General features: G+C 54.8%; 48 protein-coding genes (2 of these 48 cut by a window edge). 29 read left to right on the top strand and 19 right to left on the bottom strand.

Annotation, left to right across the window (positions count from 1 at the left end; translation table 11 throughout):
- The 3 genes from putA to AUQ41_RS10155 all read left to right on the top strand — a co-directional run.
- Nucleotides 1–1,680: the final stretch of a bifunctional proline dehydrogenase/L-glutamate gamma-semialdehyde dehydrogenase PutA gene (putA, locus tag AUQ41_RS10165; protein WP_063088338.1), read on the top strand. It extends 2,124 nt beyond the left edge of the window; the window shows 1,680 of its 3,804 coding nt (coding positions 2,125–3,804); its start codon lies beyond the left edge, outside the window; its stop codon occupies nucleotides 1,678–1,680.
- Between the two features lie 228 nt (nucleotides 1,681–1,908).
- Nucleotides 1,909–2,538, top strand: coding sequence for a BON domain-containing protein (locus AUQ41_RS10160; RefSeq protein ID WP_063088337.1), 630 nt, complete (start codon nucleotides 1,909–1,911; stop codon nucleotides 2,536–2,538).
- Between the two features lie 165 nt (nucleotides 2,539–2,703).
- Nucleotides 2,704–2,937, top strand: a complete 234-nt coding sequence (locus AUQ41_RS10155) for a bacterioferritin-associated ferredoxin (protein WP_063088336.1) — start codon at nucleotides 2,704–2,706, stop codon at nucleotides 2,935–2,937.
- Between the two features lie 92 nt (nucleotides 2,938–3,029).
- Here the strand turns inward: AUQ41_RS10155 and AUQ41_RS10150 are convergent, their stop codons facing one another.
- Nucleotides 3,030–4,079, bottom strand: coding sequence for a Glu/Leu/Phe/Val dehydrogenase dimerization domain-containing protein (locus AUQ41_RS10150; RefSeq protein ID WP_063088335.1), 1,050 nt, complete (start codon nucleotides 4,077–4,079; stop codon nucleotides 3,030–3,032).
- Between the two features lie 538 nt (nucleotides 4,080–4,617).
- Between AUQ41_RS10150 and AUQ41_RS10145 the strand changes: the two genes are divergently transcribed.
- A complete protein-coding gene (locus tag AUQ41_RS10145; protein WP_063088334.1) occupies nucleotides 4,618–4,851 on the top strand; it encodes a hypothetical protein in 234 nt (77 codons plus the stop codon).
- 106 nt (nucleotides 4,852–4,957) lie between these two features.
- Here the strand turns inward: AUQ41_RS10145 and AUQ41_RS10140 are convergent, their stop codons facing one another.
- The 6 genes from AUQ41_RS10140 to AUQ41_RS10115 all read right to left on the bottom strand — a co-directional run bounded on the left by AUQ41_RS10140 (nucleotide 4,958) and on the right by AUQ41_RS10115 (nucleotide 12,297).
- Nucleotides 4,958–6,634 (bottom strand): thiamine pyrophosphate-dependent enzyme, encoded by a 1,677-nt coding sequence (locus AUQ41_RS10140; RefSeq protein WP_063088333.1) that lies wholly within the window; start codon nucleotides 6,632–6,634, stop codon nucleotides 4,958–4,960.
- Between the two features lie 67 nt (nucleotides 6,635–6,701).
- Complete coding sequence (gene gdhA, locus AUQ41_RS10135; RefSeq protein WP_063088332.1) at nucleotides 6,702–8,051, bottom strand: NADP-specific glutamate dehydrogenase; 1,350 nt, start codon at nucleotides 8,049–8,051, stop codon at nucleotides 6,702–6,704.
- A gap of 113 nt (nucleotides 8,052–8,164) precedes the next feature.
- Nucleotides 8,165–8,764, bottom strand: coding sequence for a 2-hydroxychromene-2-carboxylate isomerase (locus AUQ41_RS10130; protein ID WP_063088331.1), 600 nt, complete (start codon nucleotides 8,762–8,764; stop codon nucleotides 8,165–8,167).
- A gap of 164 nt (nucleotides 8,765–8,928) precedes the next feature.
- Complete coding sequence (locus AUQ41_RS10125) at nucleotides 8,929–10,107, bottom strand: endo alpha-1,4 polygalactosaminidase (protein ID WP_063088483.1); 1,179 nt, start codon at nucleotides 10,105–10,107, stop codon at nucleotides 8,929–8,931.
- A gap of 32 nt (nucleotides 10,108–10,139) precedes the next feature.
- Entirely contained in the window at nucleotides 10,140–11,276 is a 1,137-nt protein-coding gene (locus AUQ41_RS10120) for an NAD(P)/FAD-dependent oxidoreductase (protein ID WP_063088330.1), read from the bottom strand.
- Between the two features lie 31 nt (nucleotides 11,277–11,307).
- Nucleotides 11,308–12,297: a hypothetical protein gene (locus tag AUQ41_RS10115; protein ID WP_232308361.1), complete on the bottom strand. Its 990-nt coding sequence runs from the start codon at nucleotides 12,295–12,297 to the stop codon at nucleotides 11,308–11,310.
- 239 nt (nucleotides 12,298–12,536) lie between these two features.
- Here AUQ41_RS10115 and AUQ41_RS10110 point away from each other — a divergent pair, with 239 nt between their 5' ends.
- The 6 genes from AUQ41_RS10110 to pgmG all read left to right on the top strand — a co-directional run bounded on the left by AUQ41_RS10110 (nucleotide 12,537) and on the right by pgmG (nucleotide 18,875).
- The gene (locus AUQ41_RS10110) at nucleotides 12,537–13,436 is read left to right on the top strand and encodes a division plane positioning ATPase MipZ (protein ID WP_063088328.1); all 900 of its coding nucleotides are present in this window, start codon (nucleotides 12,537–12,539) and stop codon (nucleotides 13,434–13,436) included.
- Nucleotides 13,437–13,503: 67 nt separating this feature from the next.
- On the top strand, nucleotides 13,504–14,226 hold the full coding sequence (locus AUQ41_RS10105) for a hypothetical protein (RefSeq protein WP_063088327.1): 723 nt from the start codon (nucleotides 13,504–13,506) through the stop codon (nucleotides 14,224–14,226).
- On the top strand, nucleotides 14,226–15,053 hold the full coding sequence (locus tag AUQ41_RS10100) for a DnaJ domain-containing protein (protein ID WP_063088326.1): 828 nt from the start codon (nucleotides 14,226–14,228) through the stop codon (nucleotides 15,051–15,053). Before AUQ41_RS10105 ends, AUQ41_RS10100 begins: the two co-directional genes overlap by 1 nt.
- Nucleotides 15,054–15,166: 113 nt before the next feature.
- Nucleotides 15,167–16,054, top strand: a complete 888-nt coding sequence (galU, locus tag AUQ41_RS10095; protein WP_008890594.1) for a UTP--glucose-1-phosphate uridylyltransferase GalU — start codon at nucleotides 15,167–15,169, stop codon at nucleotides 16,052–16,054.
- An 80-nt stretch (nucleotides 16,055–16,134) separates the two neighbouring features.
- A complete protein-coding gene (locus AUQ41_RS10090; protein ID WP_063088325.1) occupies nucleotides 16,135–17,457 on the top strand; it encodes a UDP-glucose/GDP-mannose dehydrogenase family protein in 1,323 nt (440 codons plus the stop codon).
- Between the two features lie 2 nt (nucleotides 17,458–17,459).
- The gene (gene pgmG, locus AUQ41_RS10085; protein WP_063088324.1) at nucleotides 17,460–18,875 is read left to right on the top strand and encodes a phosphoglucomutase/phosphomannomutase PgmG; all 1,416 of its coding nucleotides are present in this window, start codon (nucleotides 17,460–17,462) and stop codon (nucleotides 18,873–18,875) included.
- A gap of 83 nt (nucleotides 18,876–18,958) precedes the next feature.
- On the opposite strand, the gene AUQ41_RS10080 is transcribed toward pgmG, so the two are convergent.
- Nucleotides 18,959–20,227, bottom strand: a complete 1,269-nt coding sequence (locus AUQ41_RS10080; protein WP_063088323.1) for a D-alanyl-D-alanine carboxypeptidase — start codon at nucleotides 20,225–20,227, stop codon at nucleotides 18,959–18,961.
- A gap of 214 nt (nucleotides 20,228–20,441) precedes the next feature.
- Between AUQ41_RS10080 and AUQ41_RS10075 the strand changes: the two genes are divergently transcribed.
- The 8 genes from AUQ41_RS10075 to AUQ41_RS10040 all read left to right on the top strand — a co-directional run bounded on the left by AUQ41_RS10075 (nucleotide 20,442) and on the right by AUQ41_RS10040 (nucleotide 29,338).
- On the top strand, nucleotides 20,442–21,191 hold the full coding sequence (locus AUQ41_RS10075) for a hypothetical protein (RefSeq protein ID WP_063088322.1): 750 nt from the start codon (nucleotides 20,442–20,444) through the stop codon (nucleotides 21,189–21,191).
- A gap of 408 nt (nucleotides 21,192–21,599) precedes the next feature.
- The gene (locus AUQ41_RS20540; RefSeq protein ID WP_168173436.1) at nucleotides 21,600–22,871 is read left to right on the top strand and encodes a phasin family protein; all 1,272 of its coding nucleotides are present in this window, start codon (nucleotides 21,600–21,602) and stop codon (nucleotides 22,869–22,871) included.
- A gap of 305 nt (nucleotides 22,872–23,176) precedes the next feature.
- Nucleotides 23,177–23,503 carry an ATP-dependent Clp protease adapter ClpS gene (clpS, locus tag AUQ41_RS10060; RefSeq protein WP_008890601.1) on the top strand — a complete coding sequence of 109 codons (327 nt, stop codon included), beginning with the start codon at nucleotides 23,177–23,179 and terminating at the stop codon, nucleotides 23,501–23,503.
- Nucleotides 23,504–23,506: 3 nt separating this feature from the next.
- Nucleotides 23,507–25,825, top strand: coding sequence for an ATP-dependent Clp protease ATP-binding subunit ClpA (clpA, locus tag AUQ41_RS10055; protein ID WP_063088319.1), 2,319 nt, complete (start codon nucleotides 23,507–23,509; stop codon nucleotides 25,823–25,825).
- A 107-nt stretch (nucleotides 25,826–25,932) separates the two neighbouring features.
- Complete coding sequence (locus tag AUQ41_RS10050; protein ID WP_008890603.1) at nucleotides 25,933–26,475, top strand: hypothetical protein; 543 nt, start codon at nucleotides 25,933–25,935, stop codon at nucleotides 26,473–26,475.
- 193 nt (nucleotides 26,476–26,668) lie between these two features.
- Complete coding sequence (locus AUQ41_RS20710; RefSeq protein WP_143588772.1) at nucleotides 26,669–26,968, top strand: hypothetical protein; 300 nt, start codon at nucleotides 26,669–26,671, stop codon at nucleotides 26,966–26,968.
- 58 nt (nucleotides 26,969–27,026) lie between these two features.
- Nucleotides 27,027–27,644 (top strand): hypothetical protein, encoded by a 618-nt coding sequence (locus AUQ41_RS10045; RefSeq protein WP_063088318.1) that lies wholly within the window; start codon nucleotides 27,027–27,029, stop codon nucleotides 27,642–27,644.
- 11 nt (nucleotides 27,645–27,655) lie between these two features.
- Nucleotides 27,656–29,338 carry a methyl-accepting chemotaxis protein gene (locus AUQ41_RS10040; RefSeq protein ID WP_063088317.1) on the top strand — a complete coding sequence of 561 codons (1,683 nt, stop codon included), beginning with the start codon at nucleotides 27,656–27,658 and terminating at the stop codon, nucleotides 29,336–29,338.
- A gap of 72 nt (nucleotides 29,339–29,410) precedes the next feature.
- Here the strand turns inward: AUQ41_RS10040 and AUQ41_RS10035 are convergent, their stop codons facing one another.
- Entirely contained in the window at nucleotides 29,411–30,571 is a 1,161-nt protein-coding gene (locus AUQ41_RS10035) for a GNAT family N-acetyltransferase (RefSeq protein WP_198155628.1), read from the bottom strand.
- Between the two features lie 240 nt (nucleotides 30,572–30,811).
- Between AUQ41_RS10035 and serA the strand changes: the two genes are divergently transcribed.
- Nucleotides 30,812–32,053, top strand: a complete 1,242-nt coding sequence (serA, locus tag AUQ41_RS10030) for a phosphoglycerate dehydrogenase (protein WP_063088315.1) — start codon at nucleotides 30,812–30,814, stop codon at nucleotides 32,051–32,053.
- 79 nt (nucleotides 32,054–32,132) lie between these two features.
- Here the strand turns inward: serA and AUQ41_RS10025 are convergent, their stop codons facing one another.
- The 5 genes from AUQ41_RS10025 to AUQ41_RS10005 form a co-directional block, all read right to left on the bottom strand.
- Entirely contained in the window at nucleotides 32,133–32,615 is a 483-nt protein-coding gene (locus AUQ41_RS10025) for a GNAT family N-acetyltransferase (protein ID WP_063088314.1), read from the bottom strand.
- A gap of 43 nt (nucleotides 32,616–32,658) precedes the next feature.
- On the bottom strand, nucleotides 32,659–33,324 hold the full coding sequence (gene aat, locus AUQ41_RS10020) for a leucyl/phenylalanyl-tRNA--protein transferase (RefSeq protein WP_008890610.1): 666 nt from the start codon (nucleotides 33,322–33,324) through the stop codon (nucleotides 32,659–32,661).
- 202 nt (nucleotides 33,325–33,526) lie between these two features.
- On the bottom strand, nucleotides 33,527–34,876 hold the full coding sequence (gene accC / locus AUQ41_RS10015; RefSeq protein WP_008890611.1) for an acetyl-CoA carboxylase biotin carboxylase subunit: 1,350 nt from the start codon (nucleotides 34,874–34,876) through the stop codon (nucleotides 33,527–33,529).
- Between the two features lie 17 nt (nucleotides 34,877–34,893).
- A complete protein-coding gene (locus AUQ41_RS10010; protein WP_063088313.1) occupies nucleotides 34,894–35,328 on the bottom strand; it encodes an acetyl-CoA carboxylase biotin carboxyl carrier protein subunit in 435 nt (144 codons plus the stop codon).
- 10 nt (nucleotides 35,329–35,338) lie between these two features.
- Nucleotides 35,339–35,626, bottom strand: coding sequence for a type II 3-dehydroquinate dehydratase (locus AUQ41_RS10005; protein WP_063088312.1), 288 nt, complete (start codon nucleotides 35,624–35,626; stop codon nucleotides 35,339–35,341).
- Nucleotides 35,627–35,946: 320 nt separating this feature from the next.
- Here AUQ41_RS10005 and thiS point away from each other — a divergent pair, with 320 nt between their 5' ends.
- Nucleotides 35,947–36,942, top strand: coding sequence for a sulfur carrier protein ThiS (gene thiS, locus AUQ41_RS10000; RefSeq protein WP_063088311.1), 996 nt, complete (start codon nucleotides 35,947–35,949; stop codon nucleotides 36,940–36,942).
- 132 nt (nucleotides 36,943–37,074) lie between these two features.
- Here thiS and AUQ41_RS09995 read toward each other — a convergent pair whose 3' ends face one another.
- From AUQ41_RS09995 to AUQ41_RS09985, 3 genes are all read right to left on the bottom strand, one after another.
- Nucleotides 37,075–37,836: a DsbA family protein gene (locus AUQ41_RS09995; protein ID WP_063088310.1), complete on the bottom strand. Its 762-nt coding sequence runs from the start codon at nucleotides 37,834–37,836 to the stop codon at nucleotides 37,075–37,077.
- Between the two features lie 87 nt (nucleotides 37,837–37,923).
- On the bottom strand, nucleotides 37,924–38,610 hold the full coding sequence (locus tag AUQ41_RS09990) for a hypothetical protein (protein ID WP_232308360.1): 687 nt from the start codon (nucleotides 38,608–38,610) through the stop codon (nucleotides 37,924–37,926).
- Nucleotides 38,607–39,962, bottom strand: coding sequence for a M48 family metalloprotease (locus AUQ41_RS09985; RefSeq protein ID WP_336232954.1), 1,356 nt, complete (start codon nucleotides 39,960–39,962; stop codon nucleotides 38,607–38,609). Before AUQ41_RS09985 ends, AUQ41_RS09990 begins: the two co-directional genes overlap by 4 nt.
- Here AUQ41_RS09985 and AUQ41_RS09980 point away from each other — a divergent pair.
- The gene (locus AUQ41_RS09980; protein WP_063088307.1) at nucleotides 39,949–41,337 is read left to right on the top strand and encodes a gamma-glutamyltransferase; all 1,389 of its coding nucleotides are present in this window, start codon (nucleotides 39,949–39,951) and stop codon (nucleotides 41,335–41,337) included. The genes AUQ41_RS09985 and AUQ41_RS09980 overlap by 14 nt on opposite strands.
- Before the next feature lie 70 nt (nucleotides 41,338–41,407).
- Nucleotides 41,408–42,559, top strand: coding sequence for a pyridoxal phosphate-dependent aminotransferase (locus AUQ41_RS09975; protein WP_063088306.1), 1,152 nt, complete (start codon nucleotides 41,408–41,410; stop codon nucleotides 42,557–42,559).
- Nucleotides 42,560–42,631: 72 nt separating this feature from the next.
- Here the strand turns inward: AUQ41_RS09975 and AUQ41_RS09970 are convergent, their stop codons facing one another.
- Nucleotides 42,632–45,634, bottom strand: a complete 3,003-nt coding sequence (locus AUQ41_RS09970; protein WP_063088305.1) for a ribonuclease E/G — start codon at nucleotides 45,632–45,634, stop codon at nucleotides 42,632–42,634.
- Nucleotides 45,635–46,283: 649 nt separating this feature from the next.
- Here AUQ41_RS09970 and AUQ41_RS09965 point away from each other — a divergent pair.
- The 6 genes from AUQ41_RS09965 (at nucleotide 46,284) to AUQ41_RS09940 (ending at nucleotide 54,605) form a co-directional block, all read left to right on the top strand.
- Complete coding sequence (locus tag AUQ41_RS09965) at nucleotides 46,284–47,567, top strand: N-acetylmuramoyl-L-alanine amidase (protein ID WP_143588773.1); 1,284 nt, start codon at nucleotides 46,284–46,286, stop codon at nucleotides 47,565–47,567.
- 259 nt (nucleotides 47,568–47,826) lie between these two features.
- Nucleotides 47,827–50,250, top strand: coding sequence for a penicillin-binding protein 1A (locus tag AUQ41_RS09960; protein ID WP_063088304.1), 2,424 nt, complete (start codon nucleotides 47,827–47,829; stop codon nucleotides 50,248–50,250).
- A gap of 250 nt (nucleotides 50,251–50,500) precedes the next feature.
- A complete protein-coding gene (locus tag AUQ41_RS09955; protein ID WP_063088303.1) occupies nucleotides 50,501–52,072 on the top strand; it encodes an alkaline phosphatase in 1,572 nt (523 codons plus the stop codon).
- 171 nt (nucleotides 52,073–52,243) lie between these two features.
- Nucleotides 52,244–53,372 (top strand): peptide chain release factor 2 gene (gene prfB / locus AUQ41_RS09950; protein ID WP_120226253.1). Its coding sequence is split into 2 segments (ribosomal slippage): nucleotides 52,244–52,312 and nucleotides 52,314–53,372, totalling 1,128 coding nucleotides; the frame shifts between segments, so codons are not numbered across the junction.
- A gap of 254 nt (nucleotides 53,373–53,626) precedes the next feature.
- A complete protein-coding gene (locus AUQ41_RS09945) occupies nucleotides 53,627–53,881 on the top strand; it encodes a hypothetical protein (protein WP_008890625.1) in 255 nt (84 codons plus the stop codon).
- Nucleotides 53,882–53,999: 118 nt separating this feature from the next.
- A complete protein-coding gene (locus AUQ41_RS09940) occupies nucleotides 54,000–54,605 on the top strand; it encodes a nucleoside deaminase (RefSeq protein ID WP_063088302.1) in 606 nt (201 codons plus the stop codon).
- 81 nt (nucleotides 54,606–54,686) lie between these two features.
- Here the strand turns inward: AUQ41_RS09940 and AUQ41_RS09935 are convergent, their stop codons facing one another.
- The gene (locus AUQ41_RS09935) at nucleotides 54,687–56,825 is read right to left on the bottom strand and encodes a methyl-accepting chemotaxis protein (RefSeq protein WP_063088301.1); all 2,139 of its coding nucleotides are present in this window, start codon (nucleotides 56,823–56,825) and stop codon (nucleotides 54,687–54,689) included.
- 268 nt (nucleotides 56,826–57,093) lie between these two features.
- Here AUQ41_RS09935 and AUQ41_RS09930 point away from each other — a divergent pair, with 268 nt between their 5' ends.
- Nucleotides 57,094–57,671, top strand: the 5' end (the start) of a protein-coding gene (locus AUQ41_RS09930; protein ID WP_063088300.1) for a DNA-3-methyladenine glycosylase 2 family protein. The gene runs 910 nt beyond the window's last position; 578 of the gene's 1,488 nt are visible here — the first part of the coding sequence; it begins with the start codon at nucleotides 57,094–57,096; its stop codon lies beyond the right edge, outside the window.

Genomic DNA, 57,671 nt, shown 5'->3' with positions numbered 1-57,671 from the left:
ATTGCCAAACCGGCAGAGCAGACTTCACTGATCGCTGCCCGTGCGGCAGAACTGATCCTTGAGGCGGGCGTTCCAGGTTCGGCATTCCAACTGGTGCCGGGGCCGGGGCGTGTGATTGGTAATCAGCTGATCAATGATCCGCGCATTGCCGGTGTCGCCTTTACCGGGTCCACCGAAACCGCACAGGTGATCAACCAGGCGCTGGCAAAACGCCCAGGCGTTCCGTTGCCACTGATTGCCGAGACCGGTGGTCAGAACGCGATGATCGTTGATTCGACCGCACTGCCCGAACAGGTCGTGCAGGACGCAATCATTTCCGGTTTCCAGTCAGCCGGTCAGCGTTGCTCGGCCCTGCGTGTGCTGTTTGTTCAGGAAGACATTGCCGACAAGCTTTGTGAAATGCTGGTCGGTGCGATGAAGGAACTGCGCGTTGGTGATCCGAAGTTCCTTGATATCGATGTCGGTCCGGTGATTGACGAAAAATCGCGCAAGGTTCTTGAAGCCCATGCCGAACGCATGAAGAAAGAAGCCAAGCTTCTGCATGCCTGCGACATGCTTCCGGAATGCAAAGGGGGTAACTTCTTTGCACCGCATTGCTTTGAAATCCCGTCGATCAATGTGCTTGAACGCGAAGTGTTTGGCCCGGTTGTTCATGTGGTGCGCTATAAGGCGCGCGATCTGCCCAAGATCCTTGATCAGATCAATGCATCGGGTTATGGCCTGACCCTTGGTATTCATTCCCGTATTGATACCACCGTGCGCGAAATTTCGCAGAAATTGCGTGTTGGCAACTGCTATGTAAACCGTAACCAGATCGGTGCGGTGGTCGGTGTCCAGCCGTTTGGCGGGCAGGGTAAATCGGGGACCGGTCCAAAGGCCGGTGGTCCGCACTACGTCGAACGTTTTGCCAAGCCGATTGCGAAGGCAAATAGCATTTCGAATGATGACGTGTCAGACGATCGCGCACCGATCATCGTCAAGGATGTGATTGCGACCAGCGAATATGCAGCGATGCTGGCGGCCCAGGAAGAATGGCAGGCAACCGATGGCAATGCGCGCGTGACCATCCTTGAAAAGCTGTCGGCCAAGATGGATGCATCGGGTAATGATGCTCTGATGGCGGGGGCCGATCATGTGGCGAACTTTGCCGCCCTTTCGGAAAACGGCTTTGTCGCACCAACCCGGATGCCCGGGCCGACCGGTGAAACCAACGACCTGTATTGTCAGGGCCGTGGTGTTTACCTGATCCAGGCCGACAAGGACGCCGAACCGGCAAAAATCATCCGCCATCTGGGGGCCGCCCTTGCCGCGGGCAATGCGGTGATCCTTGCGGGTGATCAGAAATGGCTTGCCGATATTCCGACATTGGCTCAGCAGGCAGGCCTTCCGACCAAGCTGGTCAAGGCGGTTGGCACCAATACTGGTCTGGGTGCGATGTATGATGGTGATATTGCCGGGGTATCGTGCGTGGCATCGCTTGATCGCGTGACGTCGTTCAAGCAGCTTTTGGCTAAGCGCGATGGCGCGATCCTGTCGCTGATTTCCGATAGCGGGGCCGAGGATGACGGTGCACTGCCTGATGAGGCATTCCTGCATCGCTTTGCCACTGAAAAGACAATCACGATCAACACCACGGCGGCGGGCGGTAACGCATCGCTGATGTCGATGGAAGAAGATTGATCTGCCAGATGGGCCTATCAGATGGACCGGGACGAAATTCCCGGTCCATTTTCTTTTCATTCATTCGTGATCTCTGATGTAGGATGTGCTCGCCTGAATTCAGTCGGGCTTTTTTTCGTCAAAATTGGCTGCAATAGCTATTGGTCGGAACAGTTGACGTCCTGCGGCGTTTGAACTGACGCAAGAAGATTGACCCATGTCAGGCAGGCATGAACAAGGAGAACAGGAATGATCAAGGTAAACCGCAGCATTGGCCGTGTTCTGAAAACGGTATCGGTATGTGCGCTGCTGGCGGTGCCGCTGGCGGCCTGCGGACCGCTGCAAATGCCGTTGGAAGACCGCACCGGCAATGATCAGTGGCAAGATACCCAGATCAAATCCGGCATCCTTGGCGAGTTCTCCAAGGTCGATCACACCTATCTGATGGATGTGAATATCGACATCTGGGAACAGAATGTCATGGTCACCGGCATGGTGGACTCCAAGGGCAAGTATTACGACGTCATGTCGCTGGTCAAACAGGATAACCGGATCAAAACGGTGTATGACCATCTGGTGATTGCCGATCAGGAAACGATTGATGCCTATCACCGGGCCGAAGATGAATACGGCAAGAACGCCGTTCCGACCGATTCGGCAACCCAGTCCGTGTCCGACGTCTGGATCGAAAGCCAGATCAAGGCATTGTTATTGGCCGAAAAAGGTGTGAGCTCCGTCAACTATCGTTGGCAGTCGGTGCAGAATGTCGTCTACATCATGGGCGAAGCACAAAGCGATGCAGAGCTTGAAAAGGTGCTTTCTATCGTGCGCCGGATCAAAGGTGTGACCAAGGTCGTTAGCCACATCGCAAAGGCCTGATCACTTTTATCGCCTTGTGATAAAATAGTTTTTCGACAATTCCCCGCAGGCGTTCGGCCTTGCGGGGAATTTTTTTGTCCGGGTTTGTTGCAAAAGTGTTTGAAAACCATTCGCATTTATCTTAGAGGTGGCGATACGTAATTAATAACTGATTGCAATCGCACCATGTATGTCTGCATTTGTAATGCGCTCAAGGAAAAAGACGTCCGCCGTGCCGCCGAGCAGGGCGGGGCGACACGTCCGGCGGAAGTTTTCCGTTTCCATGGTTGCGCGCCGCAATGTGGCAAATGCGCCTGCCACATGCGCGCAGAACTGCTTCAGGCCAAGACCTGCGGTAATTGCGATTGCGATGATGCAGCGGCTGTGACGGCAAATATTGAACCGATTGCCGCCGAGTAAGCTACTTCCAGGCATTCATACAAAACGAAAAAGGCGAAGCCGCATGGGCCTCGCCTTTGTTGTTTGTGGCTGATGCTGCTTGATCAGCACCGTTACTTTTTCAGGCCAAAGCGTTCCTCGGCGAGGCGATCGGCGACAAAGCCGGTCGACAGGCTCTGTTGCTTGGCGCGTTCAAAAATCTCGCGCACGGTTTCGCCAATGCCTTGAATATGCATGTTGGTTTCGGCAACCGTTTTGCCTTCGCGGCAATAATAGACTTCGATGACACCGCCGGCATTGATCACGTAATCCGGGGCATACAAAATTCCGGCTTCGCGTAACATCTCGCCGTGGCGATCATCTTCAAGCTGGTTATTGGCTGCACCGGCAATCACGCCAACCTTGAGTTCCTCGATAGTACGATCGTTGATCACCCCGCCAAGGGCACAAGGGGCAAGGATATCGGCATCAACCGACAGGATTTTATCAACCGGAACTGCGGTTGCGCCAAATTCCATGGCGGCGGCCTTCATGCTGGCGGCATTCAGGTCCGCAACAATCAGCTTGGCCCCGGCGGCATGCAGCATCCGGCAGAGGTGATAGCCGACATGCCCCAGACCCTGCACCGCGACCCGCATGCCCGCAAGGTCGTCGCTGCCATGTTTGAAGCGCACCGCTTCCTTAAGCCCGATGAAAACGCCATAGGCGGTAAAGGGGGATGGATCACCGGTGCGCTCCGGATCTTTGCCGTCATTGATGCCACCGACATGCTTGGTCTGGCTTGCGATATGACCCATGTCTTCGGGGCTGGTGCCGACATCCTCGGCAACGATATAGCGCCCGCCAAGTTGCTCGACAGCGCGACCCATCGCGCGGAAGAATTCTGGCGTCTTTTGACTGCGTGGATCACCAATGATGACCGACTTGCCGCCGCCAAGCGGAAGGTTGGCGAGGGCGGATTTGTAAGTCATGCCGCGCGACAGGCGCAAAACATCATGAATGGCGTCCTGTTCGCTGGCATAGGGCCACATGCGACAGCCGCCAAGTGACGGGCCAAGGTTGGTGTTGTGAACCGCGATGATTGTTTTCAGGCCGGTGGTTTTGTCGCTGGCAAAGACGACCTGTTCGTGGTCATCAAAGGCGATATCGGAAAAGACGTTCATCCTCTTGCAGCCTCCTGGCAGCATCATTTTTCTGGTGCAGGCTGTTTCCTGCTTATCCCTTTATGTTTGATGCATCGGGCGTTGGATCAATTTCTAATTCCGCGAATGTGCAAAAAAGATCGTTTCGGTTGAGGGGCTGCTTTGGTGTGGAATTATGCGGAGTTTGCCAAAGCTGCATTGTAATTTTATTGCGCGCGCTGTGCGCTGCAGCATCTTCGCTGTTTGAAGGCAGGCGGCATTTTCGATCCGACCGAGATTCTTTTGTGGTCGAAATTGGTCGGTTTCAACCTGGCTTTTATGGTGCAGTGCACTTGCGGCGATTTGTCCTGAATCAGGGCATTCGTCATGCGCCTATGCCAAATTCGCACTTGAAACCGGAGCAATTAATCTGGAAATATCAATTAACCGGATAATTTACGGCTCGTTAAGGTGCGAAACGTAGACTCACGGTTGGGTGTCTTGTGATTGAGATTCCCGGTTCAGGACAGGTTGGCGTCTGGGCGGCGCCAGCGAACAAAATATAAGGAGAGCGGCGGATATGTCTGCATTCACAGGCCATCGCCAAACCGTATTTGAAGTTGAACTGCACAATCAGGCTGTGCGCGAATGTGTCAAAGAGAACCGATCCCACGACCTCTTTGATGACCGCTGGGCTGATGTTCAAACTCATGAAGTTGCGGCCAGCGACGAAACCAAGGCCCTTGCCATGATCGAAAATAGCTATCCGTCAGAAGATGGTTTCGTTGTCGATCACGTCAAACGCCTAGGATAACAGTCACCAAACATATTCGAAAAAAAAGCGTGGTCAGCTTTGCTGCCACGCTTTTTTTCTGAGCTGAACCTGCACAACAATGCAGGCTTCATCGGGGCGATTTGGCCTATGACCTCAGCTTGCCCAGCATTTCCCGCCCCTTGGCAACGGCAAATTTCTGTGCCTGCGAGAAGGTCGGGTTTGGCGGCATGATCAGGGCGTCAGGGTCAACCGGGACCTGAATGACGGTTGGCTTCTTGCTTGCAAACGCTTGTGACAGCGCGCTTGAGAGCTCCTTGGTGTTTTCCGCACGCAGGCCAAGACAGCCACAGGCCTGGGCAATGGCCGCCATATCCGGGTTCTTAAAGGCGATTGCATGTTCCGGCAGACCTTTGGCTTCCTGTTCCAGTGCGATGAAGCCAAGCTTGCTGTTGTCAAAGACGACCACCGTGATCGGCAGGTCGTATTCGGCAGCAGTCAAAAGTTCACCCATCAGCATGTTGAATGCGCCGTCACCCGCAATGGCGACCACCTGACGATCAGGATAGGCAAGCTGCGCGCCATTTGCCCCGGAAAGGGCAAAGGCCATCGTGCCGAGCCCGGATGACAGGGTGAAACGCTGGTTACGTTTTACCCGCAAATGCCGCGCGGCCCAGGCCGTGGTCGTTCCGGTATCAATCAGGAAAATGGCATCATCGGCGGCATGGTCTCCGATTGCGGACATGACACTTGCGGGGTGAAGCGGGCTTTTGTCGGACTTCTCGATCTTTGACCAATCGTCTTGCTGATCCTTGACCTTGTCGATCCAGTGTTTGCGCTGCGTTTCGGTGTCTTTGGGCGTGACGCGATCAAGAAGGCCCTGCACCGATAGCTTGGCACTGCCGATCAACGGGGCATCAATATCAAGCCGTTTGCCGATTTGGCTGCGATTGCTATCGATCTGGATGGTTTTGGCTTCTTTGGGGAAAAATTCCTGATAGGGGAAATCCGCTCCGATGATGCACAGCAAATCGCAATCTTCGACAGAATCCTGCCCCGGTTTGCCACCCAAAAGGCCCAGCCCACCAATGCAAATGGGATCGTCGTCATCAAGCCAGTCTTTGGCACGCAGGGTTCTTACGATCGGTGCATCAATCCGGTGCGCCAGATCAAAGATCTCCTTTGCTGCCCCAGCACCACCGATACCGGCAAGAATGACGGGCTTTGATGCCTGATCAATCAGTTTGGCAGCGTGATCAAGGTTCTCGCTGGACGGGGAAACTTCACGGGTTGCCAGCAAGGTTGCAATATTGATCGGATCATCCCCGCAATCGGCACTGGCAATATTGTTCGGGATACAGACATGGGCGGGCGCACGATTTTCAATCGCGGCCTTGCAGGCTTCTTTGAGGATACGCGGGGCCTGTGCCGGATCCATGATTGTCTCGGAATAGACGGTGACGTCTTCGAACAGCTTTTTCAGGTCCACTTCCTGATGATACTCGGTGCCGATAAATTCCGAATCAACCTGGCCTGTGATGGCAAGAACCGGGGCATGGTCGTGACGAGCATCATAAAGGCCGTTCAGAAGATGGATAGCACCGCCACCAGCGGTTCCGACACAGCATGAAAGATTGCCGGTCAGTTTTGCCTGTGCGGATGCGGCAAATGCACCACCTTCTTCGTGCCGGACAAGGACGAAATCAATTTCATCCCTGTTTTCGAGGGCAAATGTAATGTCATTGATCGCGTCACCGGGGATGCCAAATACATGTTTGACGCCAAGATCACTCAGTAAATTGATTGCGATATCGGCAACTTTCATGGGGAAACTCCTTGGTTTCAGTCGTGAGAGAGCCGCAAACTACAATCGCATCAACGGCCGGGTTTGATTACGAAAGCCAGAATGCATTCATGGTTTCTGCTACGCGTTTGAACGAAGCAAGATTGGCACCATCGCGATAATTGATGATTTTTCCGTCCGGACTGTTTTCGATGCAGTCTTTGTGAATTTTGGACATGATTTCACGAAGGCGTTTGTCGACGTTTTCCGTATCCCAACTCAGACGTTGCGCATTCTGGCTCTGTTCAAGGCCGCTTACTGCAACGCCGCCAGCATTGGATGCTTTGCCGGGGGCATGGGGGATATTGGCGTTGATGAATACTTCCTGCGCCTTTGCCGTCAGTGGCATGTTCGCGCCGTCACAGAGCATCATCACCTTGTTTTCAACAAGCTGCTTGGCGTCTTGTTCATCAAGCTCGTTCTGGGTTGCGCAGGGCAGGGCGATATCGCACTCAAGCCCCCAGGGGTTCTTGTCTTCAAGGAACTCGGAATTCTTGCCGCCGTCAAATTCTGCCAGCGATTTGCGTTGGTTGTTTTTCCAGTCATCAACCTTATCAAGAAGGTCATTTGTCATGCCATCGGCAAAGTGCATGGTGCCGGAGCTGTCACTCAGACTTATGACCTTGGCTTCAAGTTCTATGGCCTTGCGCGCGGCGTGAAGCGCAACATTTCCTGCGCCACTGATCGCAATGCGTTTGCCTTTGATTTCCTTGTTTTCCTGATCAAGCATGTGACCAAGGAAATAGATGCAGCCATAGCCGGTTGCTTCTGTGCGCCCGGCACTGCCGCCAAAGTGGCATCCTTTCCCGGTCAGCGCACCGGTCCACTTTTGCGTCAGCTTGATATAGTGACCAAAAAGGATGCTGATTTCGCGCCTGCCAACGCCGATGTCCCCGGCGGGCACATCGGTATCTGGCCCGATATGCCGATATAGTTCCTGCATGAATGCCTGACAGAAACGGCCGATTTCCTGCGGGGATTTGTCCTTTGGCGAAAAGTCGGCACCACCTTTTGCCCCGCCCATCGGCAAGCCGGTCAGGCTGTTTTTCAGGGTTTGTTCAAACCCGAGAAACTTGAAGATACTTGTGCTTACCGTTGGGGCAAACCGAAGGCCGCCCTTATAGGGGCCCATCGATTGATTGAACTGAATGCGCCAACCGCGATTGACCTGTATCTGTTGGTCGTCATCTTCCCATGCCACACGAAATTGCAGCACGCGATCCGGTTCCGTGCAGCGTTCAAGAACCGCATTTTTGCGCATCTCGGTTTGATCAAGATACCAACCGGCAATGGAGCCGACGACTTCCTCCACTGCCTGGTGAAATTCCGGCTCGTTCGGTGTCTTGTCCTCAAGCCGGCTCAGGAAGTCTTTTTGAAAATCAGATGCGCTTTGTGTCATTTAAATGCGGGCTTTTTTACTGTTTCTGCTGCTCTGGTTAACGTGCCAGAGGCGAAAAAGTGCCCGCATAATATTTTGTTTTGGTGGTTTTTAAGGTGCGATGGTGCGCTTGATCAGGTGTTTTGTTGCAGCGTTCGTTCAACAAAATCAAGGCGGTCCTGCCCCCAGAACATCTCGTTGCCGACAAAATAGGTTGGCACACCAAAGATGTTACGATCCCGCGCGGACTGGCAGTTCTCGTCATAGATTTTGGCGATCTCTGGCAAGTCGGCATGTTCGAGATATTCCGTCGACAGGCCAGTTGATATCAGGGCCTCGCGCACGGTCGCGGGCAGCGAAACATCACGTTCACGCAGCCAGATATGCCCCATCAGGGTTTCAGTCAAAGCACTGACGTCCTTGCCATCGTCCTGAACGGCGATGATGGTGCGCGCGGCAAGTGTTTCATCGACCGGGAAATGGGTCGGATGCAGATTGATCGGAATGCCGAGATAATCCGACCAGCGTTTCAGTTCAACAAGTCGGTATTCTTGACGCGGTTTCGGGCGTTTCGCCAAAGGCACGCCACCACCATGCTCCCAGACATCGGCTGCCCGGCAGGGTTTATGGATGATTTGCACGCCATGTTTTTTAGCGATGTCGACAACGCGGCGAAACCCGAAAAAAGACCACGGTGATTGCACGAAAAAATAGTGGATGATGGGTTCGGACATATGGGCCTCCTGGCGCCGCGATGCAGATTATGTTTTTGAATTGCCGACATTCGACACCCACCACACTGCCCAAACAGGGGTGCTGCGTCAAATGTCCTTGGCTTAATCACGCACGGGTTCAGGTCATATGTTTGTGATGATGGAATGCGAAATGTCTGCGCGGCCTAGTAATCAAGCCACCAGGAATATTCATCAATACCCGCCATCAGAACACCGTCGAAGCCAAGCTTCATGATGTTGCCGAGATAGCTGTTTTCGCTGCCAAAGATGATGCTTTGCCATTCGCGTGACCAGTAATGCACGTGGTTTTCCTGTCCCCAACGTGCCATCAGGTTGCCTTCACTGATGAAATCGGGACTTCCGGCACGCCATCCGCTTTGCCAGTAATAACGATATGTCTCGGCCGTCGCGATATTGAGATAAGAAATCAAGTTTCGTGGTGTTCCGGTCTTCTTGTAACGAAGCCGCTTCATATCATCATAGGTCAGCGGAATGGTCCCGCGATGGAACGGATCAATGATCAGCGTGTCATAGTTGGTTGCAACCAGCGCATCGACATAGGCGTCCTTCGTGCCATAGGGCGAACTATCAAGCACCAGGGCAAAGTTCTTTGCCTCGCGGATATTGTCGATCACATGCGGGTTTGCCCCGAAAGGTGTGCTTGGTACCTTTGCCAGCGATGAAAGCTGCATGCCCGGCGGTGGGGCTGCGTAATAAAGTGCATCCAGCCCCCGAAGCTGAGCGCGCGCCTTGTCCATGTCGGATCGATTTTCGGTGTAGTCGACCGCAAGATATTGCAGGCCTTCAAGTTTCAGCCGTTCCAGATAACCGAGGATGTATTTGGTTTCTTCGGCGTTGGTAGCTTCGCCATATTTCTCAAAGCCGTAAAACGGGGCTTCGACTAAAATGCCGTCAAGGGCACGCAAATAGTTTCTGGCCGGTTCCGCAACGCCGCGTGTCGCAAACAGCGTTTTTTCAAGAAATTCGGTCAGTTCCAGGCCATTCATCGCAATGATCGAAAAGTCACTGCGATAGCTTTTTGCCCAACGGCTGATCGCGATGACGTAATCGCGCATTTCCTCGACGAAGTCTTTTTCGGGCTTACCGGTGTCGGTCAGTCCGGGGAGACCCTCGGTCAGGCTGTTGGGGGCTGGGATAAAAGGTTCAAGCTGCTGTGCAACCGCACCAAGCGGTGTTGATGCCAGTAATGCCCCGCCAAGCCCTGCCGCGCCGGTGCCAAGGAAATGTCGGCGCGAGATGGATTTGGGCGCAGCGTTTCCGCCAGACGCATTTTGCGCCTTTTGTCGGGTCCGCCCTGACGTGCTGTAAGGTTGCTTGGCCATGCCTTTATCCATCGCTGATGATATGGGCGATCTTATGATGCTGCCTTCATTGCGCCTTGCTGTGTGATCAACTCGGTCACCCGGTTGCCAATTGCAAGGGATGCAGTAAGACCGGGTGATTCAATACCATAGAGCATTACAAGACCATTAAGCCCGTGCTGTTTTTCATCAGCAATCAGGAAGTCACGCGCCACTTCGCCCGGGGCCTGAATTTTTGGGCGCACTCCGGCATAACCGGTCTGAAGCGCACTTTCATCAAGGTCGGGATAGTATTTGCGGATGGCTTCGGCAAAGGCCGCCCGGCGTTCTTCGGGGACGTCATAGTTTGGTGCATCAACCCATGTCACGTCCGGGCCAAAGCGCGCCTGTCCGCCCATATCAAGGGTCAGGTGAATGCCAAGCCCTGCCTGTTCGGGGGCCGGATAGATCAGGGTGGAAAACGGTGCCTTGCCCGACAGCGTGAAATAACAACCACGCGCATAATGTTGTGGCGGGACAGATGTCTTTGGCAGGCCGGTAAAGTTCCGGCCCAGTGTCTGGCTGTGCAGGCCACCGGCAACGATCAGCTCCGCGCAGGTCAGGCTCATTTCTTCGCCATCGGCATCGGTGGTGCAGACGATATAAAGCCCGTTTTCAAAGCTGACGGCTGTGACCTTGGTGTTGATCGCAAGTGTTGCGCCGTTGTTCTCCGCCTCGCCCAGCAGGGTGACCATCAGCTGGTGGCTGTCGACAATGCCGGTGGACGGGCTTTCTAGGGCGCCGACACAATGAAGGGCTGGTTCGCGTTCAAGGGCCTCTTGGCGGGACAGCCAGACAAGGTCGGTGACACCGTTTTCAGATGCCTTGTCCTTGATCCCGGCCAGTGCGGCCATTTGGTCTTCGGCTGTGGCGACAATCAGTTTGCCGGTGCGTTTGTGTTCGATGCCGTTTTCTTCGCAATAACGATACAGCATCTCGCGCCCGGTGACGCAAAGCTCGGCCTTCAGGCTGCCTTTCGGGTAATAGATCCCGGCATGAATGACTTCGCTGTTGCGTGCGCTGGTTTCGGTGCCAATCGCATCATGCTGTTCAATGATCAGGACTTCGCGGCCGGTTCGCGCAAGTGAACGGGCACAGGCCAGGCCGACAACGCCGGCCCCGATGACGATGGTTTGGATATCTGCAGTCATGATCACGTGTATCTTGGTTAGGGTGGTGGGTTTAGTTTGCCTGGCGGAAATAGACAGCCTGTCCTTGGTTGTCCTTGCCATTACCGGTGACAACAGCCGGGGATTCGCTGGTGTAAATGCCGCGCGCAAAGCTGCTGTCGTTACAATAGACATACCAGCTTCCGAACGGAAGCGTATCACTTTGATAGGCGCCGCCTTCGTGGCGCCAGATGCCCTCGCAATGACGTTGGTCATCATCAAGGATCATTGTGCCTTCACCCGATGGCTGGTCAAAGCGCAGCGTGCCGGTTCCGCGCACCGATTGCCAGTTGGTGATGATATCAATGCCATCAATCGGCAGCGGGGTGGTTTCGCCTTCTGGCTGCTGAAGCGGGGTTTCATCTGCCGGTGCGACAACAGTGGCGGCAATTGCCGAATTTTCCGCGAGCTCAATGTTCAATCGGCCAAAGAAACCGGCGGCGAATTCCTGGGCATCAATCATTGGCAGACCACTGAGCGGCGCACTGCTGCTACGTGTGGCCTGAACCTGTGTCGGGGTGCAATAATAGCCCAGCAGGCGACTGCCACGTTGGGCCGGTGTTTGCGGATCCCATTGCCCGACAAAGGAAACGCATTGCGATCCGTTGCGGGTAAAGGGCGACAGGGCAATCGGGCCGTATCGGGTTTCCTGCACGAAGCTTGCACCATTCAGGCTGGTGCGGCCGCGAAGCGCGTCAAACATATCAAGCAACTGCTCGGACGCCATGGCGGTGCTAAACCGAAAACCGGGCGCGGAGGTCGTATAAACGGTTTCAAGATAAAGGTCGCTTGCAGCGGCAGGGGATTCGCTTACCGAACGCGGCGCATACCAGCGGCCAACAAAGACCGTACTGTTATCGCGATACTGACGCAGGAAGCTGTTCTGACCCTCGACGTCTGAGGCAAAGACAATAGGGCTCTGGTCTTGCGGGATTTGTTCGAACCCGCCGGTTTGCTGTGCGACGGCCATCTGTGGTGTTGCCACCAGAAGGCTTGCAAACATGCTGCCGATCAAAGCCGCCCGATACCTCACATTGCGTCCTTTCTATATGTTTTCAGGCGCATTTTTGTATTGCGCTACCCTTATCTTTACCTTTGTGCATCTAGATTGGCTAGGGGGCAGTCAACCGATGCCTGTTAACGTGATCTCTTTTACCTTGATTTTTGGGGGCAAACGGGCTCATTGGGGAGGTTGGCCTTGGGGACAAAGTCAAAAAGCCTGAAGATACGGAGCATTTTATCATGACGGTGCAACAGACCGGCGCGAACGGGGACAGCGCGGGCCAGCAGACGGCAACGGACAAACAACCGCCGTCCAATCGCGCCCATGTAATCGTGATCGGCAATGAAAAGGGCGGGTCAGGCAAATCGACAACGGCGATGCATCTGATCGTTTCCCTGATGAAGATGGGGTTCAAGGTCGGATCGCTTGATATCGACGCCCGTCAGGGGACGCTGACACGCTATGTCGAAAACCGGAACGCCTTTAACGAGCGCAAAGGCCTTAAGCTTCCGGTGCCCGATCATCGGCCGATTTATCGCAGCGAGCTGCCCGATGCCAACCAAGCCAAGCTGGAAGAGCGCGAACGCTTTACGACCGCACTTGGTGAAATGGTGATCGGCTGCAACTTCATCGTTATGGATTGCCCGGGCAGTGACAATTACCTTTCGCGTTTGGCCCATGCCTGTGCCGATACGCTGATCACCCCGATCAATGATAGCTTCATCGACCTTGATATGCTGGCCCGGATTGACCCGGACAGCCTTGATATCAAGGGGCCCAGCATCTATGCCGAGATGGTCTGGGATGCGCGCAAGCGTCGGGCGGCGATTGATGGCGGCACGATTGACTGGATCGTCATGCGTAACCGTCTTTCACATCTTGATGCGCGCAACAAACGCGACATTGCCGAAATCGTTGACAAGTTGGCCGATCGCATCCGCTTCCGTCAGGCGCCAGGCTTTGGTGAACGCGTGATTTACCGCGAACTTTTCCTCAAAGGTCTGACGCTGCTTGATCTGCGTGAAAAGGGTGTCGGTATCCCGATGAGCATGTCGCACATGGCCGCCCGTCAGGAAGTCAGATCGCTTCTGGAAGTGATCGGCTTCAAACCGGCTGACGGCGAGGAGTTGCCGATCTGACTGCATCCGGCCTATATCTTGTGGGACGACAAATTGTCCAACCGGAATATGAAGCAGGCAGGTCTCCTTGACGCGCAAAGACATCATTCCAGAGACATCCGACGCCAACGAAGTGGCAGACTTCCTGGGCAAGGCGCGGCAGATGGCGGTACACGCGCCATCATCCGGGCCGGCACAGGGTCGGTTGGTTTTTGCCATGGATGCAACTGCCAGCCGTCAGCCAAGTTGGGACACGGCGGCTGAAATTCAGGCCGAAATGTTTGAGGCGGTCGATGGTGTCGGCGCCCTTGATGTGCAGCTTGTGTTCTTTCGCGGGCTTTCGGAATGCAAATCAAGTGGCTGGTGCCGCAACGCCAAATCATTTCGCGACTATATCACCAAGGTCACCTGCCGTGCCGGGCATACACAGATCGAACGGGTTCTGGCCCATGTCGAACGCGAAGCGGGTGATAAAAAAATCGATGCCTTGATTTATGTCGGCGACTGTATCGAGGAAAATCCAGATCATCTGGCCCCGATTGCCGGGAAACTGGCGCTTAAGGGGGTAAAGGCATTCATGTTTCAGGAAGGCCATGACCGGGATGCGGCATTTGCCTTTGGCGAAATTGCGCGGATAACCGGTGGTGCCTTCATGCAGTTTGATGCCAGTGCGGCCGACAAGCTTCGTGATTTGCTGGGCGCAGTGGCAAGCTATGCGGTGGGCGGGCAGTCTGGACTTTCGATCTATCAAAAGAAAACCGGGTCCGAGGAAGTGCTCAGGCTTGGACATCAATTGCGAAAGCCGCGTTGATGCAGTGGCTTTTGATCGGCATTGCAGCATTTATCGGGGTTGGCTTCTTTATTCGCTGGATGACAGAGGCCGAGCCCAAAGAAATCCGTAAAATTGTCTTATTTCTGATCATCTTGGTGTTGATCATGCTTGCGGGCTGGTTGTTGCTCACAGGCAAGATTGCCGCGATGGGCGCGGCTTTGGCGGCGACAGTGCCGTTTTTGTTTCGGATGATGAAGCTTGGATTGCTGTGGCCAATTTTTCGCAGGATCTTTGCAGCGTCCCGAAAACGCGCCCAGCCGGGAAGTTTTGGCAACCGCACATCCGGTGCGGGATCAAGCTCGGAAATTCGCACCGAATTTCTGTATATGGTGCTTGATCTTGAAACCGGGCAAATGCGCGGTGGCGTTGTCAGCGGTCCCTTTGCCGGGGCCGATCTTGACAGCTTGGGACTTGACGACCTGCAGTCGCTTTATGTTGACTGTTGCAGTGCAACCGACCAAAGCCGGGCGGTTCTGGAAGCCTATCTTGAACGCCGCCCCGATTGTGCGGGATGGCAAAGCTGGCGCCAGAAAGACCACGGCGAAGACGGAGCACAAAACGGAGGAAGCGACCGCAACCATAACGAGCAAGGCCAAGGTGACAAAAGGAGTTCAAGTGCGTCAGGCATGACGGCGAAAGATGCCCGAGAAATCCTGGGTGTGGCGGATAATGCCACCCGCGAGGAAATCAACCGGGCCTATAAAAAGCAGATCAAGGCGGTCCACCCGGATCATGGTGGATCGGACTATCTGGCCTCAAAGATCAATGCCGCGCGAAGCCTTTTGTTACGGCTATGTAAAGATTAGCGTCAATAATACGCGCGCTTGCTTGATCCGTGTTCTCGAATTGTGGCAGAAGCATATATGCGGGCAATTCCAATACGGACTGGCGCGCAGCGGTTGAAAAAGGAAAGTATTGAATGTCAAAAAGAATCAAGAAGGCAGTTTTTCCGGTCGCAGGCATGGGAACCCGTTTTTTGCCCGCAACCAAGGCAATGCCAAAAGAAATGCTGCCGGTCGTTGACAAGCCGCTTATTCAATACGCTGTCGAAGAAGCCATTGCGGCCGGCATCGAAGAATTCATTTTTGTGACTGGTCGCGGCAAAACCGCGATTGAGGACCATTTTGATCGCTCTGCCGAGCTGGAGGCGATCCTGACCGAGCGCGGCAAGGAAGAAGCACTGTCCAAAGCGCTTGAAATGATCCCGGAAAACGGTCGTGTGACCTATACCCGTCAGGGCAACCCGCTTGGCCTTGGGCACGCTGTTCTGTGCGCCAAGTCGCTGGTCGGTGACGAGCCGTTTGTCGTGTTGCTGGCAGATGACCTTATCCAGTCAAAAGTCCCGTGCATGAAGCAGATGGTCGACAGTTATGGCCGTACGGGTGGCAACATGGTTGCCGTCATGGATGTCCCGCGCGAGGAAGTTCACCGTTATGGTGTGCTGGAAATCGAAGGCACCAACGGCCGCCTTGTCAGTGCATGCGGCATGGTTGAAAAACCAAAACCCGAAGAAGCCCCGTCGACCCTTTCGGCCATCGGGCGTTACATCCTTGATCCCGGCATTTTCGAGGTGCTTGAAAACATTCCGCGCGGCGCTGGTAATGAAATACAGCTGACTGATGCGCTGGCCGCGATGATCGGCAAGGTGCCGTTCTATGGCTATAATTTCGAAGGCCGTCGTTTTGATTGCGGCAACAAGATCGGCTTCCTGAAAGCCACAATGTCATTTGCCCTTGCCCGTGAAGATATGCGCGACGATGTCCGCAAGCTTATTCACGAATTCGCTGAAGGCGAAGCGGCAGAATAACCATTCATGTCAACAATGTCCGACCGGAATAGCGATGTGATCTGTTCCGGTCGGGATTTACTTACCAGGATAAAACCTCCATGCGCGTAGCTATGATCGGGACCGGATATGTTGGACTTGTCTCAGGTGCCTGTTTTTCCGAGTTCGGTACGGACGTTGTTTGTGTCGACAAGGATGTCGAAAAAATCGCCCGTCTCGAAGACGGTATCATGCCAATCTACGAGCCCGGTCTGGATGTTCTGGTCGAAAATAACGTCAAGGCAGGCCGCCTGACCTTTACCACCGACCTCAAGGAAGGGGTCAAGGATGCGGACGCTGTCTTTATTGCCGTTGGCACGCCGACCCGTCGCGGCGATGGGCATGCTGACCTGAGTTACGTTTATGCCGCGGCCGAAGAAATTGCCGAAGCCATGGACGGCTTCACCGTCATCGTGACCAAATCAACCGTCCCGGTTGGAACCGGTCGTGAGGTCGAACGCATCATTCGTGAAAAGCGCCCGGATGCGGAGTTTGCAGTGGTCTCGAACCCGGAATTCCTGCGCGAAGGATCGGCGATTGGCGATTTCATGCGCCCGGACCGCGTCGTCATCGGCACCAGTGATGAGCGCGCCCGCGAAGTGATGTCGGATCTGTATCGTCCGCTGTATCTGATCGAAACACCGATTGTCTTCACCACCCGTGAAACGTCGGAAATGATCAAATATGCGGCCAACACTTTCCTTGCAGCCAAGATCACCTTCATCAACGAAATTGCCGATCTTTGTGAAAAGGTCGGTGCTGATGTCCATGATGTCGCACGCGGCATCGGCCTTGATGGCCGTATTGGCAAGAAGTTCCTGCATCCCGGTCCGGGCTATGGCGGGTCCTGCTTCCCGAAAGATACCATCGCACTTGTGCGCACCGCACAGGAATATAATAGCCCGCTTCGCATCATCGAGACGGTTGTTGATGTCAACGCCAAGCGTAAAAAGGCGATGGCAGATCGCGTGATCGCGGCATGCGGTGGTTCTGTTGCGGGCAAGACCATCGGTATTCTGGGTCTGGCTTTCAAACCCAATACCGATGACATGCGCGATGCACCGAGCCTTGATATCGTGCCTGCCCTGATCGCGGCAGGGGCCAGCGTCAAGGCCTATGACCCCGAAGCCATGGAAGAAGCCAAGAAGCTTCTCGATGGCATTTCATATTGCGACAACGCTTACGATACGGTCGAAGGCGCCGATGCAATGGTCGTCCTGACCGAGTGGAACGAATTCCGCGGTATGGACCTTGACCGCATCAAGGACGCGCTGAAACACCCGATCGTCGTTGATCTGCGTAACGTTTACGATCCGAACGAGATGGCTGAAAACGGTTTCAGCTATTCCTGTGTCGGTCGTGCATCTATCGGAGGCAAATCCTAATCATGACGAATTCCGCCGGACACAAGTTTGATAGCTCTGTTTTGCGCGAATATGACGTGCGTGGAGTTGTTGGCGAAACCCTGCATGCGGCAGACGCCAATGCGCTGGGGAAAGCCTTCGGCACCATGGTGCGCAGATCTGGCGGAAAGCGCGTCGCCCTGGGGCGTGATGGTCGTCTGAGCTCGCCAGAGTTGGCGGCTGCATTGGCCGAAGGCATTCTGTCGACCGGTTGTGACGTGGTCCGCATTGGTCGCGGGCCGACCCCGATGCTGTATTTCACGGTTTATGATCAAAAAACCGATGCTGGCATCATGGTCACCGGTTCGCATAACCCGTCGAACTATAACGGCTTCAAGATGCTTAATGCTGGCAAGTCGGTGTTTGGCGACGCTATTCAGCAACTTGGTAAAATTGCCGCCAGCGGTGATTTCGAAACCGGGCAGGGCACGGCAAGCGACATCGATATTGAGGATCGTTTTGTCGAACGCCTTGTGGCCGAGCTTGACTGCGATGTCCCCAATCCGATGACGATTGTCTGGGATTGCGGCAATGGTTCTGCCGGTGATGTCGTGCGCAAACTGACGGCCAAACTGCCCGGTACGCATCATCTGTTGTTTGATGACATCGATGGCAATTTCCCCAACCATCACCCTGATCCGACGGTTGAGGCCAACCTTGTGGACCTCAAGGCGGCCGTTGCCAAACACAATGCCGACTGGGGTGTTGCCTTTGACGGCGACGGTGACCGGATTGGCGTGATTGATGGCAAGGGCAATGTCCTTTGGGGTGATCAGCTGTTGCAGATCTATGCCGCCGACGTTCTTCAGCGTCAGCCAGGCGCTGCGATCATTGCCGATGTTAAGGCCAGCCAGACCCTGTTTGACGAGGTCAACCGGATTGGTGGCAAGGCCATCATGTGGAAGACGGGCCATTCCCTGATCAAAACCAAGATGATCGAGGAAAAGGCACCGATCGCCGGTGAAATGAGCGGCCATATCTTCTTTGCCGAACGCTATTACGGCTATGACGATGCAACCTATGCTGCCGTGCGCCTGTATCGCATTCTGGTTCAAAGTGGCAAAAGCCTTGCTGAATGGCGGGCCGCCATGCCGGTTGCGGTTAATACGCCGGAAACCCGTATCGACTGCCCGGATGATCGCAAGTTCGCGCTGATCGAAGAAGTCCGTGCCCGTCTGGCCGAAGCCGGTGCCGAGGTCAGCGGCATTGATGGCGTGCGTGTCAGCACCGATGATGGCTGGTGGTTGCTGCGTGCATCCAACACCCAGCCTGCCATCGTGGCCCGTTGTGAGGCCACTGATGATGCCGGGTTGGACCGTTTGAAGGGGCAGGTGACCAATCAGTTGGTCAAAAGCGGTCTGTCTTCGGATGACTTCTTCGCCCCGGGTGGCGGTCATTAATTAAGACGTTCAGCCAAGACAAAATGGAAAAGGCCCGTCAGAAAATCTGACGGGCCTTTTTGTATCTCTTTTCGATTTGGCTTTTAGCCAGCGTCACCCGCATTGACCGGGATGCACGCCACGTTTTCACGCTTGAGCGCGTCACACGCAGCGCGTGCTTCGTTCTCGCCATCAAAGCCCAGCAGACGGGCGCGATAGACAACACCGGTACCGCTGGCTTGCTGCTCGACCGCAGCGCGGGTCAGGCGCAGAACATCCGGGGCTGTACGTGCCGCAGCAAGGACCGCTTCCTGTGCCCGGCGCTGATCGCTAAATGCGCCAACCTGAATGCCCCAGCCTGCACCGGTTTCCGGCTTCAGGCGGGTGACAACGGTTTGGGTATCAATGCGGCCCGGCTGTTCTGCTTCGCGAAGCGTGCTGCGCTTGGCAATCAGCAACTGGGCATCCGCCGGCAGGATTTTGTCTTCCGGGCTGATGCGCGGGCGCGGAACAACAATTTCACCGTCCTTGGTCAGCTTCATATAGGCCTGATCAAGAAGTTTCTTCATCTGGTCATCGCGGGTGCGTGCCGTGCGACCCCCAAACACAACGCCAATCAGGCGTTTACCATTGCGATTGACCGAGGCGACAAGGTTGAAGCCCGATGCGTTGATGTAGCCGGTCTTGATCCCGTCGGTACCATAGTAGGACGCCAGAAGGTTGTTGTGGTTGCCATAGGTGCGGTTGCCAAAGCGGAACTTCTGGGTCGCAAAGTAATGATAGTAGCTGCCGTAATTCTTGCGCAGCGCCACAGCCAGTTTGATCATGTCGCGTGCAGTGGTCATCTGCCCGCGGTTGGGCAGGCCGGATGCATTGCGGAAGGTGGTGCGTGACATGCCAAGGCGTCGTGCCTCAGACGTCATCATTTGGGCAAACTTGATTTCGGTGCCACCAAGATGTTCGGCGACAACAACCGCAATGTCGTTGGCCGATTTGGTGACCAGCGCCAAAATGGCGTCCTTGACGGAAATGGTTTCGCCCGGCTGAAGACCAAGTTTGGAGGGGGCCTGCCCCCAGGCGCGTTTGGAAACCTTCATCCGAGTCGAGAGCGATACCTTGCCATGTTCCAAGGCATCAAAGACCATGTAAAGAGTCATGATCTTGGTCAGCGAGGCCGGATAGACCTTGTGATCCGCCCGATATTCATGAAGCGTTTCGCCAGTGTCGCCGTCAATAATCATCGCCGTATAGGTCCGCGCCTGCGCAGCGGAGGGCGAGAGAACAGTGAATGAAATAGTCGCAACCAGACACAAAAGCACAGCAACAACGCCACGCATGCTCAGCGAGCGCGTCACGGACAGAGCTTTGGCCATTGCAGTTGGCCCGGAAAGGGTCATTAAACGCATTATATCGGGCTCGGCTTTGAGGTTTCCCCAAGAACTAAATAAGTTCACTGTCGCATCACAGCCTTAAACAAATGTTTAAGAGCATCGAATTTCGGTGGTCGTCACTCGGGCCTTGAGATGGCCATTTTTATTCGCAAGACTGTATTTTATATCTCCAGATTAGCAAAAAATCGAGGATCGAATGTCAGAAAAGACGGCTCCAGTTCACACCAATACGGGGACCCGCAGCGCCAGCTGGGCCAAAGCAGGTCTTGCCGCGCTGGTGATTGCAGGCCTTGCCGGTTGTACCTTTACCCAAACCAGTGACGTCAGCAATCCACTTGTCCGCAAGGCATCATGGTTTTCTTATCTTAATGCCGATGATCTTCGTCAGGCCTGTGCAGCAGGCGATGCAGAAGGGCAAATTCGCATTATTTATAATGCCGAGTATTACAAGGAAGTCCGCGTCTTTGAATTAACGCCGTATCCCGGATTTGAAGAATTCAATCTGACCACCCGCGTGTTCGGGCCGATACAGGTCAAGGAAATCAATGTCGAGGTCAATGCACCGCTTGGTGCCTTTGGGGGCGAAGAGGCCGTTGATCGTATTGACCGTGATTCTTATCTCGCCATCACCGATGCGCTGCAGGCCGAAGGTTTCGGAACGCAAAACCGTGATGGTCTGCGTCTGTATTCCGATGATTTTTACTGGGTCGCCATAGGGTGTTCGTCGGGTGGCATCACGCTGGGTACCTGGGCATCCGGTGTGGATGATTTGCGTGCTCTTAAGTTCCCGGAAGTTCTGGCAAACCTTTCTTCGGTTGAAAAAGACCTTCCTGAGCCACCTGCCGCTGAAAACGCACGATCACAATCGGCGGCACAGATGCATCATGTCCAGAACAGCGACTCCGGTGAGTTTTACAGAACCGTGCGCGGAAATATGCTTCGCTAGGGTACGAAAATGTTGCAACCGGGCGATGGCGTGACGTGTTCATGTTATTGCCCGGCCTGTTAAATTTATTGCAACGCAGCAAAACTTCGGGCTAATGCCTTGATCAAGTTGCTGTTTTAAAAATTTCTTGGAATTCCGGCGTTTTCCGATGGAGATGTACCGGGAAATATGGCGTTTTTGTCACTAAACTGTACTTGACGCGACGGGGTAATTCCATCTAGGGTTATGTTGCAATGCAACATTGATCCGGATAGATATTCCGGTGATCAGGAGGTTGAGGCAATGGCTGATTCCAAAAAGAAACTAGCCGGGAAAACTGCAACGAAGCAGGCTTCCGCGTCGTCACCCAAAACTGTAGCAGCTTCAGTATCGTCGGGAGCGCAGTCTGCGCCTGCCAAGCGGAAGGTAATGACATCTTCCGAGATAGAAGCCGCAGCTCAGCAGCCGGCAGCAGGGGCGCAAAAGGCATCGCCTTCACCATCGCCCGATACGGCAAAGACGCCGAGTGACGAAGGGGCGTCGATCAAAGCTGCAGGTCAGGCTGCCTCGTCTGCGACGGTCGCGAAGGTTGATACGTCTGCGTCTGCTGCCAAAACGCCGGTCAAAGATGCCGCGTCGGCCGGTGCTTCCGAAAAAAATGCAGAGTCCCCGAAACCTGCCAAGGCTGATGCATCTTCGCCATCTGCGCCGGCATTAAAGCAGGATGAATCTGCCACGAAACCTTCCGTTGCGACTTCCGGGGCCGCGCGACCTGCTGGCGAAGTGACGCCGCCAGCAATCAAGTCGACAGCGCCCAAATCCCCCACCAAAAGCGAAAAGGCCAATACTGTGAGCACGAAACCCAAAACTACGGCAACCAGCAAGTCTGCCGCTTCTGCTACCCCGAAAAAGAAAACCGTTGCCAAGTCGGCGCCGAAAAAGGCTGCTGCTGCACCGGCAAGTACGGCATCGAAATCTGCACCTGCGCCGAAGGCCGCGGCACCCGCGACGTCTGAGAAATCGGCTGCACCGGCAACCGTTGTGGCTGAGACTACTGTTTCCAAGCCTGCGGCAACACCGACCACGACCCAAGCCCCAGCCAAGTCCACTGCAACCGCAAAATCGGTTGATGTCAAACCGAAGGCAGAGCCAAAGCAGGGCGACGTTTTTGGCTTTGGTGCATTGTTCATCGACGGAACGGGGATGGAGCCCTATTTCGAACTTTGGAAGACGCCAGAGGTGGAAGCAATGGTCACTGCTGGCAATGAAGCATTCGAAGAAAGTGTTTCTGCTGCCAATGAGGCATTCGGCAAAATCTTTGAAACCATGACCGGTCAGGCCGATGTTTTTTCCGGTGCCGGGTCGCGGGTTGCTGCTCAGTATGAAGAGCTGCTTGATACCCAGAAGAAAAGTTTCGAGGAAGTTTGGCAGGCAACCATGGCGATGTTTGAAAAGACCGGTGGCATTGGCACCGAGCTTTCGACGTGGATGCAAAAAGAATTTGAAGCCTCGCAGGAAGATCTTGATGAGTTGACCAAGGTTGAAAGCCTTGCAGACCTTCAGGAGCTGCATTCACGCATCGTCAATCGCTGCTATGAAAGCAGTTTGGCCGAAGGTGAAAAGATGCAGGAGCTGATGTTTTCTGCCTTTTCGGACGGCCTGAATGCCATCAGCAAGGCAACGAATGTTACGCTGAAATGAGGCAATGGATGCATGTTGGATATCCCAGCACCTTCCAATCCAAAGCGGGTATGGCTTTTAGCCATGCCCGTTTTTTTATGTGTCTTTTCGCGTCCCGGACAATTTTGGAGTGACAATAATCACGAAGTTTGTCGCCTGATCTTGCAGTGCGTTATTCGCAGCCTAAATGAATCGAAGATGGACAACGAACGAAACTCGGATGCACAATAAATTCCTAGTGAGAACCGCGTAGCGGACTTTGAAAGAGTTTGGCAATGACCTATCATGGAGATCATGCAGGAAATAAGGGTTCCGGTAAGTAGACGATGACTGAACAGGATAATGACGGCACTGATCTGCCGAACACGGGGATCGTAACAAAGACACGGCCCAAGACCAAAAAGCCGTCCATGTACAAGGTGCTGTTGCTGAATGACGACTATACTCCGATGGAGTTCGTCGTTCACGTACTGGAACGGTTTTTTGAAAAGGGACGTGAAGAAGCCACCGAGATCATGCTTCAGGTGCACCGCAAGGGTGTCGGAGTGTGCGGTGTATTCACCTACGAAATCGCAGAGACCAAAGTAAACCAGGTCATGGACCTGGCCCGCCAGAACCAGCATCCGCTGCAGTGTACCTTAGAGAAGGAGTGACATATGCTATCGCGCAATCTTGAGGAAAGCCTGCACCGTGCGCTCGCATATGCGTCGGAGCGCAGGCATGAATATGCCACTCTTGAACATCTTCTGTTATCGCTGACCGAAGATCAGGATGCGCTGGCAGTGCTGAAGGCCTGCCGGGTTGATATTGATCGGCTGCGCTCCGATCTGCTGGAATTCGCCGATAGCGAGCTTTCCGGCCTGATCAGTGCGCGTCTGGTAGATCCCAAACCGACCGCCGGTTTCCAGCGCGTGATCCAGCGGGCTGCAATCCACGTCCAGTCTTCCGGCCGCGAGGAAGTGACCGGTGCCAACGTGCTTGTTGCCCTGTTCTCTGAACGGGAATCGCACGCGGTTTACTATCTGCAACTCCAGGATATGACGCGTCTTGATGCGGTAAACTATATTTCACACGGTATCGCCAAGGCGACCGAACTCAACGAGCGCCGCATCCCGCGCGGTGCCGATGAAGAGCCGGTTGCAGGCATGTCGCCAGAAAGCGACGAAAGCGGCCCGGCCGAGGGCGAGGCGCTCAAAGCCTATTGTGTGAACCTCAATGTTAAGGCGCAGAGCGGCAAGATCGATCCGCTGATCGGTCGCCAGAACGAGATTGACCGCACCATTCAGGTTCTGTGCCGTCGTACCAAGAACAACCCGCTTTATGTCGGTGACCCCGGCGTTGGTAAAACCGCCATCGCCGAGGGGCTGGCGCGCCGTATCAATGATGGCGATGTGCCAGAGGTTCTTGAAAACGCAACGATCTTTGCGCTTGATATGGGCGCACTTCTGGCCGGAACCCGTTATCGCGGGGATTTCGAAGAACGCCTGAAGGCGGTGGTCAAGGAACTTGAAGAGTACGAAGGTGCTGTTCTGTTCATTGATGAAATTCACACCGTGATTGGTGCTGGCGCGACGTCGGGCGGGGCAATGGATGCTTCCAACCTGCTGAAACCGGCACTGGCAAGCGGGTCACTGCGTTGCATCGGCTCAACCACCTACAAGGAATTCCGGGGTCACTTTGAAAAGGACCGCGCCCTTGTGCGTCGTTTCCAGAAAATCGATGTCGAGGAACCGTCAGAAGCCGATACCGTCAAGATCCTCAAGGGGCTCAAGCCCTATTACGAGGAGCACCATCAGGTCAAATACACCAACGAAGCCCTGCGTTCAGCGGTTGAATTGGCATCGCGTTACATCAGTGACCGCAAGCGGCCTGATAGTGCGATTGACGTGATTGACGAGGTTGGCGCATCGCGCATGCTGGTCGCACCCAGCAAACGCAAACGCACGGTGAGTAAACGTGATGTCGAGGAAATCGTCGCCAAGATCGCCCGCATCCCACCAAAATCGGTTTCGACCGATGACCGCAAGGCGCTGGCAAATCTCGAGCGTGATCTGAAAACGGTTGTGTTTGGTCAGGACAAGGCAATCGAAGCAGTTGCCAGTGCGATCAAGTTGGCCCGTGCAGGTCTGCGTGAGCCGGAAAAACCGATTGGCAGTTATCTGTTCTCGGGCCCTACCGGCGTTGGTAAGACCGAGGTCACCAAGCAGTTGGCAACGGTCATGGGGATCGAGTTCATCCGCTTTGACATGTCCGAGTACATGGAGCGCCACAGCGTATCACGCCTGATCGGTGCGCCTCCCGGCTATGTCGGGTTTGACCAGGGTGGTCTTTTGACCGATGCCGTTGATCAGCATCCGCATGCGGTTGTGCTGCTTGACGAGATCGAGAAGGCTCACCCGGACCTGTTCAATATTCTTCTGCAGGTCATGGATCATGGCAAACTAACCGATAACAATGGCAAGACGGTCGATTTCCGTAATGTCGTTCTGGTCATGACGACCAATGCCGGTGCATCCGACATGGCCAAGCCGCCGATCGGTTTCAAACGTGAAATGCGTATTGGCGAAGACGAAGAGGCGATCAAGCGTACCTTCTCGCCGGAATTCCGTAACCGTCTGGATGCGGTTATTCCGTTCGCCAACCTGCAGCCAGAAGTCGTCAAGATGGTTGTCGATAAGTTCATCCTGCAGCTTGAAGCACAGCTGGCGGATCGCAATGTTTCGATCGAACTGACCGAAGCAGCGCGGGCTTGGATGGCCGAGCGCGGCTACGATGCGGCCTTCGGGGCGCGTCCGTTGGGCCGTGTCATTCAGGAACACGTTAAAAAACCGCTCGCCGAAGAGTTGCTGTTTGGCAAGCTTTCGAAGGGTGGGGCTGTACTGGTCGATATCGAAGACGATGCGGTCACCTTCCGTTATCCGGAAGATGAGAATGGCGAGAAACAACAGAAAAAAGATCCGGAAATGGCCGGTTAAAATGGACCTTTTTCGGTTTTCAGGTTGTTGTTAATGATTGGCAGTATAGATTGGTGCCCGGGGATATCGTTCCCCGGGCATAATCATATAAAGAACGCCAGAATATCATGAGCCAGGCTGCACAACGAAAATTTCGGAACGAAGTCGAGGAGTTCCTATCCAGACTTGAGCTGCGTGCGCGAAAGTTGATCGCGCTGGCCAATACGCTTGAAAAGAACGCTGACAAGTCCGACGTCACCGGTTATCGACCGTTTCGTGAGGAAGTCGACAACTTCAAGGCGTTGTCTCTGGTGATTATGGAGCGGATGAACAAGCTCGAATCCCATCCCAAAAAAGAAGAACTGGAAAAACAGTTTCACAAGCTTCAGGTCGTTATGCTCAGGATTGTCATCAAGACGAGCCTGAAATTCTTCTTTGTCATGAGTGCAAAGGAAAACCTGCCGCTTGGTGCGCGCGAAATGTTCCAAAGCGAACTCAGAACCCTTTATGAGGCAGAGCGGATGATCTCCGATCCGCGCTATATCAGTCAGCTCGACGACTCTGCAAAGGACGACCTTGAGATCGCGAAATCCATTCTCGAGGAAATCATCGAGAAGGCACCAGCGCTTCTGAACTTCAATAGTCGGACGAAGAAAAAACGCGCTAAGTAGGTGTATAAGCTTACTGAAAATTATGCAGCTCTAATTCTCTCCAGTATATTTTTGCAAAATGCAAACTTATTAATTCGCATTTTGCAATGTTTGCATTTTGAAATGCAAAGATTATCAGGTAATGTATTTCAGTCATGTGGGATGGCGACCGGAATTTCCCGAAAAACCACGGTTTTTTGAGGGAGTTATAAAGTTGGCACGCATCCTGCTTATGGCAGCATGGACAGTTGTTCTTTGCAGGGGCGCGTTTCGCGCCTGGAACAACGTAATCTTCTGCAGTTTGCTCGTGTCCCAACCAAACTCAGCGGCGGTTTTTACCGCCGCTTTTTTCTTGCCTGATTTCTGGCTTCCTCCCAACCGCCATGTCTGCCCGGTCGCATGTTGTTTCTATGCGCGCAATCCACATATAGAAAATGTGGAAGCTCCTCTCGTGCGGTTCCACATCGCTATAGATTCTAAAAAAGGTTGTATTTGTTTTTTGCCTTTTGTATAAGAATCTATACTAATAGATAGTCTCGATCTGCCATTGGCATAGACTGGGGAGTAAACGAATGAAATTCAAAAGTGGTGTGGCTTTGGCCGGTATGCTCGCAGCGACAGTTTTTGTTCTGCCACATGCTGCTTTTGCCAAGGCAGAGTTGCCAGGGGACCCAAATGCTCTGATTACGGATGAAGTGATCAGGGATATCCGGGAATGGTTGGCCAATCCGGTTGTTGAGCTGTCCATCAGTTCGCAGAACAAGTTGCGCACGGACATGACACAAGAACAGATTGATGCGGCCGATCTGCAGTGGCGCGCTGAGCGCGAGGCCGAAGATCAGCCGTTGGTTGCAGCAATCCTGACCAATCCGCTGTCGAGCTACCTCACACAAGTTCAGGCACGCTCCGGTGGTATGTTTGCCGAAATCTTTGTGATGGACGCCGTTGGCCTGAATGTCGGGCAGAGCTCCATCACTTCAGATTTTTGGCAAGGTGACGAAGCGAAGTTCCAAAATACCTATCCAAATGGTCCCGACGCCGTGTTCATCGACGAGGCCGAATATAACGAGGGGGCCGATGCTTGGCTTGCCCAGCTCAACATGACCATGAGCAATGCAGATCGTCAGCCGATCGGTGCCGTGACGGTTGAGGTCAATCTCAATGAACTCGCGCGTCGCCGCGGTCTGTAGGGAGAAATACGATGAAATTCTTTGAGAACCTTTCTATCCCGGCAAAGCTGATGAGCTGCTTTGCCATTATGATCGCGGTAATCCTGATGGTGGCTGGCGCAGGCGTTTTTTCGACCATGCAGGTCAGCAACGCCAATGATCAGCGCGATTATCTCTCGAAATTCGAACGCGACTATCGCGACCTTGATCGCGCCTATCTTGTCGCACGTCAGGAACTTATCTACTTCCTGACGACCGGCGACCGCGCTGGCTTGGCTGGGTATGAAAAAGCGCGAGAAGAGATCGACATTCGCACGGATGTGCTCAAGACATATGCGTCAATCAGCCCAGAGATCGCTGCCCTGATTGAAGAAATGGACGGTGCTATCGACCGTTGGGAAGAAATTGCAGCGCAACAAGCACAACTGATGCGCCACTATCTGACGGTTAACCATGCGCGTGCGATTGAAGCATCGGGGGAGCCACGTGAACTATCCGACCAGGTCACTACGGTTGCAAGCGAGCTTGCCAAGAATATCGATCAAATGATTCTCGATGTTGAGGCAGAAGTCGCCCAAGCCATGCAGGTCTTCCAAGTCACGCTTGGTGTTGGCGTCGTTCTACTTATCATCATGGCTGTGCTGTTTGGTGGTACCTTGTCGCGGATGATTGCAACCCCGATTCGTAAGATGACCGACGCCATGGGTAAACTGGCTGCAGGTAATCTTGACATCGAAACGCTTGACATGAAACGTGCCGATGAAGTCGGGGCCATGGCCAAATCGCTTGAGGTCTTCCGGGAAAACGCACGCGAACGTGCCCGCATGGCCGAACAGGAAAAAGTCGAAGCCCAGCGTCAGGTTGAACGCACCCAGCGCATGGGAACGCTTACCAAGGGCTTTGACGAAAAAATCCAGGATGTTCTGCATGCAGTGAACGCAGCCCTTGATGATGTCCGTTCGGCATCCGAGACGCTGACATCACACGCACAACGCGCCAACCAGGATGCGCAGGACGTGGCTGAACAGGCACAAGAATCCTCGACCAATATCGAAACTGTTGCATCTGCTACCGCGCAGTTGTCGGCCTCTATCTCCGAGATTTCCTCGCAGATTGCCCGCGTGACCGAAATCACGCAGGAAGCGGTCGGTCAGACAGAGCGCACCAACGAGCGTGTTGAAAAACTCAATGAAGCGGCACAAAGCGTTGGCGAGGTTGTCAATCTGATCAGTGATATCGCCGATCAGACCAACCTGTTGGCCTTGAACGCAACCATCGAGTCCGCCCGTGCGGGCGAAGCCGGCAAAGGCTTTGCCGTGGTTGCCGGTGAAGTCAAAAACCTTGCATCCCAGACTGTCAAGGCAACCGAACAGATCACGGCCAAGATCGCCGAGATGCAAAGCGAAACCGGCGCTGCTGCCGAGGCTGTGCGCGGCTTTGCCGACACCATCAACAAGATTGATGAACTGATGTCGGTTGTCGCCAGTGCGGTTGAAGAGCAGGGCGCTGCAACCGAGGAAATCTCGCGCAGTGTCGAAGGTGCTGCGAACGGTAACGTTGCCATCACCAACGCCGTCAAAAACGTGGCAGATGCGACGACTGAAAGTGGCGATCTTTCAACCGGTCAGCTTGACAGTGTCGGGCGATTGGCCGCTGCTAATGACGAACTTCGTAGCCACGTTAACGGCTTCCTCAATGACGTCCGTACTGTCTGACGCCTAAGACATATCAATCCAAAAGGCGCGGGAATTTCCCGCGCCTTTTTTGTTTGGGGCACCGGAGCCGGGTTAAGACCCTGATGGTTCCTTACGATAGGGGCTGTGTTCGGAAAGGATGTAATCGCGATCCTGACTGATGTGATTGCGCTCCTGGGTCAAAAATTGCGCGACCGCGCGTTTCAGTCCCGGATCGGCGATCAGATGGGCGGAATGGGTTATTACCGGTTCATAGCCGCGCTGGATTTTATGTTCGCCTTGTGCGCCCGCCTCGACGGTTTTAAGGCCATGCTCAATCGCAATATCAATGGCCTGATAGTAACAGGTTTCGAAATGCAGAAGTGGCGTACGGTCGATCGTACCCCAGTTGCGGCCATAAAGGGTTTCAGACCCGATCAAGTTAAGGGCCCCCGCCACCATTTCACCGTCATTGAACGCACATACAAGAACCGTGCGATCACGCATACGATCATGCAGCAGATCAAAGAATTCCCGCGTCAGATAGGCCTGTCCCCATTTGCGGTCGGATGTGTCGCGGTAGAAATGATAAAACCGGTCCCAATGGTCGGCTTTCAGATCATTCCCGCGCAGTGCTTTGAAACTGTAACCGGCCTCCAGAACCTGCTTGCGTTCCTTGCGCAGGTTTTTGCGTTTGCGCGAATTCAGTGCGCCCAGAAAATCATCGAAATTCTGATAGTCGCGATTGCGCCAGTGATACTGCATGCCCGTGCGCGCCAGAAAGCCTGCCTGTTCCATCAACTGGCTTTCATCGCCACTGCAAAACGTGACATGCAGGGTCGCCATGCCGAGCTTTTCCGGCAGTATCGTCATGCCGCTGATTAAGGCGTTGCGCACGCTGTCAGGATCGGGATGATCCTTGGCGACAAGAAGCCTCGGGCCCGGCACCGGGGAAAATGGCACAGCCGATTGCAGTTTGGGGTAATAGCGCCCCCCGGCACGTTCATAGGCCTCTGCCCATGACCAGTCGAAAACATATTCGCCGTAAGAATGGCCTTTGACATAAAGCGGCACGATGCCGATGACATCACCAGTCTCATCCTCTGCCACAAGGTGAAATGGCTGCCAGCCGGTTTCGGCGGTGGTTGATCCGCTGTCTTCCATGGCGGACAGGAAGGCAAAGCTGACAAACGGGTTGTCAAACCCGGCGCACTTGTCCCACTGGGCCTGTCCGATTTGATGAATATCGGTGACGGTTTTGATTTCGACAGCCAAATCTGAATTCCTGCAGATGGTCCCCATGGCGCCCGGTTTAACTCCCGAGGCCTTATTTTTATACGCATTAGCCGGTATATGCGTTCAGAAGATAGGCGCAATGCGCATTTACGCAAGGGAAAGCCTTTGACGGAAGCGCATCTAAGTCCTATTTCATTGTGCCACAGGCCATTTGGAATGGGTCTGAAACGGCTCGGGGATTTTCCCGTGTCGCCCTCGCGAAGAAAAGGATGGTGCGCCGTGAACAGCAAACTTTCGTTGGAGAAGGACAAGATCAAGGTTGTCCTGCTCGAAGGTATCCATGAAAACGCTGTAAAGATGTTCAAAGAGGCCGGTTACTCAAATGTCGACCATTACCCTGCTGCGCTCGACGCGGACGAATTGAAGTCCGTTGTCTCCGAAGCGCACTTTTTGGGCATTCGTTCCCGTACCAAACTGACCGAAGACGTTATCGAAGCTGCGTCCAAGCTGACCTCGATCGGCTGTTTCTGCATCGGCACCAACCAGGTTGACCTGCAGGCTGCCGCGATGCGCGGTATCCCGGTGTTTAACGCGCCGTATTCCAACACCCGTTCGGTTGCCGAACTGGTGCTGGGCCAGATCATCATGCTGCTGCGTGGTATTCCCAAACGTAACGCAGCCGCCCATGAAGGCGACTGGCTGAAAAATGCCCATGGCTCGTACGAGGCACGTGGCAAGACGCTTGGTATCATCGGCTATGGCCATATCGGTTCGCAGCTTTCGGTGCTGGCGGAGTCGCTTGGCATGAATGTCATTTATTTTGACGTCATCAATAAGCTTGCCATGGGCAATGCCAATTCCTGTTCGTCGATGGATGAACTGCTTGCCAGGTCCGATGTCGTGTCGCTGCATGTTCCGGCCAACGAGCAGACCAAGAACATGATCACGGCGACTGAGCTCGCCAAGATGAAAAAGGGCGCACACCTGATCAATGCGGCACGTGGCAATGTCATCGTGATCGAAGATCTGGCCGCCGCCCTTGAAAGCGGTCATCTGGCCGGTGCGGCGATTGACGTGTTCCCGGTCGAACCGGCCGGCAAGGACGAGCAGTTCGAAAGCCCGCTGCGCGGTATGAGCAACGTTATCCTGACCCCGCATATCGGCGGTTCTACCCAGGAAGCCCAGGAAAATATCGGGATCGAGGTCGCTGACAAGCTGATCACCTATTCCGATAACGGCTCGACCCTGGGCGCTGTGAACTTCCCGGAAGTGTCACTTCCGGTCAAGGACCGCACCCACACCCGCTTCATGCACATTCACCGCAACGTTCCGGGTGTGCTGCTTAAAATCAACGATGTGTTTGCCCGTCGCGGCATCAACATCAGCGGCCAGTATCTGCGCTCAGAAGGCGGCGTTGGTTATGTGGTGGTCGAGGTCGACGAGGAAATCAAACCGGGCGAGGGCGTTCGCAAGGAACTCTCGGCGATCGAAGGCACCCTTCGCGTGCGCTTCCTGTTCTGATCTGAACCGGCTTAAGAAAACAAAGAAGGGCGGGTGCCAGATGGCTCCCGCCCTTTTTCTGTCCTGGTATCTGCTCGGCTTACAGCTTGCGATACATCACCAATGCATCGGTTTCGCCCAATGTCGGGTGCATGAAGGCACCGGGCAGGCGACCGACAATCTCAAACCCAAGCGTCGGCCACAGATGTACCGCGGCGGCGTTACTGGCGATGACGAAATTGAACTGCATCGCGCGGTATCCAAGCTCCTTGGCACGGACCAGCGAATCTTCGCACATGCGCCGCGCAATGCCCCGGCCACTTGCCGCAGGGGATGTCATGTAGCCGCAATTACAAACATGCGATCCTCCGCCGCCCTGATTTTGGCGGATGTAATAGGTGCCAACAATCTTGCCTTCTTCCTCGGCAACAAGTGTGACCTTGTCCATTCCCATCCAATAGGCAATGACGTCGTCATCACTCATATTGCTATCAATGGCATAGGTATCCCCGGCCCGAAGGATGGGGGCGACAATATCAAGAATGGCTGGAACATCTTGTTCGGTGGCGGGGCGAATTTGCATGGGGTGCTCGTCTTGGCGTGATGGTCAATCGGCTCGGCCGAACTCAGGAGGGCGCGTGTGGCTTACTATCGCCGCCTGTCAGGGTTTCTTCAAGGATTTCGGGATCGACTTCAAACGGAAGGTTGGCGCGCCCCGTCAATGCCTTTGCCAGTTCGTTGCGATACCGTTCGCGCGGGATTTCTTCGACCCCGAACTGTTTAAGGTGATCATTGACGAACTGCGTATCAAGCAGGCTGTAGCCCCCCTGACGCATCAGCGCGACCAGATGGACGAGGGCGACTTTCGACGCATTGGTCGCGCGTGAAAACATGCTTTCACCAAAGAACGCCTTGCCCAGGCTGACACCGTACAAGCCACCAACCAGCTCGCCGTCTTTCCATGCCTCGATCGAATGCGCGCAGCCCATCTTGTGAAGCGCACAATATGCATCAAGGATGTTGCTGTTAATCCAGGTGTCGTCGCGGGTATCGGTGGGCTCCGCACAGGCGCGGATGACCTCGGGAAAGGCCCGGTCGACATGGATCTTATAGGTGCCCTTGCGCACAGCCTTGCGCAGGCTGCGCGGGACATGAAACCCGTCAAGCGGCAAGACGCCGCGCCACTCCGGATCAATCCAGTACAGGGTTGGATCATCATGGCTTTCGGCCATTGGAAACAGGCCGACGGAATAGGCGCGGATCAAAAGATCAGGGGTCAGCTGGTTTGACATGATCGCAGTGATAATTGCTTTGGTCCTGTTTTTCTGGTGGTTGTTTACATATGAGTGACCCGGTCGCATGCGACAAGGTTGTTACCATTTCCAGTTTGAACCGGTCCCTTATAATAGGGAAGCGCGATTAAATTTTTGATTTAAATCTCAAACGAAAAACGGGAACCCGAAGGTTCCCGTTTGAAATTGGCTTAGGCGCTGATCACAGCGTTTTATTCATGCCCATGAACTTTTCCAGCCAGTGGATGTCATAATCCCCTTTCTGGATGTCCGGGTTGGCAAGAAGCGTCTGATGTAGCGGAATGGTGGTTTTGATGCCGCCAATCGCATATTCAGCCAGTGCACGACGCAGACGCATCATGCATTCTTCACGGTCGCGACCATGAACAATCAGCTTTGCGATCATGCTGTCGTAATAAGGCGGGATCGAATAACCGGTGTAAATACCGCTATCGACACGAACGCCCAGACCGCCAGGTGCATGATATTCCTTGATCTTGCCCGGTGACGGGACAAAGGTCTGCGGGTCTTCGGCGTTGATGCGGCATTCAATGGCGTGACCATGAATTTCAAGGTCTTCCTGCTTGAATGACAGCTCAAGACCAGCTGCAACGCGGATCTGTTCGCGCACAAGGTCAACACCGGAAATCATTTCGGTGACCGGGTGTTCCACCTGAAGGCGGGTGTTCATTTCGATGAAATAGAACTCACCATTTTCATAGAGGAACTCGATGGTGCCGGCATTGCGATAGCCCATGCCGATCATGGCATTGGCAACCGTGGAACCGATCCGTTCGCGTTCTTCCGGCGTCAGGGTCGGAGACGGGGCTTCTTCAAGCACCTTCTGGTGACGGCGCTGCAAAGAGCAATCGCGTTCAAACAGGTGAACGGCGTTGCCGTGCGTATCCCCGATGACCTGCAATTCGATGTGGCGCGGTTTGCCAAGGTACTTTTCCATGTAAACGGCAGCATTGCCAAAGTTCTGCAATGCTTCCTTACGGGTCATGGAAAATGCTTCGGCAAGATCTTCTTCGCGCTCGACCACTTTCATGCCACGACCGCCGCCGCCGCCTGATGCTTTGATCAGGACCGGGAAGCCGATCTCTTTGGCGCATTTGCGGGCTTCATCAACGCTGGTGATTTCACCATCGGATCCCGGAACACACGGAATGCCAAGCTTTTCGGCCGTCTGCTTTGCCGTGATCTTGTCACCCATCATGCGGATATGTTCCGGCGTCGGGCCGATGAAGGCAAAGCCGTGCTCTTCGACCATGGAGGCGAAATCGGCGTTTTCCGACAGGAAGCCATAGCCCGGATGGATGGCCTCAGCGCCGGTGATTTCAGCAGCCGAAAGAATGGCCGGAATATTCAGATAGCTGTCTTTGGATGCTGCCGGGCCGATGCAGACCGATTCGTCGGCCAGACGCACATGCATGGCGTCCGCATCAGCAGTGGAATGCACCGCGACAGTTTTGATGCCCATTTCGCGGCAGGCGCGCTGAATTCGAAGCGCGATTTCGCCACGGTTGGCAATCAGGATTTTGTCGAACATGCGGTTGATACCCCGGCTTATTCAATAATGACTAGCGGTTCGTCATATTCGACCGGATGGCCGTCGTTCGCGATAATCTGGGTGATCTTGCCAGATTTTGGTGCGCGGATCGGATTGAAGGTCTTCATCGCTTCGATCAGCATCAGGGTCTGGCCTTCGGTAATGCTTGCGCCGATCGAGATGAACGGAGCCGCACCTGGTTCCGGTGCAAAATAGACAACGCCGACCATCGGCGATTTAACCGCACCCGGATGGGAGGCGGCATCAGACGGCGCCGCAACAGCCGGCGCGGACGCAGCCGGAGCAGCCGGAGCAGCAGCAACCATGGTGCCCTGACGGGCGACGCGAATACGGTTGTCACCTGCGGCAACTTCAATTTCGGTCAGATTGGTGTCGTCCAGCAGCTCGGCGAGCTGGCGAATGGCGTCATTGTCGATGTTGAACTTGCTCATTTCGATATCTTTATGATGGTGTGTGGATCAATCCGCGCATGGCATCCAGGGCGTTCTTGGTGCTCCGGGAGCCAAAGCCGTAGATCATGCCGTTTGCAGCTTTCGAGACGTTTAAATCGTGTCTGAATGCATTCCGCTTTTGAATATTGGACAGATGAATCCCGAATTTCGCCATGAACAATGCGGCGAAAGCTTCAAGGATCGCAACCGATGTGTGCGTATATGCCTTAGCATTGCCAAGAATGCCAGAGTCTTCTTGTCGGTTTTGCCTAAAACCAGTCAACTCGTTCACTTCCATTCTTGCTTCGAAGCATCCATCGCGCATCAGTCCGCAGGGTGTCTCGACCGTTCAGGAATGCCCGAACCGCGAAGCAATCCGCTTCTGAATGCCCAACATTTGGAGTTGCGTTTATAACACGACCAAAGTCTGACGCAACTTTGCATTGGCCTTTGCAACGCGGCCCTGATGCTTCCGGGGTGCATGATTGGCCAGCAAGGCGAGCTTGCCGGGTCATCAACACCAAAAAGCGATGCAAGACGGCTTGCTTCGGGCGAGCGTGCTGCGCATACTGCGCGGCAATTGTGAATAATTTGATACCACATGGATGAAACGGAAAGATGCGTCTTACGATCAACGGTGAAGACCGCACCATCGAAAATGCTGGAAACGTTGCCGAACTTCTTGGCGAGCTTGGAATCGCCCAGACCAAGGTCGCGGTCGAACGCAATCTGGAAATCGTTCCCAAAACAGCCTATGGCGAAACCCGGCTGGCCGATGGCGACAAACTTGAAATCGTGCATTTTATCGGCGGTGGGTCACATGAAGCAGGCCTTGCCGCGGCGGACGATGACGGTTTCATTGTTGCAGGCAAGAAATTCTCGTCCCGTTTGCTGGTTGGGACCGGCAAGTACAAGGATTTTGAGGAAACCAAAATTGCGATCGAGGCATCCGGTGCCGAAATTGTCACGGTTGCCGTGCGCCGTGTGAACCTGACCGACCCGAACCAGCCGATGCTGGTCGATTATGTCGATCCGAAAAAATACACCTATCTGCCCAATACGGCCGGTTGTTTTACCGCCGATGATGCTGTGCGCACCTTGCGTTTGGCACGCGAAGCAGGCGGCTGGAACCTGGTGAAACTCGAAGTGCTGGGCGATCAGGCAACGCTGTATCCCAATATGCCCGAAACGCTTAAGGCGGCCGAAGCCCTGATCAAGGATGGCTTTGATGTCATGGTGTATTGCAGTGACGATCCCATTCAGGCCAAGATGCTTGAAGATATGGGCTGCTGCGCGATCATGCCGTTGGGCTCACTGATCGGTTCTGGCATGGGGATTTTGAACCCGGTCAATATCGCGCTGATCAAGGAAAACGCCAATGTGCCGGTTCTGGTTGATGCAGGCGTTGGCACCGCATCGGACGCCGCAGTTGCCATGGAACTGGGCTGCGACGGTGTCTTGATGAATACCGCAATCGCCGGGGCAAAAGACCCGATCCGTATGGCGCGCGCCATGAAACATGCCATCATTGCCGGGCGAGAATCCTTCCTGGCCGGTCGCATGCCCAAAAAGAAATATGCCGATCCGTCCTCGCCACTGGCGGGGATTATCTAGGCGATATCCTTGCGATAAGCTGTAATGCAAAAGGCCGTTTCGATGATGAAACGGCCTTTTGCTTTTTCATTAAGACGGCGAAACAACAAAACTGCACATGTTGGCGTTTTGTGTTTGGTCAGGTGGTCTTGATCAGGATGCGTCTTTCAGTCCGGCATCGACCAGCGCGTTCACACGCTCCATATCTGCGCCCGAAACCAGCGTGCCATTGATCAGGAAGGCCGGGGTGCCGGAAATGCCGACGGCGCGCGCCATGCTCGAATACTGTGCCAGCATGCCGGTGATTTCAGGCGCCTTCATGTCTTCAAGCATCTGTTCAACGTCGATGCCAACACCAGCGGCCAGTTCATTGATCCGTTCCTGATCAAGCAGGCCACGGTTGGTCATGAAGGCTTCGTGCGCTTCCATGTATTTGTCCTGTTTGTCGGCGGCGAGTGCGGCACGAGCGGCGAGGGTGCTTTCCTCGCTCAGGATCGGGAATTCGACAAAGATGGTGCGAACCTTGCCATCACTGTTTTCGGCAATTTCCTTCACGCCATCAAAGGCGCGCTTGCAATAACCGCAGTGGTAATCAAAAAACTCTATCACGGTCACTGGCGCATCAACCGGCCCGACCGAGGGAACGGAACTGTCGGCAACCAGCGCATCCCAGACAGGGGTGATGGCCGCAGCCTGCTGGCGGGACTGCTCTGCGGCCTGCCAGGATTGGACATTCTGGATCGCGCGCAAAAGAACATCCGGGTTATCAAGAAGGTATTGTTCAATAACGCCTTCGATTTCGGTTTTCTGTTCAGCGCTCAGGCTATCCTGTGCGAAAGCAGCCTGTGCGCCAAACAGCATGCCGATACCAAGTGCCGTGCCAGCAAGAAAGCGTTTTGCGATATGGGAGTTCATTGGACGTCCTTTTGTCTCTGGCCAGTGTGTAATGCTGTGGTCCTGACCCTGATGAAATGTAATGGTTTTTGATACGTGATCTCGTTGCTAACGTGAAAGTAAAATATGCGTTAGATGTATCACACTATTCTGTGCGGCGATTTGATCATCGCCCGAAACAATGCCAATCCATACAAGGCGCACCTCGTCGGCCTGGGCATCCGGCCAATATCGACGATAAAGCGTCGCCAGATCAAAATACTCGCGGTGCCATTCACCGTACCGCACTTCATATTGGCCAACAGCGATACGGACTTCCTGATCCATCGTTGGTTTTCCGGATCCAAGATCACTTTCCGTCCAGCTTCCCTGTGCCTGTCGTCGGAAGCCAAGCACCAGTTCAACATCCCCGACTTGGGCCGCACTGTTGAATTGCCAGTCAAACGACAAAAACGGCGAGGCCAGCACGATCACATTTGTCCGCCGACCGATTTCAAAGGTCCCCATGCCGGGGCGCACGGCAAGGGCGATACGTCCGTCCTTGTCCTCCCAACCAAGCGGGGCAGATGATACGTCAGGCTTTTGACTGACCTGCCAATAGCGCGGCGGGTTGGACAGTGAAAAAGGCGCATACAGAAGTTTCAGGTCACCACTGACATCCACACCAGCACCGGGCAGGCTGCAACTTGCCATGCCGAGAGAGCCCAGCACGACCATTACAGACGCCAAAACCCTTCTGGATGTGACGGCGCGCGCGGCCCGTGGCTTGGTACGCAGTGCGGTCGAAGACGTCAATTGGCGGCGTCCTTGCCCGGTACGCCATCAGGATTGGTCGCCTGAAGAATGTCCTGCGCACGAACCCATGTGGCCGTGCCCTTTTCAAGCTTACGGTCGGCTTGCACAGCATGATAGCTCGCGGCTTGCCGGTCACCGGTCAAAAGGCTGTATTCGGCCTGTGACAGGGATGCTTCGCCTTCATTGCCAAGGCGGTTTTCGACAATGGCGCGGAACCGCCATGCCGATGCATTACCGCGTTCGCGCGATAATACCCCGATCAGGTTTTCCTTGGCCGGGGCCAGATACGCCTCATCGCCGGTTTCGATCATTGCATGCGCCAGAAGAAGTCGGATCAGCGGCGCACCGTTTGAAAGTTCGGCCGACTTTTGCAGCGGTGGGATGGCATCGCGCGCACGCCCGAATTCCAGAAGAATCTGGCCTTTCAGTTCTTCGAAATAGGGATTGGATGGTTCCTCGGCGATCAGGCCTTCGATAATCTCAAGTGCGGGCTCAAGCTGTGAATCCCGGTAATAGGCGATCGAGCGGGCATAGCGCGCGGCAATGCTCGTATCGCTTTCGGGATAGGTGCGCATCGTATTTTGAATATGGTTGGTAAAGGCAAACAGTTTGGCACGCATGCGGGCATGGCGCTCATACAGATCGGTGCTAACCTTTGCATCCTTGAGCGACGAGTTGGACACATAATTTTCAAGGAAATCGACACGTTCGACGGTCAACGGGTGGCTGCGCAGATACGGGTCCTGGCTTGCCGTGCTCAGCAGTTCCTGACCTTCAAGCGTCTGCATGAATTCCAGCATCCCGCGCGAAGAAATGCCTGCCTCTGTTAAATACTTCACACCGGCCTGATCGGCACTGCTTTCCTGGGTCCGCGAATAGGCAAGGAAGTTACGGGTGGCCACGTTCTGGCCGCCCAGAATGGCGGCAGTACCGACATCAGATCGGCCGGCAGCCACACCGGCGGCAACACCGGCAATTGTGGAAAGAATCGAAATCGCAGACGCATTGCGCAACTGGTCATGAACGCGTGAAAGATGGCCACCGGAGATGTGGCCGGTCTCGTGGGCAACAACGCCGATAACCTGTTCGGGAGTCTCTGCTTTTAACAACAGCCCAGTATTGATAAAAAGCTTTTGGCCCCCGGCAACAAATGCGTTCAAGCTGTTGTCGGAAACGATATAAATGGACACGCCATTCGGATCGAGGCCCGCTGCCCTGAAAATGGGCGTGGCATACATCCGGAGGGTTTCCTCGATCTCTGTATCGCGGATAAAAGAACGACCCTGCGCGAAAACCGTGCTAGGCAGGGCAACAAGGAAAATGGCAGTGAGAGTAATAATGCGTCTGAGCAAAATGTGCGTTCCATATTTTCGTTCGACTGATGTCGGTTCCGTGCCGACGCGCAAGCCATCATGGCGGATCGCGGTCGCAATCGCAATGACTGCCGGTCTTGCCGCATGTAGTGCTAATGAAACAGAAAATCTTGGTCAAATAGGGGCAGTGTCCGGTTATTTCGGTGGTGTGGTCGCTGATGAGCCACGTGCCGTCCGGAATGCGCGGGATGTTTTGTCTGCCGGTGGGACGGCTGCGGACGCTGCTGTGGCGCTTTACGCCACAATGACCGTGACCAAGCCATCCGTTGCCGGAATTGGCGGTGGCGGGGTTTGTGTTGTGCATGATCGCGCGACGAAAAAGGTCGAAGTCCTTGATTTCTGGCCACGTCCGGGCACACGGACCGGTTCCGATCAGACGCCAACCACCATCCCGACTGTTCCGCGCGGCCTTTATGCGTTGAGCGCACGTTATGGCCGTTTGCAGTGGGGCTCGCTGATCAGTGCGGCCGAACAATATGCCCGCCTTGGCGTGCCGGTATCGCGTTCGCTGGTCAAGGATATCGAGGCAAACCGTGCCCGGATTGAGGCCAGCCCGGCATTGCGCGCGACCTTTATGCCAGATGGCAAGATGCTTGAAGTCGGTGACCGTATCCGTGCGGTTAATCTGGCAGCCCTTCTGACGTCACTGCGCGTCAAGGGACCGGGCGAGTTTTATAGCGGTGCGTTGGGGGCTGATATCGCCAATGCCGTCACCGCAGCGGGCGGTACATTGACAGCTGATGACATGCGCACCTATCGCCCGCAGTGGAAAACCGCGACCGAGGTCAAGGTTGGCAATGAAACGCTTTATCTGGCCTATCCGCCGCGATCCAATTCTGGTGCTTCGGTCATCACCGAGGGCGGTGAACTTGCCGATATCCTGAACCGTTATCTGGCGGATATCGCATCGGGTTCTGAAGCCGCACAGGCCAATGCCGGACGTAGTGGCTTTGTTGTTGTGGATCGTGCCGCCAATGCGGTTGCCTGTGTCACCACCATGAACAAGCCGTTTGGTGCGGGGCTTGGTGCGGATGCGTTTGGCCTTAATCTGGCTGCGGGGGATGCAAACATGATTTCAACCCCGCTGATGGGGCCGGCATTGATGGTGAACCCGTTTGTCTGGGAATACTATTACGGCATTGCTGGCACGGGCACGCCGGCCGGTGCGACCAAACAGATCGCCACCATGGCCGAAGACCTGATTGGTACTGGTGCTGCATCGGGTATTTCGATGAATTCCGACGGGGCGTCTTCGGTCAATGTCATCAAGTGCCTTGAAGGCACGCCACCTCATCCGGAAAGCTGCCAGTTCCTTGCCGACCCGGCAGGCGGCGGCATGGCCGGAACCCGATAATCATAGACCACCCAACAGGGCAGGGGACATCCTGCCCTGTTGCTCTTAAACACATGTCAGGACCCCACAAATGGCATTGAAGCAATCCCTTCGTGGTGCAATTTCGCCCTTTATCGTGATGGATGTGATGCGTGCGGCCAATGCACGCGAAAAGGAAGGCAAGGCTGTCTTTCATCTTGAAGTCGGCCAACCCGGAACCCCGGCACCGCGCAAGGTGCGCGAAGCTGCTGCTAAGGCGCTTGAGTCTGATTTGATCGGCTATACCAACGCCATGGGCATTGATCCGCTGCGCGAAGCCATCGCCGGGCATTACAAAACCAAGTTTGGCGTTTCGGTCGATCCGGCGCGGGTTTGTGTTGCCAGTGGCTCTTCATCGATCTTTGTGCTGGCGTTTTTGGCGGCCTTCGACGCCGGTGATCGTGTTGCGATGGCAGCCCCCGGTTACCCGGCCTATCACAACATTCTAAGTGCGCTGGGTATTGATACGATCAACCTGCCCGCCGGGCCGGAAACCCATTATCAGCCGACGGTTCAGATGCTGCGTGATCTGGATGAACCGGTTGATGGCCTGATCGTTGCCAGCCCGTCCAATCCGGCTGGCAGCATGATTGATGTTGAAACCTATCGCGAACTGGCAACCTATTGCCGCGAAAACGGTATTCGCCTGATCAGTGACGAGATCTATCAGGGGATTTCGTTTGGCGATGTGGCCGAATGCACCGCGCTTGAATTCGGTGATGAAGCCATCATCATCAACAGTTTCTCGAAATACTTTTCCATGACCGGATGGCGTCTGGGTTGGGCGATTGTCCCGCCCGATCTGATGCGCGCTGTGGAATGCCTGCAGCAGAACCTGTTCATCTCGGCCCCGGCGTTGTCACAGTTGGCGGCGGTGGCGGCCTTCGATTGCGAGGATGAGCTGCAAGCCAACATCTCGGCCTATGCGCGCAATCGTGAAATCCTGCTGGATGGATTGCCGAAGGCGGGCTTCACCAAATTTGCCCCGGCGGATGGTGCGTTTTACCTCTATGCCGATGTGCGCGACCTGACCAATGACAGCGAAGCGTTCTGCAAGCAGATGCTTGAAGAAACCGGCGTTGCCACGACACCGGGGACGGATTTCGACCGCATGCGCGGCAAGGGCTATGTGCGCTTCTCGTTCGCTCATAGCGAAGACACCATGGTCGGTGCGGTCAAGGCGCTTCAGAACTGGAAACGCTGATCGTTCATTAAATCACCACGAAAAAAGGGCTGCCCGATGGGCAGCCCTTTTTGTTTGTTCAGATGCCCGGTCTTAACGACCGAGGCTCCACCAGCCGCGTTTCTTCGGCTTCGGTTTTTCGTCTTTTGCTGGCGCAGGCGCCGGTTCAGCTTTTTCAGCCTTGGCAGGCTCAGCGGCTTTCGGCTCGGCCGGTTTTTCTACAGGCTTCTCGGCAGGTTTTTCTGCCGATTTTTCGACCGGGGCTTCTGCCTTTGGCGTTTCTTTCTCCGGTGCCGGTGCGCTGACTTCTGCCGGGGTAGATGCCGGTGCGCTTGCGGCTTCCGGTTTTGCTTCCGCCTGGGTTTCAGGCTTTGCTTCCGGGGCCGGGCCCGACTGGATCGGGATGTTTTTCACATCACCACGATCTTCATCACCGTCAGTGCGATCAGAACGGCTGTTGCGATCACGACGGTTGCGGCGATTGTCATTGCGATCACGACGCGGACGGGCCGGGGCCGGGGCAGTGGTGCTGCGCGTACGACCGGCGCGAACGCCTTCCTGATCAAAGCTGTCGGCATCCTGACCTTCGCTGTCGGCGTCGATCACGGTGTTTTCATCCGCGCCGTCCGGTGCTTCATGGTCACGATTGCGGCGTGCCGCCGTCAGGGCCGGATCATCTGCCGGTGAACGGGTGCGGTTGCCATCAAAGTCCTGACGACGCGAACGACGGCGACCACCACGCTTGCCACGACGGCGGCGCTTGCGATTGCTTTCGTCATCATCGTCATCATTATTGTTGCCATCTGCATTATCAGATGCGCCATCGCTGTCGTCTGATGCTTCCTGCGGCTGATCATTGTTGCGATCATCGCGGTCATCATTACGGCCACGGCGACGACGACGGCGACGACGGCGCTTGCCGCCCTGATCGTCGTCTTCGTTGCGTTCGATTTCGTCTTCTTCTTCTTCGAGATCAACCGGGTTTTCAATCGCGGTCAGCGACACACTGTCGGTATTGAGAACCGCAGAAACCTCTTCGACCTCGTCACCTTTTTTCGCGCGCGTACGCTCGATACGGTGATCAGGTGAAATCAGGCTGTCATCGCCAAAGATCATGACGCTGAAGCCATAACGGTTTTCGATCTCGCCAAGTGAGTCACGTTTGCGGTTCAGGATATAAAGCGCAACTTCACTGGCAACATGGACGGTCAGCGCGCCGGAACGGCGACGCATGCCTTCTTCCTCGATCACGCGCAGCAGATGAAGGGCTGCACTTTCAATCGAACGGACAAGGCCGACACCACGGCAATGGGTGCAAACTTCAAACGCGCTTTCGACCAGCGACGGGCGCAGGCGCTGACGCGACATTTCAAGCAGGCCAAACGGGCTGATACGGCCGATCTGAAGACGTGCACGGTCGTTGCGCATCGCTTCCTTAAGCTTGCGCTCGACAGATGCCTGATTGCGGTGGTCTTCCATGTCGATAAAATCGACAACGATCAGACCGGCAAGGTCACGCAGGCGCAGCTGGCGTGCGAGTTCTTCGGCCGCTTCAAGGTTGGTCTTGTAAGCGGTTTCTTCGATGTTGCGTTCGCGGGTCGAACGGCCCGAGTTAACGTCAACCGCGACCAGTGCCTCGGTCGGGTTGATAACCAGATAACCACCGGATTTAAGCTGTACGACCGGGTTGAGCATCGCATCAAGCTGGCTTTCCACCTGGAAACGGTGGAACAGCGGCACGCCCTGATCCTTGTAGGGCTGCACGCGCTTGGCATGCGACGGCATCAGCATCTTCATGAAGTCTTTGGCAACCCGGTAACCATCGTCACCTTCGACCAGAACTTCATCAACATCACGTGCATAAAGGTCACGGATGGAACGCTTGATAAGGTCGGCTTCTTCGTAAATCAGGCACGGAGCCTGGCTCTGAAGGGTGGTTTCGCGGATACGATCCCACAGACGCATCAGATAATCGAAGTCGCGTTTGATTTCGGCTTTGGTCCGTTCGGAACCAGCGGTACGAACGATCACCGCCATGCCATCCGGAATCTCAAGCTCGGCCAGAATGGATTTCAGGCGCTTGCGATCCTTGGCATTGGTGATCTTGCGCGAAATACCGCCACCACGCGGGGTGTTTGGCATCAGAACGCAATAACGGCCGGCCAGCGACAGGAAGGTCGAAAGAGCCGCACCCTTGTTACCGCGTTCTTCCTTGACGACCTGAACCAGAATGATCTGGCGGCGTTTGATCACTTCCTGAATTTTGTAGCGTTTCTGAAGCTGACGGCTGTGTGATTCAACGAACTCGTCGCCATCGTCATCGCCGCCCATATCCTCGATGTCTTCTTCAACATCGGCGGTCGCGTCAAGCGCGGTTACTTCGTTGGCCTCGTCATCGACATCAACTTCAAGCTCGGCGATTTCCGCAGACATCGCGGCATTACCACCGGTCGGGGTGTCGTCACCGTCCGAACCGTTGTCATCGTTGCCATCAGAGGATGCTTCTGCGTCCGTGCCAGATGCTTCGACATCATCGCTTTTCTTGCGACGATTGCGCGGGCGACGGCGACGCGGCTTGGCTTCTTCTTCCTCGCCAGAACCGGCATTGTCGGTTGCGGCATCTGACGGGGCAGCGGCCTCGGCCGATGCGGCGGCGTCGGTGTTTTCTGCCTCGGGCGTGTCGGAAGCTTCGTCCTTGCTCTGGGCGCGCGGTTTGCGGCGCGAGCGGGAACGCGACGGTTTCTTGTCTTTTTTCGGGCTGTCTTCGGTATCGCCGATATTGTCTTCGACGATTTCGGCGTCCTTGACCTGTGTGTTGCTCTGCTGGGCAAGAGCTTCACGGTCGGCAACCGGAATTTGATAATAGTCGGAATGGATTTCGCTGAACGCAAGGAAACCATGACGGTTTCCGCCATAGTCAACAAAGGCCGCCTGAAGCGACGGTTCTACCCGCGTGACTTTCGCGAGATAGATATTACCCTTGATTTGCTTTTTTGTCGAAGTTTCGACGTCGTATTCTTCTAGGCGATTTCCGTGAATAACAACGACGCGGCTTTCTTCCGCGTGCGTTGCATCGATAAGCATACGTTTGACCATTCGGAACCTGTTCCTGGAGGCCCCGCCAGTTCAATGCTATGGGCGCAATTGCGCTGATATGCAAACAAACCGGCGTGTCCGGAGGCGCCAACCATAAAGGTCGCGATATGTCCTGTATGTATCTGGGTCATCGCGTGTCGGCTGCTCTTCCGGTTGGACCTGGTTTTGGTGTTGAAACAAAAAGAATTAGATTGCGTGTCTTCGAGCGCGCCAAGACAGCCTTTTTAAGGAGGGCTCTATCGGGAGCGGGAATTGCCGCGTCACCGAGACACCGACCGTAAGAACTGAACTCGTCGCGTCCTCAGCCTGGTGGCATTTTGGTTGCTTACCACAAAGCATAGGAATCTCGGGTGCAACATATCCCTTTTATGCGTATGCTACAAACAGTTTTGTTGCGTGATGTGACGACTTTCTGACAGTAACGTGTAAAAACACACAGAAATCCGCGCGATTTTCCTTTGGATGATTTGGTTCGGGCAAATATATGAAAACACACTGTTTTTACAGTTTTGTCCCATGCCATGCCCATCGCGGAAAGTTGAAAGGTCTGTCATGCAAGTTCTGTCGTTGGTCAATTGCCCGTTAACCAACGCATTGCTATAAGCGCTTAACAGATGCTCTTGCAGGGTAACAGGCGCTGAAACGACAGATGTATTCACAGCACGCGACTTCATTTTCCACGCCGAAAAACGCACCATCGCGATCGTTGCTGGTTAAAATCGCCAGAACGATGATGGTGGTGTTTGCGCTGTTGTGTGCGTCCCAGATCATCGTATCAGGTGCCTCTGCCCAGACGGCCAAGGTGCTTGGCGCACGGCTCGGGGTTTATCCCGATTACACGCGCTTTGTGATCGATCTCGATCAGGAAGTCGACTTTACCTATTTCCTGCTGCCCGATCCGTACCGCATCATCATTGATATGCCGGAAATTGACTGGAACGCCCCGCCGGGCAAGGTGACCTCCGGTGGTGGGCTTATTTCCGGTCTGCGGTATGGCCTGTTTAAACCGGGCACGTTCCGTGTGGTTCTCGATGTTGCCCAACCATCGCTGGTTTCAAAGATTTTCTCCTTGCCGCCCGGCGGCGGGAAACCCAACCGTCTGGTGGTTGATCTTAAACCGACACAGCGTGATGCGTTTCTGACCGCATCGCGCCAGAGCATGGAAGCCTATTCTGCGCGCAGTCGTAACGATACCAGCGCGACCGAACAAAGTGTCGATGTCGCGGTGCAATCGGGCCGGGGTGGCGAAGAAAAGCCGCTGATCGCGATTGATGCCGGGCATGGCGGGGTCGACCCGGGCGCGATCGGGGTTGGCAATGTCTATGAAAAGGACCTGACCCTTGCCGCAGCCCGTCAGTTGGCCGAAACCCTGACCGCATCGGGCCGGTATCGCGTTTTGTTGACGCGTGACAAGGACGTGTTCCTGAAACTGCGCCAACGCGTGGACATCGCACGCAAGGCCGGGGCTGATTTGTTCATATCCCTGCATGCGGATTCAATTGGCAATCCCAAGCATCGCGGCGCATCGGTCTATACCCTGTCTGAAAATGCATCGGACAAAGAGGCCGCAGCATTGGCATCGAAGGAAAACAAGGCCGACGTGATTGCCGGTATTGATCTTTCCGATGAAAACACGCTGGTGCAAAGCATTCTGATCGATCTTGCGCAACGTGAAACCATGAACCTGTCGGCGACCCTTGCGGCCAACATGGTCAGTCAGCTTGCCCAAAGCATCGAACTGCAACGTCGCACCCATCGCTTTGCCGGTTTTGCGGTTCTGAAGGCACCGGATATTCCGTCGGCCCTGTTTGAAATGGGATATCTTTCGAATGCGACGGACGCCAAGCTGTTGCAAAGTCCGGCTCATCGCAAAAAGATTGCCGATGCGGTCTTGCGGGCAATTGATATCTATTTCGAGAAACACAAATTCTAATACTCGGGCATGATGTCGATGATTTCGCTGGGGCCGAAACGGGCAGCGGAATTCTTGTGTGCGGTGTCACCGCGAACAAATGCTGTCTGGCGTGGCGGCTGTCACAACCTTGTCATTATTTTGCCGCTATAATGCGGATACATCCGTTTTTTCGGCACAGACAGGCGAAATGTCTGCCGGGACATTGCATTTCCGGTAAGAGTGCATGAATATGCGCCCCTAACGGATCAGGCCAACAAAATGAAAAAGACCTGCTTACATGCGAATCTTACTTAGTATTTTCGGCTTTCTGTTCTTGATGGCGGTTGCGGGCGGCGCCGGTATGCTGGCGATCTTCTGGCACTTTGGCCAGGGACTGCCCGATTACACCCAGCTTGAAAATTACGAGCCCGAGGTCATGACCCGTGTGCATGCATCCGACGGTGCGTTGATTGCCGAATATGCGCGTGAAAAGCGTGTTTTTGTGCCGATTTCGGCCATCCCGCCCAAGGTGGTTGATGCCTTCGTCGCAGCCGAGGACAAAAACTTCTTCTCCCACCCGGGGATCGATTTTGCCTCTGTCTTGCGTGCAGCTGTGACCAACGTGGTCAATATGGGCACGGGTAAACGCCCGGTCGGTGCATCAACGATTACCCAGCAGGTCGCCAAGAACTTCCTTTTGACCAACGAAGTTTCCTATGAGCGCAAGATCAAGGAAGCCATTCTGTCCTTCCGGATCGAGCGCGCCTTTTCCAAGGAACATATCCTCGAGCTTTATCTGAACGAGATTTACCTTGGCAGTGGCAGCTATGGCGTCGCCGCCGCAGCCTTGCGTTACTTCGACAAGTCGCTTGATGAACTTAATATCGAAGAAGCCGCATATCTGGCAGCCCTGCCGAAGGCACCCTCGAACTATCATCCGGTCCGCAACCACGACGAAGCCAAGGCACGCCGCAACTGGGTGATCGGCCGGATGCTGGAAGAAAATTACATCACCGAGGCCGAAGCACAGGCGGCATGGTCGGCCCCGCTTCAGGGCAAAAGCCGTGAATCGGTTGATACCTATCAGGCTGATTTCTTTGCCGAGGACGTCCGTCGCCAGCTTGTGGACCGTTACGGCGAAGGCATGCTGTATGACGGTGGCCTTTCTGTGCGTTCGACCGTGGTTCCGCGTTTGCAGGATATCGCCGACAAGGCACTGTTTGACGGCTTGGTCGAATATGACCGCCGCCATGGCTGGCGCGGCCCCATCACCAATATTGACCTGTCGGGCAACTGGCAGCAGGCCTTGCGCGAAGTTGAAACGCCCGCCGATATCCCGTGGGATCGTGCGGTTGTTCTTGATACCGACGCCAACGAGGCAAAACTGGGCCTGATGAATGGCGAGCAGGGCCGCATTCCGCTGCGCTTCCTGACATGGGCGCGCCCGTGGCAAAAGGGCCAGACATTGGGTGCGGTCGTTAACCGCCCGTCAGATGTCCTCAAACCCGGCGATGTCATTTACGTCAAGCATTTCGCCGAACTTGATGGCGAGACGCTTCCGCCCAATACCTATGGCCTGCGTCAGATCCCGAACGTGAATGGTGGTCTGGTGGCGATGGACCCGCATACCGGTCGCGTACTGGCGATGTCGGGCGGTTTTTCGCACGATCTGTCGAAATTCAACCGCGCGACACAGGCCCGCCGTCAGCCGGGTTCGGCCTTCAAGCCGTTTATTTATCTGGCGGCCCTGGACCAAGGCTTTACGCCGTCCACACTGGTGCTTGATGCGCCGTTTGTGATTGATCAGGGGCCGGGGCTTGGTAAATGGAAACCGGGCAACTATAGCGGCCAGTTCTATGGTCCTTCGACCATGCGCCTTGGTATCGAAAAATCGCGAAACCTGATGACGGTGCGTCTGGCCCAGACCATCGGCATGCCGACGGTTGTCGATTATGCCGAACGGTTCGGCATTGTTGATGAAATGCCAGATGTCCTGTCGATGTCGCTTGGCGCGGCTGAAACGACGGTGATGCGACTGACCGCGGCCTATGCCGAACTGGTCAATGGTGGCAAGAAAATCACGCCAACCCTGATCGACCGTATTCAGGACCGTCGCGGCAATGTGATTTATCGTCGTGACGAACGCGAATGCAGCCTGTGTCAGGATGTGGAATTCCGCAATCAGATGCCGCCTGATCTGCCCGATACCCGTGAACAACTGACCGATCCGGCCAGTGCGTTCCAGATGGTCCACATCATGGAAGGCGTTATTTCACGTGGTACTGGCCGGACAATCGCCGAACTTGGGTATCCGTTGGCTGGTAAAACCGGCACGACCAATGATTCGCGTGATGCATGGTTTGTCGGCTTCTCGCCGGATTTGGCTGTTGGCGTTTATGTCGGCTTTGATGACAACCGATCCCTTGGCGACAAGGAGCAGGGCGCAAGTGCCGCTGCCCCGATCTGGAAGGAATTCATGCGCGGTGCACTTGAAGGCACCAAAGCCATTCCGTTCCGTACACCGCCGGGCATTCGCATGGTCCGTGTTGAATCGCGTACCGGCCTTCCGGCTGGCCCGGGCGCTCAGGACGTGATCTGGGAGGCCTTCAAACCCGGCACCATCCCGGCATCAAACGACAACGTGATTGATGGCGGGTATAGCGGATCTGGCAATTCGGATAACAGCGCAGGCGCTGTGTCCGGTCCGGGTGGCATTTATTAGGCTGCGCGACAACGATCATATAGTTGCGAAATTCGCCGCTTAAATATCAACAAAGCCGGATGTGATCAGCATCCGGCTTTGTTCGTTCAGGGATGTGTTCATCTGAAAGAATTTGTTTTCAAATCAGGCCTTTCGCGACGTTGCGCTGTCATCAAACAATGACAAAACGATCAAACGGGTGACATCGCACTGTCATTTGATTTTGTCATTCTCCTCAAGGTGATTTTCATACCTTGAAGAGGGTTTCGTTATGTCGTTTCGACTTTCCCGCCGCAAATTTCTTGCCACCAGCGCAACAGCAGGTGCCGCATCCGCCATGGGTGGTTTCTTTATGCCATCTATTTCCCGTGCTGCTGATCGCCCGATGATTACCCATGGGGTGCAAAGTGGTGATGTGACCGCCAATACCGCCTGCATCTGGGGGCGTGCGGATCGTGCATCACGCATGATCACCGAAATCGCAACCACCGAAGGCTTCAAAAATTCGGTCCGCATCCCGCATGTCGATGTACTGCCGGAACGTGATTTTGCCGGCAAGCTTGCACTGGCGGACCTGCCCGCTGGGCAAGATGTTTTTTACAAGATCCATTTTGAAAACCTTGATGACGCACGCGCATCGTCCGAGCCGATTATTGGCCATTTCCGCACTGCACCGGCGGCGAAACGCAATATTCGGTTTGGCTGGTCAGGCGACACGGCCGGGCAGGGCTGGGGCATCGATGAAGATCGTGGCGGCATGAAAACCTATGCCACCATTGCCAAACACAACCCGGATTTCTTCATCCATTCCGGTGATACCATCTATGCCGATGGTCCGTTTGCCGAAACCCAGAAAACCCCGGATGGGCAGATTTGGAAAAACATCACCACCGAAGACACCGCCAAGGTTGCCGAAACCATTGACGAGTTTCGCGGCAACTACAAATACAACATGCTTGATCAGCATCTGCGCGAATTCAACCGCCTGATCCCGGTCTATTATCAATGGGATGACCACGAAGTTACCAACAACTGGTATCCGGGCGAGATGCTGCTTGGCGATGATCGATACACTGAAAAATCAGCATCCCTTCTGGCAGCAAGGGCAAACCGTGCATTCCGCGAAATGTTACCCGTCACCGAACACGCATCCGAGCCGGGGCGGGTGTATCGCAAAGTATCTTATGGTCCGTCCTTGGAAATCTTCTTCCTCGATATGCGGACCTATCGCGGCACCAACGATGCCAATAACAGTGCAACACCGACCGACAATACCGACTTCCTTGGGCGTGCGCAGATGGAATGGCTTAAGCGCGGCCTTTTGAATTCCAAGGCGACCTGGAAAGTCATCGCGGCGGACATGCCGATTGGCATGATTGTCTATGATGACTGGAAAAACAAAAGCACGTTTGAAAACCTTGCCAATGGCGATGGTGCACCTGCCGGACGTGAGCTTGAAATTGTTGAACTGCTGCGCTTTATCAAGAATGCCAAAATCAACAATACGGTCTGGCTGACGGCCGATGTGCATTACACCGCTGCCCATTACTATGACCCGAACAAGGCGCAGTTCCAGGACTTCGAACCGTTCTGGGAATTTGTATCGGGCCCACTGCATGCCGGGACCTTTGGCCCCAGTGACATGGACAACACATTCGGTCCGCAGGTGAAATTCACCAAACACCCAACCAAGGAGCAGGGCGTTAACCTGCCGCCATCCTATGGTTTGCAGTTCTTCGGTCTGGTCGATATCGATGCCGAAACCGAACAGTTCCGCGTGTCGCTTCGCGATGTTGCCGACGAGGAACTTTATACCGTAACGCTTGATCCTGTTTTGGGCTGATCCCCTATCAGACCATCGGAGCTTTGTTGCGAAACCCGGCACAAATTCTGTGTCGGGTTTTTGCATGGTTGCAGGGGTTTCAAGCGGGACAAAAACTGTTATAAGCCACGCCGACATTGCTACATCAAACATGTGGCAAAACAGATTTTCAGACGAGTAACGGAGACATCAATGCGCGCCGAAGCACAGGCATTGGTCGATGAAATCAAGCAGTCGATGGCACTGCTGAGGAGGCATCTTTGACTGGGATAACGCTCTTAGACGCCTCGACGAACTGAACGCACTTGCCGAAGACCCGACCCTTTGGGACGATGCGGCAAACGCGCAGAAAGTCATGCGTGAACGTACCCAGCTTGATGACGCCATCAATGGTTATAAAAAGCTCGCCCAGGAGCTTGAAGACAGTGTTGGTCTGATCGAACTCGGCGAAGCCGAAGGCGACAACGAAACCGTCGAAGAGGCCGAAGAGGTTCTGCGCTCGATCCGCGACATCGCGGCAAAGCGGGAACTTGAGAGCCTGCTTTCGGGCGAGGCCGATGGCAACGATGCCTATCTTGAGATTCATGCCGGCGCTGGCGGGACCGAGGCCCAGGATTGGGCATCGATGCTGGCGCGCATGTATTATCGTTGGGCGGAGTCCAAGGGCTACAAGCTTGAGATGCTTGAAGAAAGTGATGGCGAGGAAGCCGGTATCAAATCGGTGACCTACAAGATCACGGGTCATAATGCCTATGGCTGGCTCAAGAACGAGGTGGGTGTGCATCGTCTGGTGCGTATTTCGCCCTATGACAGTTCCGCACGCCGCCATACCAGCTTCTCGTCGGTTTGGGTTTATCCGGTGATTGACGACGATATCGAAATTGAAATCCTTGATAAGGATCTTCGTGTCGATACCTATCGTGCATCGGGTGCCGGTGGTCAGCACGTTAACAGAACCGATTCTGCTGTGCGTATCACCCATATCCCGACCGGCATCGTCGCCCAGTGTCAGAACGACCGTTCGCAGCACAAAAACCGCGACACGGCGATGAAGATGCTCAAAGCCCGTCTGTATGAGGCGGAGCTGCAAAAACGCGAAGCCGAGGCACAGGCTGTCGAAGACAGCAAGACCGATATCGGTTGGGGCCATCAGATCAGATCGTACGTCCTGCAGCCTTATCAGATGATCAAGGACCTGCGCACGGGCACGGAAACGTCCGATACCCAGGGCGTTCTGAACGGAGATCTTGATGCCTTTATGGCCGCGGCCCTTGCTGCCAAGGTCACCGGATCGGCCGGGGAAATCGAAGATATCGACTGATCGGCTATCCTGAACCACCTGCATTTGAAAACACCCCGTCCGGATCTGGCGGGGTGTTTTTTGTTTTGCGATGGTCAAACCGGCAGAAAATCGCAAATCGAGCGCAAATATCCCATTTCTGTCACAGAATTGCCGGATAGCTCTGCAACAGTGTGGTCAAGCGCGATCTGTCGCATACAACAAAACACCCGGGTAATACGGGACACGGGCAGGTCGTGCGGAGCAAACATCCATACTCTCACGGGAAGATCCAAATGGCCCATCAGTCCCATGGTCCGGTCGCGGTCGGCGACCAGTTCAAACTCGCTACACCCAACGGTCCGATTTTCGAAGTCATCAAAATCCGCGAAATGGCCCCGGTTGATCATGCACTGATCACCAAGGTACGGGATCAGAAATCCCCGACGCTGATTGCGATCACCACCTTGCTTGATCGTGATTTCTATATTCCGGTTCCGCCGGAAAGGCGCCAGATGCCTGATAATGATGGCATATTGCGTGGTCTTTGATTGTAAAGCGTATCAATAGGCTGTTTAGCGCCTGTTGATACGAAAAACAGGTTGGCTTGGCGGCCCGGACGCGATGAAATAGCAGCATGTAAAATCACCGCCATCCGGGACCGCCGACATGACCGATACCAACGCTGATCAGAATATCCTTGATCGTCTGTTTTCCGTGCTGGAGGACGACATTCTGCCCAAAACCCGTGCCGGCGTATCGGGCGGCAACAAACTGTTTGGTGCGGCGATCCTGCGCAAGGATGACCTTTCGCTGGTCATTGCCGAAACCAACAATGAAACCGAGAATCCGCTTTGGCATGGCGAGGTCCATTGCCTGAAACGGTTCTATGAAATGCCCTCTGATCAGCGCCCGGCGACGTCGGAGCTGATTTTTCTTTCGACGCATGAGCCGTGCTCCATGTGTTTGTCGGCCATCACATGGGCCGGGTTTGATAATTTCTATTATTTCTTCTCGTATGAAGATTCGCGTGATGCCTTTGCCATTCCCCATGATCTGAAAATCATGAAGGAGGTCTTCACCCTTGAGGACGGCGAATACAATAAATCCAATGCCTTCTGGGATAGCCATTCCATGATGGGCATGGTTGCGGAGCTGCCGGAAAATCAGAAGGCAGCCTATGTGACACGCGCCAAGGCAATTTCGGATGAATATGACCGGTTGTCGGCCCAATATCAGGACAGCAAATCTGATAACGACATCCCGCTGAACTAAGCCCAACGCAAAGCCCTAAACGCACAAAAAACGCGGCCCACCTTTAAGCGGGGCGCGTTTTAGTATTTTCGGGCAGTTTGATCAGGCGGCGCGAACCGTTGCGATGAAACTGTCGACTTCTTTGCCAAGGCGGGCGGCCGATTTTGAAAGCTCTTGCGCGCTGGCCAGGACCTGGGTCGCGGAATGGCTTCCTTCGTTTGCCGCCTTGGTGACATCGCCAATCGCATTGGTCACTTCCTGTGTGCCGTTGGCGGCCAGTGCGATGTTATGGCTAATCTCGTTCGTGGCGGCGTCCTGCTGTTCAACTGCTGCTGAAATCACCGTCGAGCTTTGCTTGTTGTTTTCAATGACATCGCTGATTTCATCAACCGCGGTGACCATTGTGTTGGTAATGCCCTGTACTTTTTCGATCTGGGCGGTGATGTTTTCGGTCGCACGCGCCGTCTGGTTGGCCAGATTTTTGACTTCCTGTGCGACAACGACAAACCCCTTGCCGGCATCCCCTGCGCGTGCTGCCTCAATGGTGGCGTTCAGGGCCAGAAGATTGGTTTGCTCGGCAATGTCCTGAATCAGTTCCACCACGCTGGAAATTTCGCGTACAGCACCCGCAAGCCCGTTTGCCGTTTCGCGGGTCGAACTTGCCGTTTCTGTGGCCCGGGTGGTTATATTCGTTGCGTTCTGGACCTGCGCGCTGATTTCGCGAATGGATGCGGCCATCTCTTCGCAGGCAGATGCCACCGTTTCGACATTTGTACTGGCAAGGCCAGACGCATTTGACACAGACGTTGCCTGTGCATTGGTCTGTTCCATGATCGCGGTAAGGCCCTGGGCGGTTGCTTCCAGTTCGGTTGCCGCAGACGCCACAACTTTGACAATCGTGCCGACATTGTCCTGAAACGCATCGGCCAACTTGTTCATTTGTTCGCGCTTTTCTGCCGCGGCCTGCACCTTGGCTTGCTCGGCTTCGGCCTCAAGTTCCTTGGCGCGGATCATGTTCTTTTTAAAGACTTCCGTTGCCTTGGCGATGTCGCCAATTTCATCAGGACGATCGGTGCCAAAGACTTCGGTATCAAGCTTGCCATCGGCAAGGGTGCCAAGGTTGCCGACAATTTTTTTGATCGGCTGGGTCACCGAACGGGCAAAGAGGATACTTGCTGCGATGCCAAGCACGGCTAAAAGGCCGACAATCGCCGCCGCAATCGTCAGGGCGCGATAAACCGGGGCAAATGCCTCGGCAGTGTCAATCTCGCCCAGAACAATCCAGTCGACGCCATTAAACTGGATCGGCATATAAGCTGAAATTACCGGGACGCCGCGGTAATCAACAATTTCGTGAATGCCGCTATTGCCCGCCAATGCGTCGCGGGTTGCATCGTCGTTCACACGGGTTTTAAGGATCGTGCTTTCTTCGGAAAATCGGGAGTCACTTCGCATCAACCCGTCTTCACCCACGATATAGGTTTCACCACTTTCGCCCATCCCAACCGATGCATTCATGATGCTGTTGATGCGTGAAATCGGCATCTGGAAGGCAATCACACCAAGCAACTCTCCTGCTTCAGACCGGACTTGATGGGCGATGAAACTGGCCGGTGCATCGGCACTGGGGGCATAGGGGCTGAAATCGGTAAAGGCGATGTCCTTGGCGGAATTCAGCGCCAGTGTGTCACGAAATACGCGCCCCAGATCGGTCTCCGCCCATTCGCCTGTTTTGAGGTTGGTGGCAAAGTCCGCCTCCTTGAAGACGGAATAGACAAGCTCCCCATCGGCACGGATCAGGAAAATGTCGTAATAGCCTTTGAGTTCAAGAAACTCGCGAAAATGCGGGTGATAGGTCCGGTGGGCCTGGCTCCAGTCCGATCCATCCCCGGCATCGGTCAGCAGATGCTTTTCGCCAAGCGGGTGGCTGTTCTCGGTGATGTAAAGATTTTGCAGGGTGGCCATCGGGTTGCCATCCAGCTGTTCCCAGCCGTGTTTAAATGCGCCGAGGGCTTCGCGCGTGTAGCCACTGCCGGCTTCTATGATCAGGTCTTCTTCAATCGACGTCAGATAGGACTGAATAGACTTCTTGCGCGCATCCGTAAGCGCCAGAAGCTTGTTCTGCACCTCGGTTTTCTGGGTCTCCCAAAGGTTGAAGGATAAGATTCCGCCAGCGCTCAGCGCCGTCAGCAGGATCAGGCCTGCAATGATCGTCGGTAGCTTCACCGAAATACGTTTCATGACATTTCCTCTCGCAGTGCCGTTGCCCTGTTCCAGAGTTCTGGCCGGCTCGCACCCTTGGTTCGACAGCAGAAAAGATGCCTCGGGTATCTGTGTGCACTTTTCAACGACGCGAAAATCCTCCGCCTGAGTATAACTTTTGTTTGTTGAGTATTTAATCATTAAACGCAAAAGTTGAAGTGTTATTAATTTTATTACCAAAAAGTTTTAAAGCGTCTGAGTCCGAATCTGGCGAGTTTTATCGTGCAGTTCTGCTAAACTGCGCGGCATGGAACAGCTCAATAACGATATTTGCTATCAGGCACTCAAAACACGGGACCGTCGGTTTGACGGACGGTTTTATACCGCTGTGCGGACCACCGGGATTTTCTGTCGCCCGATTTGCCCGGCGGTGACGCCCAAGCGCGACAATGTCGAATTCTATCCCAGTGCGGAGGCCGCGATTGCCCATGGTTTTCGCCCATGCCTGCGCTGCCGCCCCGAAGCCGCGCCGGGCAGCCCGGCAAGTGCTGGTGTGCATGCGACGGTCGCCCGTGCGGTGCGCCTGATTGATCAGGGTGTGCTTGAAAATGGCTCGATCACCGATCTGGCCGACCGGCTTGGTGTCGGGGACCGGCATTTGCGGCGCATATTCAAGGAACATACCGGTGTCACGCCGCAAGAACACGCCAAGGCGCGCCGTCTGTTGCGGGCGCGGCAGTTGATTGTCGATAGCAACCTGACCATGACCGAAATCGCCGACATTGCCGGGTTTGGCAGTTTGCGCCGCTTTAACGATGCGATGAAACAGGCCTATGGGCAGGCACCGACGGCCTTTCGCCGGGGTGTCAGAACCGTTACCCCGGA

Origin of the sequence: Thalassospira sp. MCCC 1A02898, assembly GCF_001618185.1 — a bacterium.
In the GTDB taxonomy this organism is placed as follows: Bacteria; Pseudomonadota; Alphaproteobacteria; order Rhodospirillales; family Thalassospiraceae; genus Thalassospira; species Thalassospira tepidiphila.
The sequence above is the reverse complement of the archived record's forward strand: the minus strand, read 5'-3'. Positions and strand labels throughout refer to the sequence as shown.

Bases quoted from the DNA above. Each gene is read 5' to 3' on its own strand.
- AUQ41_RS10125 (WP_063088483.1), bottom strand. From the start codon at position 10,107: ATGGCCAAGCAACCTTACAGCACGTCAGGGCGGACCCGACAAAAGGCG.
- accC (WP_008890611.1), bottom strand. From the start codon at position 34,876: ATGTTCGACAAAATCCTGATTGCCAACCGTGGCGAAATCGCGCTTCGA.
- AUQ41_RS10080 (WP_063088323.1), bottom strand. From the start codon at position 20,227: ATGGCCAAAGCTCTGTCCGTGACGCGCTCGCTGAGCATGCGTGGCGTT.
- clpS (WP_008890601.1), top strand. From the start codon at position 23,177: ATGACTGAACAGGATAATGACGGCACTGATCTGCCGAACACGGGGATC.
- pgmG (WP_063088324.1), top strand. From the start codon at position 17,460: ATGACGAATTCCGCCGGACACAAGTTTGATAGCTCTGTTTTGCGCGAA.
- AUQ41_RS09940 (WP_063088302.1), top strand. From the start codon at position 54,000: ATGACCGATACCAACGCTGATCAGAATATCCTTGATCGTCTGTTTTCC.
- AUQ41_RS10090 (WP_063088325.1), top strand. From the start codon at position 16,135: ATGCGCGTAGCTATGATCGGGACCGGATATGTTGGACTTGTCTCAGGT.
- AUQ41_RS10140 (WP_063088333.1), bottom strand. From the start codon at position 6,634: ATGAAAGTTGCCGATATCGCAATCAATTTACTGAGTGATCTTGGCGTC.
- AUQ41_RS09945 (WP_008890625.1), top strand. From the start codon at position 53,627: ATGGCCCATCAGTCCCATGGTCCGGTCGCGGTCGGCGACCAGTTCAAA.
- thiS (WP_063088311.1), top strand. From the start codon at position 35,947: ATGCGTCTTACGATCAACGGTGAAGACCGCACCATCGAAAATGCTGGA.
- AUQ41_RS10110 (WP_063088328.1), top strand. From the start codon at position 12,537: ATGACGGTGCAACAGACCGGCGCGAACGGGGACAGCGCGGGCCAGCAG.
- AUQ41_RS10120 (WP_063088330.1), bottom strand. From the start codon at position 11,276: ATGACTGCAGATATCCAAACCATCGTCATCGGGGCCGGCGTTGTCGGC.
- AUQ41_RS10005 (WP_063088312.1), bottom strand. From the start codon at position 35,626: ATGGAAGTGAACGAGTTGACTGGTTTTAGGCAAAACCGACAAGAAGAC.
- gdhA (WP_063088332.1), bottom strand. From the start codon at position 8,051: ATGACACAAAGCGCATCTGATTTTCAAAAAGACTTCCTGAGCCGGCTT.
- AUQ41_RS10075 (WP_063088322.1), top strand. From the start codon at position 20,442: ATGTCAGAAAAGACGGCTCCAGTTCACACCAATACGGGGACCCGCAGC.
- AUQ41_RS10115 (WP_232308361.1), bottom strand. From the start codon at position 12,297: ATGTTTGCAAGCCTTCTGGTGGCAACACCACAGATGGCCGTCGCACAG.
- AUQ41_RS09935 (WP_063088301.1), bottom strand. From the start codon at position 56,825: ATGAAACGTATTTCGGTGAAGCTACCGACGATCATTGCAGGCCTGATC.
- AUQ41_RS09975 (WP_063088306.1), top strand. From the start codon at position 41,408: ATGGCATTGAAGCAATCCCTTCGTGGTGCAATTTCGCCCTTTATCGTG.
- AUQ41_RS10145 (WP_063088334.1), top strand. From the start codon at position 4,618: ATGTCTGCATTCACAGGCCATCGCCAAACCGTATTTGAAGTTGAACTG.
- AUQ41_RS10050 (WP_008890603.1), top strand. From the start codon at position 25,933: ATGAGCCAGGCTGCACAACGAAAATTTCGGAACGAAGTCGAGGAGTTC.
- AUQ41_RS09960 (WP_063088304.1), top strand. From the start codon at position 47,827: ATGCGAATCTTACTTAGTATTTTCGGCTTTCTGTTCTTGATGGCGGTT.
- clpA (WP_063088319.1), top strand. From the start codon at position 23,507: ATGCTATCGCGCAATCTTGAGGAAAGCCTGCACCGTGCGCTCGCATAT.
- AUQ41_RS09980 (WP_063088307.1), top strand. From the start codon at position 39,949: ATGCGTCTGAGCAAAATGTGCGTTCCATATTTTCGTTCGACTGATGTC.
- AUQ41_RS20540 (WP_168173436.1), top strand. From the start codon at position 21,600: ATGACATCTTCCGAGATAGAAGCCGCAGCTCAGCAGCCGGCAGCAGGG.
- AUQ41_RS10025 (WP_063088314.1), bottom strand. From the start codon at position 32,615: ATGCAAATTCGCCCCGCCACCGAACAAGATGTTCCAGCCATTCTTGAT.
- AUQ41_RS10100 (WP_063088326.1), top strand. From the start codon at position 14,226: ATGCAGTGGCTTTTGATCGGCATTGCAGCATTTATCGGGGTTGGCTTC.
- AUQ41_RS10150 (WP_063088335.1), bottom strand. From the start codon at position 4,079: ATGAACGTCTTTTCCGATATCGCCTTTGATGACCACGAACAGGTCGTC.
- AUQ41_RS10040 (WP_063088317.1), top strand. From the start codon at position 27,656: ATGAAATTCTTTGAGAACCTTTCTATCCCGGCAAAGCTGATGAGCTGC.
- AUQ41_RS09970 (WP_063088305.1), bottom strand. From the start codon at position 45,634: ATGGTCAAACGTATGCTTATCGATGCAACGCACGCGGAAGAAAGCCGC.
- AUQ41_RS10160 (WP_063088337.1), top strand. From the start codon at position 1,909: ATGATCAAGGTAAACCGCAGCATTGGCCGTGTTCTGAAAACGGTATCG.
- aat (WP_008890610.1), bottom strand. From the start codon at position 33,324: ATGTCAAACCAGCTGACCCCTGATCTTTTGATCCGCGCCTATTCCGTC.
- AUQ41_RS10155 (WP_063088336.1), top strand. From the start codon at position 2,704: ATGTATGTCTGCATTTGTAATGCGCTCAAGGAAAAAGACGTCCGCCGT.
- AUQ41_RS09955 (WP_063088303.1), top strand. From the start codon at position 50,501: ATGTCGTTTCGACTTTCCCGCCGCAAATTTCTTGCCACCAGCGCAACA.
- AUQ41_RS10010 (WP_063088313.1), bottom strand. From the start codon at position 35,328: ATGAGCAAGTTCAACATCGACAATGACGCCATTCGCCAGCTCGCCGAG.
- AUQ41_RS09995 (WP_063088310.1), bottom strand. From the start codon at position 37,836: ATGAACTCCCATATCGCAAAACGCTTTCTTGCTGGCACGGCACTTGGT.
- AUQ41_RS09965 (WP_143588773.1), top strand. From the start codon at position 46,284: ATGTATTCACAGCACGCGACTTCATTTTCCACGCCGAAAAACGCACCA.
- AUQ41_RS10130 (WP_063088331.1), bottom strand. From the start codon at position 8,764: ATGTCCGAACCCATCATCCACTATTTTTTCGTGCAATCACCGTGGTCT.
- galU (WP_008890594.1), top strand. From the start codon at position 15,167: ATGTCAAAAAGAATCAAGAAGGCAGTTTTTCCGGTCGCAGGCATGGGA.
- AUQ41_RS10045 (WP_063088318.1), top strand. From the start codon at position 27,027: ATGAAATTCAAAAGTGGTGTGGCTTTGGCCGGTATGCTCGCAGCGACA.